We start from the raw sequence: 53,029 nt of genomic DNA, 5'->3' as shown, positions 1-53,029 counted from the left end.
TAAAAAAGTCCGTCACGAGGCGGTTTAAGCCCGTTAAAAGTTAAAATAACTCGATAATTAAAAACACTCGCTGAAGTGAAAATTGTCCAATTATTGTTCTTGTTCATCCCCTTTAGCGTAGGGGGTTGTGAATTATCTCGCATTCCCACTACTAAGTGCAATACTGATTTAGATATAATTTACTAAACCTTAGTCTAATACCACCTATCTAGTTGTTTTAGTTAATTATTTTATTATATTATGAAAAATTAAAAAGCTATAACCTTGTATTATTTTGAATTCGTGGTGGATAAAAATAATCTATAAAAATCACCATTTAGAAAAAATCAACTAGCTTTTTGTGGATAACCTCATTTAATTTTATACAGTTATCAACAGTTAATTAATTTATTATAAAAATAAAAGCAAATAATTTAACGATCTCTGCGATCAATGATTGACAACAGGTACAAATATCTCTAGTATTCCGCATCCTTTTTGAGCGCAATGGTTAAACGTCTATTGAAGTTCATTTTGTATTAACCTTTATGTATCGGGACTAGGTCATGAAAAGAACATTTCAACCAAGTAACTTAAAGCGTAAGCGTTCACACGGTTTTCGTGCCCGTATGGCGACAAAGAATGGACGTAAAGTCCTTGCTAATCGTCGTGCTAAAGGCCGTGCTCGTTTATCAGCCTAATTTCTCAAAGTGAGTGAAAATTCGTTTTCTCGGGAGCTAAGACTTTTAACTCCCACTCACTTTGAAAAAGTCTTTCAAAAAGCTATCCCCTCAGTTTCACCTCAACTCACTGTGTTAGGCCGTTTCAATCAGCTAGATCATCCTAGGCTGGGTATTACTATATCCAAAAAACGCGTCAAAAAAGCCCACGATAGAAATCGCATTAAACGTCTTATCAGAGAAAGTTTTCGCGTGCATCAACACCAACTTCCAAACACTGATATAGTTGTGGTTGGAAAAAGTGGCTTAGACACAATGACGAATCAACAAATAACATTGTTGTTAGGAAAATTATGGAAAAAGCTCTCAAACCGTTGCGCGCAATCCCAGTCTGGTTGATACGACAATATCAACTTTGGATTTCTCCTATGCTAGGGCAAAATTGTCGTTTTCACCCGACTTGTTCTCAGTACGGTATAGAAGCTATTTCCAAACATGGGTTTTGGGTAGGAAGTTGGTTGACGATTCGAAGAATTAGTAAATGTCACCCCTTACATCAGGGTGGTATTGACCATGTACCAGAAAATAAGGCGAAAAAACACGAATGAACTTATCATTTGCCTCATTTGCCTATACTATTTCGCCCTGTGAAAAATTAGAAGTAATAAATACGTTCACAAATAGACTACTCTATTTGTGAAAAGCTAAATGCGGTCTTAAAAAATCGCAAAATTGAACACGTAGTTAAAGAGTATTATATGGAATCCCAACGCAGTTTTTTGATAATTGGCCTAGCTTTGGTCAGTTTTCTATTATGGCAAGAATGGCAAAAAGACTATGGTCCTCAGCCCGTTCAACCTACTCAAATAGTTGAACAAGCACCTTTGTCCACACCTAGTTCTGATTTACCGCCCTCTACTATCTCAGACAATAACGGTGATGTCCCTGAATCAACGATAGTTGAAGATGTAAATCCGGTAGTTACACAATCTAATTCTGTTGTTCATGTTATATCTGACACATTAGATGTATTGATAGATACCCGTGGTGGCGATGTGATTTCCGCTAATCTTCGTAAGTTTCCGGTTACTCAAGGATCTGACGACTCATACAGCTTATTACGCCCTGATGCAGTCACTTTATACATTGCACAAAGCGGATTAGTTGGCAGAGATGCGATTGACACCAAAAAAGGGCGTCCCGCTTATGTAGTTAGCCAACAAGAATTCGTCATGCAAGACAAAGAATTGGTGGTTCCTTTAAAGTGGACCTCTGCTGATGGTGTAGCAATTACAAAACGATTCATATTTACCCCTGGTCATCACGATGTAAAAGTGGAATACGAAGTTGTAAACGGAAGTTCTCAAGTTAAGCAGTACCAACAATACGGCCAATTAAAACAGGCTATTGAGGGCACAGAAAGTAGTATGTTTATGCCGACCTACCGTGGTGGTGCATTCTCTACTCAAGACGACCGTTATTCAAAATTCTCTTTTGATGACATGGAAGATGAAAAACTAAACAAAACAACCGTTGGTGGTTGGGCTGGCATGCTAGAACATTACTTTGTATCGGCTTGGGTTCCACCTCAAGAAGACACAAATCAGTTGTACAGTACTGTGGTTCAGTCTAGATATGCTGCAATTGGCTTTAAAGGCGCACCTGTAGATGTTGCACCAGGTGATTCAACCACCATTACAAGTACATTGTACATGGGTCCTAAAGACCAAGATTCACTTGCCCAAATAGCGCGCGGTTTAGACCTTACTGTTGATTACGGTGTGCTTTGGTGGATTTCACAGCCTTTGTTTGCATTACTGCAATTTATTCAAAGTATTGTGATTAACTGGGGACTAGCCATTGTCATCATTACGATTATTGTTAAAGGGGCTATGTATCCCCTGACTAAGAAACAATATGAGTCTATGGCCAAAATGCGTAACTTAGCGCCTAAGATGGCACAACTAAAAGAACGTTTTGGTGATGACAGACAAAAAATGTCTCAAGCCATGATGGAAATGTATAAGAAAGAGAAAGTGAACCCCATGGGTGGCTGTTTCCCTCTTCTTCTGCAAATGCCTATATTCTTAGCACTATATTGGGTTCTACTAGAGAGTGTTGAATTAAGACACGCTGATTTTATATTTTGGATCACTGACTTATCAGTCAAAGACCCGTATTTTGTATTACCAGTATTAACTGGCTTGAGTATGTACTTATTGCAGAAACTGCAACCTATGACGATTCAAGATCCAATGCAGCAGAAAATCATGCAATGGATGCCAGTAGCTATGAGTTTATTCTTCTTCATATTCCCAGCTGGTCTAGTTTTATATTGGTTAATAAGTAACGTTATTACCTTGGTTCAAGCTAAAATTATTTACTCGTCCATGGAAAAACGTGGATTAAAAGCTAAATAAAAAGTGATTGGCACCAAATAAAAGTGAAAGCCCGCCATTGCGGGCTTTTTTGTCTAAGTTTACAGGTTTACAATATACTCAAAATTAAAACAGGAGTAATAAATGCCCTCTTTTGACATTGTTTCAGAAATTGAAATGAACGAAGTTCGTAACGCAGTTGACAACGCTAATCGTGAACTCAGTACACGCTTTGATTTTCGAGGTGTTGAAGCCTCCATTGAATTCAAAGATGAATCAGTCGTGCTGACTGCTGAAGGCGACTTTCAAATTCAACAACTCACAGATATGCTGCGTAATGCGTGTTCTAAGCGTAACTTAGACACTAATGCCATGGATCCTCAAGATACGGTAAGAAGTGGTAAAACCCACCGTAGCACCATCAAATTCAAACAAGGCATTGAGCAACCCATTGCTAAAAAAATCGTGAAGTTAATTAAAGATAAAAAAATGAAAGTACAAGCCAGCATTCAAGGCGATCAACTTCGTGTAACCGGCAAAAAACGTGATGACTTGCAAGCGGTGATGGCGTTACTTAGGGGCGAAGATATGGGTCAACCGTTGCAATTTAACAACTTTCGCGATTAATCAGGCAATACTATTTTGGAATTACCAACTGACACTATTGTTGCTCAAGCCACAGCCCCAGGTCGTGGCGGCGTAGGCATAGTTAGAGTTTCTGGACCACTAGCGAAAACTGTTGCCTTAGCATTACTAGGTAAAACGTTAACGCCAAGGAAAGCAGAATACTTGGCGTTCTTAGACGAAGACAACCAGACTTTGGACCAAGGTATTGCGTTGTTCTTCGAAAACCCACATTCGTTTACTGGTGAAGACGTACTAGAGCTGCAAGGTCATGGTGGTCAAATCATTTTGGATTTGCTGATTAAGCGAATACTCAAAATACCCAAAATACGTATGGCTCGACCTGGCGAGTTTAGCGAACGCGCATTTTTGAATGATAAGCTCGACCTAGCCCAAGCTGAGGCCATAGCCGATCTAATTGATGCTAGTTCAGTCCAAGCGGCTAAAAGCGCTATGCGTTCGTTACAAGGCGAATTTTCAGCACATATCCACCAGCTGGTGGAAAAAGTGATACATCTAAGAATGTACGTAGAAGCAGCCATCGATTTTCCAGAAGAAGAAATCGATTTTTTAAGTGACGGAAAAGTAGCTAAAGATCTGAACGACATCATTACCCAAATGCAAAACGTCAAACAACAAGCCAAGCAAGGTAGCTTGTTACGTGAAGGTATGCAGGTGGTTATTGCCGGTAAACCTAATGCAGGGAAATCAAGTCTACTCAATGCTCTAGCTGGACGCGATGCCGCCATTGTAACCGATATCGCAGGCACCACTCGAGATGTTCTCAAAGAACATATCCATTTAGATGGCATGCCACTGCATATCATTGATACTGCGGGGCTTAGAGAGAGCTCAGACAAAGTAGAGCAAATCGGCATCCAACGAGCTTGGCAAGAAATACAAAAAGCAGACAGAGTTTTATTCATGCTAGATAGCTGTGAAAGTGCGGAAAATGATCCGCATAAAATCTGGCCTGAATTTATGCAAAAATTGCCCGCTAATATTGGCCTGACCTTGGTTCGAAATAAGGTCGATTTATCCGGTGAGTCAGTGGGATTTGAACAACACGGTGACACACCAGTCTACCGTCTATCAGCAAGTCTAAATCAAGGTGTTGAAGCCTTAGCTGAACACCTTAAAGAATGTATGGGTTTTGACCAAAGTTCTGAGGGCCAATTCATTGCCAGACGAAGACACTTAGATGCCATAGATCGAGCAGCAGAACACTTAGATATTGGACAACAACAACTGCATGAACATATTGCCGGAGAGATTTTGGCAGAAGAATTGCGTTTAACCCAGCAAGCATTAAATGAGATCACCGGTGAATTCAGTTCAGACGATTTACTCGGACGCATATTTTCTTCATTTTGTATCGGTAAATAAAGGTCAACAACATGGCAAATTATGAAATCATTGTAGGCACTATGTTAGGGGCAAGCGAATATGTAGCCGATGCCTTGCAAGAAACATTGGAAGCCAATGGACACAGTGCAAACATTCACTTAGAACCTAATATTGAAGAGATACCCAACGAAGGAAAATGGTTGATTTGTACCAGTACCCATGGGGCTGGTGAATTACCCGATAATATCCAAGCATTCGCCAAGCAAATTAAAAATCACTCATTAGATAATGTACAGTTTTTAGTCGTTGGTTTAGGTGATAGCAGTTACGACACCTATTGTTATGGTGCAAAAACAATGCAGGAGTTATTACACAATTCGGGGGCGACACTACTATCCCCCGCTTTTCATATTGATGTACTAAACCACCCAATTCCTGAAGAAGCCGCCGTTGAATGGCTAACGTCTTACTTACAACAAAACTAACTTACTGATTATGAATTCATCGGAACAAGCCGCTCTCACACAAGAACTTAGCAATGATGCTAGAGTGCTGTATTTGCTTGGCCTGCGACCTATTGCTGATGAACAAACAGGACTAACCGCACCGTTAAATTACAAGCAGTTAATTGCACTGTTAAATAGTAAAACCAAAGAATTTACCTTGGGAAGACAAATCAATGGGCTGATTAAAGAGCTCGTTAAACAACAACTGGTAGAAATAGAACCTGACGCCTCTTTAGACAAAAGCTTCAACCAACAACGGGTCCGTTTACCACTACTGAATATTAAACAAGACGACTACCCTAGCCTTCATTTACAATGGAGTGGGATGACGGCAACATGGAAACCACATCAAACTGCCTTTGAAGATTTAGCTTCTTTGGTAGGGATTATTGACAAAGACTACAGCCAACATGAACTGGGTGAATTTATTGCCTATTGGATGGGTCGACCTGAACTACAATTTAGTCAATACCAATGGACCCAGAAATTTGTCTTTCAAATTAAGCAAAGACGCTTAGCAAGTGGCGTTAAAAATGTTCAGAAGGTGGGAAATCAGTGGGTTACTCCTAAAGCAGGTGTTGAAGCTGATGATAACGCTAAACAACTTGTCGCTAAGTATAGTAAGAAATAGCACAGTAAAAAAACAACCATAAAAGAGCAAAAATACGTGGACAGTATCAAACAAAAATTAGATCAATTAGCTAAAGCTTTGGGTAAAACCAATGTTCCTGATACCTATACTGACTACAAAGAGGTGCGAGCGCAATACGAGCGTTTAGCCAACGAAGACGTCAAGAAAATGCAGCAAGAAGCAAAACTAAGACGTATTCAAGAAATCCACGGGCGCTCAGATCTCAATCCAAAATGGAACTTCCAAACACTGATAGAAGATAGCGATGACGTAATTGAAGCGGTGAGTATTGCTCAGTCATTTATTGCTGCCCACGATGATCCAATATGGCGTTCAAGCGGCTCACATATGATGATATTTTATGGTGATTATGGCCGCGGAAAATCGCATATTGCCGGTGCGATTGCCCACCAGCTAATCGACCAATATGAAATATCAGTATTGTATAGACAACTTTCAAGTCTGCTTGAGATGCGCTTCTTTTCATATGATTACAATGCTACAGATAACGTTGCCGAACAATTTAGAGAAATACAAAAAGAATTGTTGGATGTGGATTTATTAATCCTGGATGAAGTATGCGTTAACGAAACCATGCTTAAAAAGAATACTCAAAGCTGGCTAGGTAACTTGCTGCGACAACGATTGGTGAATAACAAAAATTGTATATTGATTACCAATCACAATTTAGCTGAATTAGAAAATGCGTTGGGTAAATACTGCTTTGAGTCAATTAAGGAATACGATACTTACAAAGTAAAATTTTCCGGTCCTAGCCGCCGCAAAGAAATTATTCCTCAAGCCCCAGAAGCGATGAACGTTAGCAGCGGTTATCAGCCTAATCAGGTAAAATAAACCGCTGTAGCATAGGCTCGGTCATCAACCTCCCCTTTACCAATACTGCGCTGAGGTTCAAATTTAGTCGAGGCTCAGCACTTTTTCAGCGGTGTACTCGTTGGTGATCAATCCGTTTATCATCTTAGACCTAAGCGCGCCCAAAATAGCATCTACCTTTTCTTGACCTGCCGCTATACCAATCACAGGTTTATCAGAACTTACAGCCAAAGGCGTACTGGCAACACGATCATTTACAGCACAGTCTAATAGTTTGCCATTACGGTCAAAGACCCAACTAATGATCTCTCCAACTGCACCGTTTTTTTGCAAATCTTTCAGCTCTTCTTTAGTAATAAATCCATCTAACATCAACGGGGAATGCAAACCAAGATTTCCAATTCCTACGAAGGTAACATCCGCATTAGCGGCTAACGCTAAATTACTGGCAATATTATATTGCGAATGCAATTGTTCTTTTTCTTCTTTGCTGCGAGGTAATACAGGTAAAGGCATTGGGTAATGCTTGGCTTTAATATGTTCTGCCATACGCACTACTACATCGTAAGGAGATGCGGAACCATCTAATGTCATGTTCCCCAACAAAGCGACTATTTTGTGTTGCTCACAGTCCAATGAGGAAAGCTCATCAACACAATCGCGTAAAACCCGACCTGTCCCCATGGCAAGCACTTTGGGTTCAGCCGATTTAAGGTGCTTTTCAATTTCATCTGCACCAGCTTGAGCGAGTCCCAAAGTTGATTCAGAATCATCGCTAGGCACCACTTCACAGGTGGTTAAACCAAAGCGATCTTTGAGTTTAACGCTCAAGTCCATGCACTTAGCAATGGGATGATCTAACCTAACCTTGATTAAGCCCTTACTGACCGACAAAGCAACCATACGTTGAGCTGATTGACGGGATACATTGAGTTTTTTAGCAATTTCGTCTTGGGTTTTACCGGCCACATAATACAACCAACCAGCTCTAGCTGCTTCATCTAGCTTACGCATTTCGGCATTCGTTAACTTAACCACTTTTACCTCGCTATTGGCTTGCTTGAATTGAGAGAAGGAACCAGTTCAAATAACTGCTGCCAATCAAATATTGTTGCCACATTGTTTGCTATATCCGTTTCTAATATGCCTTTATGCTTCAGATGACTTGCGCCAGCGTACTTAATGACTTGCATATTGGCTGCTAGGGCCCCTTGAATACCAGCTTGTGAATCTTCAATCACTAAACAATTTTCTGGCTCTACACCGACTCTAGAGGCTGCGTGCAGAAATATATCAGGGGCAGGTTTGCCATTTTTCACCTCTGAGGAGGTAAAAACCCTATCGCTAAAAAAATCGCTTAAACCGATAGTTTGCAGAGCAAATTTCACTCTTTGCGGGCTGCTACTAGTAGCAACACAACTGTTTGTTTGTAATGCTGCAAGCATATCCTTTAAACCATCGGTAGAAACCAATTCTTGTGCAAACACCTGCAACAATGCAGCTAAATAATTTTCTCGAAACTGCTCAGTTAACGTCACAGAGTAGTCTGTTAACACCCTAGCAGTAACAGATTTAAAGCTTTGTCCGAGAAAATAAGTGTCGAAGTAACTATCAGAGATACTGACACCCAGATCTTCAAGCATTGAAAGCAACACCCGCTTACTCAGAATTTCACTATCGATTAATACCCCATCACAATCGAAAATAACCAAATCAATTGAACAGGGTGAAAGCGAAGTTTGGGTTTGCGTCATGATAGTGTCACCAGTTAAGAAAATTACTACAAGTAGTGTTTTAAGGTATTAGAAGTACCGACATCCCAGAGCATGTTCAACCAATTTGAAAAATCTCGAATAAAGGTATCTTGGCTCCCAAGTGTCCCAAATATATCATGCATTTGCAAAAATATAGATGGATTATCCTTAGCTAATATTGCTTGGTTTATCAGTCTATTAGCTTGTTGATCCTGAATCGTTATAGGGCTATCTGGATCTCCTCCTTGTGCACATAAACGACACCATAATGCAATTACCAATGCTAACCCTTTACAGTCGTTTCCTTGACTTAAGTTGGCTTGAATAATGGGTAAAATAAATTTTGGTAATCGATTGGAAGCGTCCTGACACAATCTAGGAACCGTATCCTTTACCTCTGGATTCGAAAAGCGCGATTCGATGAGTGAAAAATACTGATTAAAATCGACTCCAGGTACTGGGTTTAGCGTAGGAATGATTTCTTCACTCACTAATTTTTTAAGGTATTGTCCAATCAACGGGTTTGCCATCACTTGATGCACAAAATGAATACCTAAAAGAGCTGCAGGGTAAGCAATGGCGGCGTGACCACCATTGAGGATACGCAATTTCATCAATTCGAAAGGTTCGACATTCTCAACAAACTCGACCCCTACCTTTTCCAATGGCGGACGACCATTCACAAAGTCATCTTCCATTACCCACTGACGGAAAGGTTCGCAAAATACCGGCGCATTATCAGTGATTCCAAACAAATCTGTCAGTTTTTCTCGTTCCAAATTAGACGTAGCCGGAGTAATGCAATCTACCATTGAGTTGGGAAATGAAACCTTATCAGCAATCCAATCTGCCAATCCTTGATCGATTTCACTGGCCATTTGCGAAATTACACGTTTGGTAACCAAACCATTGTGAGGAATGTTGTCACATGACATAACAGTAAATGGTGCAATATGATTATCACGGCGATGTTGTAGCGCCTTAATGATTATGCCAAACACCGTTTTGGGTTTACTGAAGTTGTTTATATCCAGCTGAATTTCGGGGTCACTGAGATTAAATCCACCAGTTTTGTCATCCATGAAATAACCGCCTTCAGTAATCGTTAACGACACTATGCGTATTTCACTGTGACTCAAGGCTTGGATTACGCTGTCGGCATCATTTTCAATAAAATCTATCATTGATGCACAAACTTGCGCAGTTAATCCTTTACTATCTAATTCAACAACGGTCGTTAACCAATCTTGCTGTTGAAGTTTATCGCGCATCACCGCATCGAAAGACTTAGTACCAGCACCTCGAATTGCCCAATCTAAGGCTTCGCCAGAATTGAACAGCTGGTGTAAATACATAGCTTGATGTGCACGATGAAAATTACCCACTCCGATATGTACAATCCCTGCTGACAACGAATCCCTGGAATAGTTGGGTTTACCTATATTATTTGGTAATGCTTCAAGTGATTGATAGCACAGTTGAATTGCCATAAAAATTTACTCATTAAAATGCGAGCTTAGGAGCGGACATTGGCGCCTAAGCTCACTAAAGATTATTTAGCGATTACAGCATTATCGCCCCAAGACAAGGACGCTAAGGTCACACCGTCTTTATCAAAATGCATGATTTTATTTTGTGACGCGGTGAGATTGACAAGATCACCATATTTTAATGGACAATCTCCATCGTCTTTAATGGTCAATGTACCAACGCCGTCAACGTGAACATGCAGGAAAGTCTCTGAACCGAGGTGTTCAATAACCCCTACTTTTCCGCTCCATAAACCTTGTTCTTGAGTTACTTTCAAATGCTCTGGACGAACACCTATGCTGCTAGTTGGATCACCCTCAACAGGTTTTACATCAATGAAGTTCATTTTTGGTGAGCCGATGAAGCCCGCAACAAAACGGTTCACTGGATTTTGATATAACTCCATAGGCGTACCCACTTGCTCAATTACACCGCCATTAAATACCGCGATACGGTCAGCCATTGTCATCGCCTCAACCTGATCATGGGTTACATAGATCATTGTTGTTGCTAAGCTCTTGTGTAATTCAGAAATCTCAAGACGCATGTTAACTCTTAAAGATGCATCTAAGTTTGATAAAGGTTCATCGAACAAGAACGCCGAAGGCTGACGCACAATAGCGCGACCAATGGCCACACGTTGGCGTTGACCACCTGACAGTTGCCCTGGCTTACGGTCTAGGTAATCCCCTAAATTAAGAATCTTTGCTGCTGACGCGATTTTTTCTTCGATTTCAGCAGGATCTACTTTTGCTCGTTTTAATGGAAAGGCAATGTTGTTACGAACCGACATATGCGGATACAACGCATATGATTGAAACACCATCGCTAAACCGCGTTTCGCTGGTGGTGTTTTGGTCGCGTCTTTTCCATCTATTTCAATATTACCACTGGTGGTATCTTCTAAGCCTGCAATCATCCGTAATAACGTTGATTTACCACAACCAGATGGACCAACGAACACAATGAATTCACCGTCTTTAATTTCTAAGTCTAACGGCTTGATTACATTTACATCGCCGAAGCTTTTTGTTACTTGTTTTAAGGTAATGCTGCCCATTTCTAAATCTCCTATTTAACCGCGCCGAAACTCAATCCGCGCACTAATTGTTTCTGACTAAACCAACCCAATATGAGAATGGGTACAATGGCCATCGCTGATGCAGCTGATAACTTGGCGTAAAATAATCCTTCTGGACTAGAATAACTGGCTATAAAAGCAGTCAAAGGTGCAGCATTGGCGGCTGTTAATATGAGCGTCCAAAACGCCTCATTCCAGGCTAAAATAACGTTGAGTAATAATGTTGATGCAATACCAGGTAACGCGATAGGCAAGAGCACATGAAATATTTCTTCAAAAATTCCAGCACCATCCATACGCGAAGCTTCAAGGATCTCGTTTGGAATTTCTCTAAAATAGGTGTAGAGCATCCATACCATGATAGGCAAATTGATTAATGTCATCACAATCACCAAACCCAGTTTAGTATCGAGCAATGCAAAATCCCGGAACAACAAATAAATAGGAATTAAGACACCCACTGGCGGTAACATCTTGGTTGATAACATCCACATTAATAGGTTTTTAGTTCGCTTATTTTGCACAAACGCCATTGACCAAGCTGCAGGGATAGCGATTAACAATCCCAACAAACTAGACCCCACAGAAATCACCACAGAATTCCAGAAATGGTCAAAGTAAGGCGAACGTTCTAATACGTCAGAATAGTTCTCGAGCGTCCAATCAAACATAAACAAACTTGGACTGGCTGAAATCGCTTCTGCTTCAGTTTTAAAGCTGGTGATTAATGTCCATAAAATCGGAAAAAATATCATTCCACTTATGGTCCAGGCTAAAACGGTATAAATTACTTTTGATTTATTACTACTATTAATAGCCATTGTTTAGTCCTCCAAGTTTTTGCCGATTAGGCGCATTAGAAAAATAGCGACTATATTGGCGATAATAACGGCAACAATACCTCCCGCAGAGCCTCCTCCAACGTCAAATTGAAGCAATGATTGGGTATAAATCAAATAGGTAATATTGGTTGAGGCATATCCTGGTCCACCGCTGGTGGTCACCAATATTTCAGCGAATATTGACAGTAAAAATATGGTTTCTATCAAAATAACGGCTGTTATTGCCCGTGATAAATGCGGTAAAACAATGTAATAAAATTTACTGAAAGGACCCGCACCGTCTAAATCAGCCGCTTCCAACTGCTCACGATCTAAAGACTGAATAGCCGTCAACAAAATGAGGGCTGCGAAGGGTAACCACTGCCAAGAAACGATGAGAATAATTGACAGCAAAGGAATTTGCGCAAAAAAATCAACAGGCGCTACGCCTATCCAATTTGCAAAGTGAGCGAATAATCCGTTCACCGGATTCATAAACATATTTTTCCAGACTAATGCGGAAACGGTAGGCATTACGAAAAACGGCGCTAAAACCATTATACGTACATAGTTGCGACCCCAAATTGCTTGGTCCAACAATATGGCTAAGCCTATTCCGCCACAGATGGTAATCAACAACACACCGCCGACTAACCAAAGAGTATTAAAAAACGATTCTATAAATGCTGGATCTGTTAGAAAAAATTCGTAATTAAGGAAACCAATAAATTCATTGTTTCCTGGAATAAGAAGATTGTAATCCAAAAACGAGAAATACAATGTCATGCACAGCGGCACTATCATCCACGCCAACAACAATATGACTGATGGAAATAACATTATTCTAGCCAAAGTACGAGATTGTGTTGTTGCCATAACCTAGACCTCTTACAAGTGAAAGTATGGGTAAGTGTAGTTCACTTACCCGCAAAACTAAGTAAAACTACTTAGGGTAACGCGCCTTGCGCATTGCACGTTCAACCAAACGTTGTGAACTTGCTAACGCTTGCTTTACCGTCATTTGGCCAGTCAGTGCTGCCGCAAATTGTTGTCCTACAGCAGTGCCAATACCTTGAAATTCAGGAATAGCAACAAATTGCACGCCTACGTAAGGAACAGGATCAACCGTCGGATTTACAGGATCTGCAGATTGAATTGAATCTAACGTAATTTGTGCAAAAGGAGCTTCACTCATGTATTGAGGATTGTTGTACAAAGAAGCGCGAGTACCAGGAGGAACTTTCGCCCAACCTTTTTTCTCAGCAACTAACGCCGAATATTGTTTAGACGTTGCCCAACTAATAAACTTCATTGCTGCATCAGATTTTTTACTGCTTGAAGGGATTGCTAAAGTCCAAGCCCATAACCAATTTCCACGTTTGCCTAAGCCCATATCAGGAGCAAGAGCAAAACCAACTTTATCGGCTACTTCAGAATCAGTTTTGTTGGTAACAAAAGCGCCAGCAACAGTGGCATCGATCCAAATTCCACATTTCCCAGTTTGAAATAAAGCTAAGTTTTCGTTAAATCCATTAGCTGATGATCCTGGAGGACCAGACTCATTCATCACATCCACATAATATTGCAAGGTGTCGTGCCAAGCCTGAGTATTAAACTGTGGTTTCCAATTTTCATCGAACCAACGAGCGCCGAATGAGTTGGACATAGCTGTAATCAAAGCAATGTTCTCACCCCAACCTGCTTTACCGCGTAAACAAAGACCATATACGCCCGCTTCTTTATCCGTCATCGCCTTTGCAGCTTTGCGAATAAATTCCCAAGTGGGCTTTTTAGGCATCTCAAGACCGGCCTTTTTGATTAGATCAGTTCGGTACATCACCATTGAACTTTCGCCATAAAAAGGCGCAGCAAATAATTTATCGTCTACCGATAAACCACTTCTGATAGCGGGTAAAAGATCTTCAATATCGTAATCATCACCAAGGTTATCTAACTCTTTAAGCCAACCTTGATTTCCCCAAATTGGTACTTCATAAGTACCAATAGTCATCACGTCATATTGACCACCACTTGTGGCTACATCTGTTGTCACGCGTTGGCGAAGAATATTCTCTTCTAAGGTGACCCACTTTAGGTTGATACCTGGATTTTTACTTTCGAAATCGCTACTAAGCTCTTTCATCGTAATCATGTCACCGTTATTAACAGTAGCAATGGTGATAGTTTCAGCACTTACCACTGTGCTCAGTGTCATACAGACGGAAGCTAATATAGATAATTTTTTTAACATCGGGTGTACCCCTTATTTTCAAACATTTTTGCCCCATTTAACTAGGCTAAATGGGACGTTTTTATTTACGCTAGATAACTTAGAACTTAACTGAAATCTCAGATGTGAAACCGTCGAAACCAGTACCAATTTGACCGCCTGAGTTTGCACCTTCGTCTTGGTCAACATATTCAACTTTTAATAGGGTTCTATCGTTGAACCAGTATCCAGCTGCTACTTGAATACGCTCAACGGTATTGTCAGTTTGTTCAATAAGATCTGAAGTATTTTCAGCTTCGGCATAACGAGCAGCCAAGTAGAATTTATTAGGTATTAGGTAGTGCTGTGCTTCAAACGTGTAATATTTAACAGATGACTCACCTTTAATTACGCTATTTGAATCGAATGTTGTTCCGGTGGGATCAGCAATACCATCTACACCGAAATAAGTAATGCCGGCGACTGCATTTCCTGCCGCATCAGCAAAAGTATAGTCGTCTTTAGCTTTACCGATCATGAAAATCAAGCTAGTTTCTGGTGTAGGTTGATACGCCAAATTTAATTGCATAATAGACTGGTCAAGACCTGGCATTACACCAACATGGGTATCACGTTCGCTAGAAGGAGAAGCTGAGAAGTTGTAGTTCTCACCATCACCAAAACGGTAGTTAGTAGTGGTTAAACCATCAAGGCTGGCAATTCCATTTTCAAAACGGAGTTGATCTCCTTGATTAGCTTGTAGAAAATTCAATCCAGCTTTAAAACCACCAGCAAATTCTAAGGTACCTTGCAGTCGGTAGTTGAAACCTCTATCTTCTTGGAAAGCTTCGCCAAAACTTGATGTTGTAATATGACCGGTAACGTTATACGCCTTGATAATGCCATTATCTAAAGTCTCGCTATAGCTCAATTGCGCACCGTTTTCTGCAGTAGCGTAATCAGTTATACCGTTTCCAATTAGCGCATTTCCTTGGTTATCAGCACCATCTTGGAAACCTTTAAATTGAAAGGGAGAACCACCGATATTACCTAAACGAAGGGTTAAATTGGCATTTTCGCGAGCCATGCCTGAAAGACCAAGAAGTTCAAACTCAATACCCGCATAATCTTGGTGAAAAGAAAAATCTCTGTCGCCGTTATTACCGAAATCATTAGGCTCTTCAGCAATATCAACATCAGCAGTAATGTATTCGTTGATATGGAATTTAAACATCAAGTTAACTCTAATTCGACCGAATCCAGAAGATTGCACTTCATCTACTGGGCGAAATGCACCTTCTTTGGCTTGAATAGCTTGATAATTTTGCATGGCTAAGAAATTTACCTCAGCTAAGCCATCAAGGAATTCAGCTGCATTTACATGAGCAGGGATAGAAGCGGTCATTATAGCTGCTGCAAGCAGGCTCATCTTGCCAAATGCTAATGGTCGAGAATTAGATTCGAGAAAGCCGTCAGTTCCGTTGATTTTTGAATCGGACAAATTAATTTCCTTTGTGCTGGCCGACAAAACTGATGTTTTATGAATTTTTTTAAACATTGTGAACTCTCTAATTTAGTTACTGATTAGTTTTTAATAATTAAATTTTTTGAATGTTTTTGTTCCCAAAATAGCATTCAATCCTCGCCAAAACTGATGGGCAATGAAAAACATAAATGAGCCAATGAAGATATATGGTCATATGCTCACCGTTTGAGCATATTCTTTAAAAAGGGTAATTTAGTCAACCTTTAATTAACAATTATTTTTCATTGGTTAATTTCACAAACCATTTTATTGTCTTTTAAAATAATTTAACTACTTGTTTTATATAACAATATTTTTAAATTAGTGGTTGCGATTAAGTTAAATAATTAATTGAACAATTGTTAAAGAAATTTACTGGATTGATAACAAAATGAAGAGTTTTTGAGAATAAACGAAAGTTTAAAATAGATAAAATAAGCAGAAGGTTAATAAATTAACCCAAATTTTGAGGCGTTTTTTCAACGGTAAAAAACGAAATAATCCAAACCTGTAGCAGGGACTTTAGTCCCTGAAAACTTAGATAAAATATTCCATGGGATAAATCCCATGCTACAAATCCAAAATTACCTCAACCTGTAGCAGGGGCTTTAGTCCCTGAAAACTTAAATAAAATACTCCATGGGATAAATCCCATGCTACAAATCCAAAATAACCTCAACCTGTAGCAGGGGCTTTAGTCCCTGTAAAAATAGATGGAAGAATCAAGAAGATAAATTCCCAATTACAATTTTTTGATGGATATACTGCCGCCACTGGAATGCAACTCCAACGTTGGACCTCCGCCATTAATTTCACCGCGAATAGAATGCTTTTTAACTCGACCATCCACATCAAATTCAGAACGGACTCTGCCACCGCTGGTGGAAGCATCTATATCAATCGCGATAGTATCGAGTAAATAGGCAGTAACAGATCCACCTGAGGTTGAAAGCTCCGCATCTTCACTCGGTTGCTTAGTCATAGTCACACGAATGCTGCCACCCGAGGTGTGGGCGTCAATTGCACCGTGTATCTCTTTGCTCTTAATAGCGCCACCGGATGTTTTTAAAACAACATCACCTGTAATATTGCCAACATTAATATGGCCACCTGAAGTGTGAGCATCAATATCTCCCACCAGATCATCAATATCAATTGAGCCACCAGAGGTATGTAATTCCAAATCAAAGTTTTTAGGCACGGTAATTCTAAATTCAGCTCGAATATCTCTGTTCCCCCCCCACTTTTTAAGCTTATTCATTTTACCAATAATATTTACGGTATTGCCTTTCGCTTCGTGGGTAACCTTTAAATCATTGGCATCGTCACCGTCAATATCCACTTCCAAAAGCACGGTATCTTGATTATGGGTATCGATAATTAAACGGCCCACGTCAGTACGTATAAATAAGGTTCCACCACTTTGGGCATCAATACTTTGATTAATAGTTCTTGCAGACAGATTAAAACTCACCAGTAAAACGGCGAGTGATAACAAAGACAATATTTTAGATTGATTCGATTTAAACATAAGGTTCTCTTGTTTGGCTGTGGTATGTAACTAAGTCGCAACAACCAATCAAAAGGTTTAAATGCATTTAATAAAAGATTCCATGGGATAAATCCCATGCTACAAACCCAAAATTACTTCAACCTGTAGCAGCGGCTTTAGTCCCTGAAAACATAGATAAAAGAATCCATGGGATAAATCCCATGCTACAAACCCAAATTACCTCAACCTGTAGCAGGGGCTTTAGTCCCTGAAAACTTAGATAAAATATTCCATGGGATAAATCCCATGCTACGAATCCCAAATTACTTCAATCTGTAGCATGGACTTTAGTCCCTGAAAACTTAAATAAAATACTCCATGGGATAAATCCCATGCTACAAATCCAAAATTACCTCAATCTGTAGCGAGGGGCTTTAGCCCCTGTAAACATAGATAAAATAATCCATAGGATAAATCCCATGCTACAAACCCAAAACAACCTCAATCTGTAGCGAGGGGCTTTAGTCCCTGAAAACATAGATAAAATAATCCATGGGATAAATCCCATGCTACAAATCCTAAATTACCTCAACCTATAGCAGGGGCTTTAGTCCCTGTGTTCATGGATAGAAGAATCCATGACTATTCAGATATTATGGGCGATTACGACCATATTGATCATGACTAGACACCCATTCGTCGGCCACGACAGCGGCGCCAAGGGATAACTCGCCACACAACACAGTTGCAGCGACTATTTCGGCAAATTTATTAACTCCACCTTTACCATAACAATCCAACATTTCTAAACATTCACGTTGTGAGGCTAAGCCGGTCCCGCCACCATAAGTAGCGACAACTAACGAAGGTATAGTGACTGAAAAATAATAATTTCCCTCAGGGGTAATTTCGCTAAAAGTATAACCCGCTGATGATTCGGCAACATTTGCAACATCTTGTCCACACGCAATAAATAGCGCAGTTACCCCATTGGCAAAATGCGCTCCGTTACTCACACTGCCGGCCATAAACGCGCCCATATTTGAAAATTGTCGCTGTTTATATAACTCTTCAGGAGTGCAATGCATCAATGACTTCATTAATCCTGCTGGAATAACCGCCTCAGCCACTACCCGCTTACCTCGTGTGTGTAATGAATTAACAAAAGAATGCTTTTTATCCGTATCTAAATTCGCCGATAACGCAAAATGTTCAATACCATCAATGTTTTGTTCCAAAATCCACTGACATGCATGGCGTGTAGCTTTACTCACCATGTTCTGGCCAGCCGCGTCGCCACAAGTATAGTTGAATCGCAACCAGCGCATTTTCGAAACCGCGTATTGCTCAATATCAGTTAATTTGCCTATTGAGGTGGTTTCTTCTGCTTTAGCTTTAATTAAAGAGAAATTGTCACTGACCCATTTGCCAAACGCGAGGGCTGCTCTTGCATCGCGAAATGAAAACAACGGTGCTCGTTGCATCGCATCATCTATTACCGTGGTTTTAATGCCACCAGCTTCATTGGTCAATCTCATCCCACGATTGTAACTGGCCACTAAGGTACCTTCGGTGGTCGCCATAGGTACGTAAAATTCACCTTTTGCGTCAATACCATCCACCAACAGTGGACCCGCCAAGCCAATCGGAACTTGTGCAACACCTAAAAAATGTTCAATATTTCCTGGCAATGTTTCTGGTTCAATAGAAAAGTGACCGACATTTTCAAGGGATTTTCCGGCATGCTGTTTTACAAATTCTCTTCGGGTCTTAGCCATAGCATGGCTATAGTCAGCTAATTTATCGCGAGGTATTTTAGGCATAATTACTGGTTTTGTTATTCAAATGTTAAAATCAGTATCGGCTATTAGTTATCCAATAGACAAATTGTCACTATGTATGCACATAAATAATATTTTCGAATAGTTGTACCACTTTCAAACCTGTAACAGGGGCTTTAGTCCCAATAAAAAGATGAAGATTCGATGGAAAATAAGCCATATTCCACACCCTAAATTGGCCAAAAGTTTACTCGCTGAATCGGATCTTTGGATTTGTTTATAACAAATGTTAGATAAAAACATGAAATAAATGAGATCAAACTAAGTATATTTTCAATATTCCGATCTGATCTAGATTAAAAAAGATCTTTTTTTTTAGCTTAAATCAGCCTTTTTACCCTGTGCATAACTTTATGTATAAACCTTGTATATCCTGAGGTTATCAACTGGATAGAAAAATAGAAGATCTTGCTTGTGGATAAGATCGCTGTTTATCCACATCTTATACGCATTTGATCAACTCTTGATCACAACTTCCGATCGTAAATAAATGACTGATTTAATTAATAAAAAAAGGCTTACTAACAGATCATTGCTTGCTTAATAATAATAAAAGTAAACTAAATAGATAAATAGATCATAAAGATTACAGACTAAGAGATCGGCTTAGATCCGACAAATAATTAAATCCACAAACCACAATATTTCTATCCTTGGAGGAATTTTAGGCATTTCCATTTAGATCAAAAAAGTATAAAATACGCGCCCTTTTTTAAACGATGATCGATCAATAGATCTTCACCGTTTAAAGTTCATACGCGAGTACGCGAAATTCGAGGCGTTTATGTTTTATCAACAAGAATTTGATGTGATTGTAGTCGGTGGAGGCCACGCAGGCACTGAAGCTGCGCTTGCTGCTGCGCGTATGGGCGTAAGAACACTCTTGCTAACCCACAATATCGAAACCCTAGGTCAAATGTCATGTAATCCAGCCATTGGTGGGATCGGCAAAGGTCACTTAGTCAAAGAGATCGATGCCCTTGGTGGTGCTATGGCACTAGCAACAGACAAAGCTGGAATACAATTTCGTACGCTAAATTCCAGCAAAGGACCTGCAGTTAGAGCAACTCGTGCTCAAGCAGATCGATCCTTATATCGACTTGCAATACGATCGATCATTGAGCATCAAGAAAATCTGACTATTTTCCAACAATCTTGTGATGATCTGATCGTTGAAAATGATCGTGTAACTGGTGTTGTTACGCAAATGGGCTTGAAATTTAAAGCTAAAACCGTGGTTTTAACGGTAGGCACATTTTTAGGTGGAACAATCCACATTGGAATGCAAAATTACAAAGGTGGGAGAGCTGGCGATCCCCCTTCGATCGCATTGGCAGAACGTTTGCGAGCTTTACCATTTAGAGTTGATCGTTTAAAAACAGGCACTCCGGCACGTCTAGATTCTCGCACTTTGAATTATGATGCGATGCAAGAACAACCTGGAGATACACCGTTACCCGTCGTATCTTTTATGGGAAAAGTAGAAGATCACCCACAACAAATTTCCTGTTATATCACCCATACCAACGAAAAAACCCACGATATTATTCGTGGTGGTTTAGATCGTTCGCCCATGTATACCGGTGTGATCGAAGGTATAGGTCCAAGATATTGTCCTTCAATTGAAGATAAGATAAATCGCTTTGCAGATAAAAATTCCCATCAAATTTTTGTTGAGCCTGAGGGCTTAAATAGTATTGAGATCTATCCAAATGGGATCTCTACTAGTTTGCCATTTGATGTGCAGTTTGATCTGGTTCGATCAATTAAAGGATTTGAAAACGCGCATATCATTCGCCCTGGTTATGCCATCGAATATGATTTCTTCGATCCTAGAGATTTAAAACAATCTTTAGAAACTAAATTTATACAGGGTCTGTTTTTTGCGGGTCAAATCAATGGTACCACTGGTTATGAAGAAGCCGGAGCGCAAGGATTACTTGCCGGGGCCAATGCAGCCTTACAGGTTCAAGAGAAAGAGCCATTGATTTTACGTCGGGATGAAGCTTATGCCGGCGTGCTTATTGATGATCTTGCTACCATGGGCACCAAAGAACCTTACCGAATGTTTACTAGTCGTGCCGAATATAGATTGTTGTTAAGAGAAGACAATGCCGATGTTCGTTTGACTGCAAAAGGCCGTGAAGTCGGATTAGTTGATGATGTTCGTTGGGCTGCGTTTAATCAAAAAATGGAAGCTATTGAATTAGAGAAACAACGTCTTAAAAGCACTTGGATTCATCCAAAACATCCAGCTGCTGAAACCTTGAATCCACTATTGAAAAATCCGGTTAGTCGTGAACATTCGTTAGAAGATTTAATTCGTCGTCCTGAAATGACCTATCAAAAATTGATGAAAATTGAAGGTCTTGGTCCTGCATTAGACAATGCTCAAGCGGCTGAACAGGTTGAAATTCAGATTAAATATGCTGGTTATATTGAACGCCAAAAAGATGAAATTGCTAAGAGTTTGCGTCATGAAAACACCTTGCTTCCAATGGATTTCGATTACAGTACCATTTCTGGTTTATCCAATGAAGTTGTGGCTAAGCTAACTGAGACTCGGCCTGAAACTATTGGTAAAGCTACGCGCATATCCGGTATTACACCGGCAGCTATATCATTGTTATTAGTACATTTGAAAAAGCAGGGCTTGTTGCGTAAAGACAATAACACCAACTTGCAAAGCGCATAATGGGCGAACTTAAAGAAAGTTTACTGCTGGCTTTTGAGCGAGCAGTAAAACCATTGCCACTGGAAATCAGTACACAACAGCGCGAAAAGCTTATTGATTTTGTGTTGCTGATGAATAAGTGGAACAAAGCCTACAATTTGACCTCGGTGCGCGATCCACAGCAGATGTTGATCAAACACATTGTCGATTCGATTGTAGTAGCGCCCCATTTAAATCGAAATCACTATATCGATGTTGGTACAGGACCTGGCCTTCCCGGAATTCCTTTATCGATCATGCATCCTGATAAACATTTTGTTTTATTAGATAGTTTAGGTAAACGTGTTCGCTTTATGAAACAAGCGGCATTTGAATTAGGTTTGAAAAATATTGAGCCGGTTCAATCTCGTGTAGAGCAGTATTCTAGTGACACACAAATAGATGGCGTATTGAGTCGCGCATTTGCGTCGATAAAAGATATGTTGCACTGGTGCCAACATCTGGTAGATTCACAAGGTGAATTTCTTGCGTTAAAAGGTCAATATCCTGAACAAGAAATAGCGCTTCTACCTGAGGGTTTTGAAGTGTTAGAATCTATTAAATTAGATATTCCAGTACTCGAAGGCGAACGTCATCTGATTAAAATCAGAAAAGTTAGTTAGTGCCTACTACTTTATTCAATACCTAAATTTAAAGAAAAACGGACGGGAAAGTTGGCTAAGGTCATAGCAATAGCAAATCAGAAAGGTGGTGTTGGAAAAACGACTACAGCAGTTAATGTTGCAGCGTCAATGGCGGCTACTAAACGAAAAGTGCTATTGATCGATTTAGATCCACAAGGCAATGCGACCATGGGAAGTGGTGTCGACAAATATGAAGTTGACTCTACTTGTTATGAGCTGTTGATTGAAGATAAGCCTGCAACTGAAGTGATCATCACAGAAACATCAGGTAAATACGATTTAATTGCCGGTAACAGTGACGTGACAGCGGCAGAAATAAAACTGATGGAAGTCTTTGCCAGAGAACTTCGCCTACGCAATGCGTTAGCTCCTGTGCGTGACTACTACGACTATATTTTTATTGATTGCCCACCCTCTTTGAGTCAATTAACCGTAAATGCCATGGCGGCCGCCGATTCTGTGCTGGTACCTATGCAATGTGAATATTACGCATTGGAAGGGTTAACCGCGCTAATGGATACGATTAAAAAGTTAGCATCTGTGGTAAATCCAGATTTAAAAATTGAGGGTGTGCTTCGAACTATGTATGATCCTCGAAATCGTCTGGCCAATGATGTGTCAGAACAACTTAAACGACATTTTGGCGAGCAAGTTTACCGCACCGTTATTCCCCGCAATGTGAGATTGGCTGAAGCACCCAGTTTTGGAGCGCCAGCAATGTATTACGATAAATCTTCTACGGGAGCAAAAGCCTATTTGGCTTTGGCCGGTGAAATATTGCGTCGTCGTAATAAGATTCTAAAAGAAGCTAGTTAAGAAAAAAGGTTAATAGTTGACATGTCGACGAAAAAAAGAGGATTAGGCAGAGGATTGGACGCACTATTGGCCACCAGTAGTGCTAAACAAGAATCAGATATTTCTGAACGCAGCAGCGAGTTGCAAAAACTTCCTATTGAGTTCTTACAAGCTGGAAAATATCAACCTCGTAAAGATATGTCTCCTGAAGCATTAGATGATTTGGCTTCGTCAATTCGTTCTCAAGGTATTATTCAACCCATTGTTGTTCGCAAAATTGGCGACGATAAATTTGAAATTATTGCCGGTGAACGTCGTTGGCGAGCATCCCAACTAGCTAAGCTTGATGTCGTTCCTTGTATTATTAAAAACGTGCCTGATGAAGCGGCGGTTGCTATAGCGTTGATAGAAAATATACAACGCGAAGACTTAAATGCGATGGAAGAAGCTCAAGCATTAGACCGACTAATGACTGAATTCGAATTGACCCATCAAGAAGTGGCTGAAGCTGTTGGAAAATCTAGAACTACAGTAACCAACCTATTACGTCTGAATAATTTGAATGAAGATGTGAAATTATTATTAGAGCATGGTGATATTGAAATGGGCCATGCCCGTGCTTTACTTGCTTTACAAGGTGAGATGCAGACCGAAGCGGCACAAACCGTGTCGGGCAAAGGGTTAACCGTTCGTGATACCGAAACCTTAGTACGTAAATTTCTTGAGCCGCCAAAAGAAAAAGTTGAGCAAAAAGTCGATCCCGATGTTCAACGGTTAGAAAGTCAATTATCAGAAAATTTAGGTGCGCCCGTCAGCATTGCACATAATGCGCGAGGCAAAGGAAAAGTCACAATTAATTTCTCAAGCTTGGATGAATTGGACGGAATTTTAAGTCACATAAAGTAAACCTTTGGTTTGATGGCATGTGCGGGGATAAAGCACCCATCTATAGTGTTGCAAAAACGTGTATTTGCCCTTTTGGTATTTTTCCACGGTAATTAAAAAAACACGAACATAAAATGCAACCCTGGCAGTATATAAAGTGCCTTAGTTTTCCTACCAAAGTGTTATATGAAATGCGAAAAAGCTGGGTAAAATCTACTTCCCAGCGGCTAATTTTGTTCTTAAGTATGTATTAATACAAATTACACAACAAAACGCGCTTAATGGTTGAATATTTGCGATAAAACAGTATACTTTTGGCGCTTTTTGTTGAGGTTTAAACGCGCAGAGGGATAAATTGGCTACTAGCTTAACTACCGAAGGTCGACAGTTGGCTAGAAAAGTACTGTTTTTTCAAAGTATTATCGCCATTGTATGTTCTATTTTTTTTGCGATTTTTAAGGGCCAAAACAGCGGAATTTCAGCTTTGTACGGTGGTATTACCTGTTTAATTCCAGCTTTTGTTTTTGCTTACTATGCGTTTAGATATGCCGGTGCCACTCAAAATAAATTGGTAGTACGGAGTTTTAGCAAAGGCAGTAAAGTTAAATTCTTTTTGACCATAATTTTATTCTCCCTAGCATTCAAATGGTCAGAGGTAGAGTTTTTACCGTTATTAGTCACTTATCTGATAACGATGATGGCCCAATGGCCAATAATTAGTTTTTTACATCGCGTTAAAGCTACCTCTTAAAGGTAAATAACGAGATGAAATACCAGTATCTTTAACTTTATACAATTTGGATGGAAAAATGGCAGGATCGGGTGGCGAACAAACCATTAGCGGTTATATTCAGCACCATTTGACCAATGCAACTGTCGGAGAAGGGTTTATGACTCTTCATGTCGACACGCTCGCATGGTCTGTGGTTCTTGGATTAGTGTTTATTTTAAGTTTTCGTGCAGCAGCAAAAAAAGCAACAGTTGGTGTTCCTGGTAAGTGGCAGGCACTGGTTGAAATTATTGTTGAATTTGTTGCTGATACAGTCAAAAGTACCTATCACGGTAAAAGTCCTCTTATAGCGCCATTAGCACTCACGATCTTTGTGTGGGTACTGCTAATGAACCTGATGGATTTGATCCCGGTAGACTTCTTACCTACATTGGCAGCTCTAATTGCTGGCGAGTCTATGGACGTTATCGCTGCTGGCCAATCACATACATATATGAAAGTGGTGCCTACCACAGACGTAAACATGACCTTCGCATTATCGATAGGCGTGTTTGTTTTGATGATATTTTATTCCATCAAAATCAAAGGATTCGGCGGCTTTATGAAGGAGCTGTATGCTCATCCGTTTAACACGCCGTGGTTGTACTGGTTCAACTTTATACTTGAATTAGTATCGTTACTGGCCAAACCCTTGTCTTTATCATTGCGTTTGTTCGGTAACCTCTACGCAGGTGAGCTGATATTTATTCTGATTGCGGGCACTATGGGGCTATGGCAATTGCCGTTGCACTTCATATGGGCTGCTTTCCACTTGTTGGTCATTCCGTTGCAAGCGTTCATATTCATGATGTTAACCATCGTGTATTTGAGTCTGGCAAGTGAAGAACACTAATTTCTAACATTATAATTTTTTTTTAAACTTTAACTTAAAACACAAAGGTGAAAATCTATGGAAATCTTGGGTAATCTATATATCGCTGTTGGTATTTTGATTGGTCTGTGCGCACTAGGGCCTGCTATTGGCTTTGGTATCTTGGGTGGTAAATTTCTTGAGTCTGCTGCTCGTCAACCAGAGCTAGCACCTACTCTACAAGTAAAAATGTTCATCGTAGCGGGTCTTATCGATGCTATCGCGATGATTGGTGTGGCTATCGCACTATTCTTGTTGTTTGTTGAAAGCGCGAAGTTTGCTGTTTAAGCACAACAATTGTAATCAACGAACTTAGGAGGAGCGGACTTGAATATCAATTTCACTCTATTTGGCGAATTAATAGCATTTATATTCTTCGTGTGGTTCTGCATGAAGTATGTATGGCCCCCTATTATGGGCGCTATTGAAGACCGCCAACAAAAAATTGCTGATGGCTTAGCGGCTTCAGAACGAGGTGAAAAAGACCTTGAACTGGCGCAACAAAAAGCGACTGAGCAATTAAAAGAAGCGAAATCACAAGCAGCTGAAATTATCGAACAAGCCAAAAAGCGTGCAAATCAGATTGTTGATGAAGAAACGCAGAAAGGCCATTCCGAGCGTGAAAAAATTATCGCTCAGGGACATACCGAAATTGAAGCAGAGCGTAACCGTGTGAAAGAAGATCTTCGTAAGCAAGTTGCAGTATTAGCTGTTGCTGGCGCTGAGAAAATCTTGGCGAGAGAAATCGACGCCGCTGCACAAAGTGACATAGTTGAAAAACTTGTCGCAGAGCTATAAGGGGCACATGAGCTATGTCTGAATTGACAACTGTTGCTCGCCCTTATGCTAAAGCAGCTTTCGACTATGCGGTTGAGAAGCAAGCTGTAACACACTGGCAAGATATGCTGATGTTTGCAGGCGAAGTAGCAGATAACGAGCAGATGGAAGACATCTTAACGAGTGCTATGGCTGCTGAAAAATTGGCTGAATTGTTTAACAGTGTATGCGGTGAACAACTCGACGAAGCTGGTCAGAACCTAATTGGTGTTTTGGCTGAGAATGGACGCTTAAAAGCGCTACCTGATATTGCATTGTTGTTTAATCAATACAAAGCTGAATTCGATAAAGAAATTGATGTAGAGGTTACCTCTGCTGTTGAATTAAGTGAAAAACAACTATCTGAAATCAGCGCGTCTCTTGAGACACGTCTTGCACGAAAAGTTAAGCTGAATTGTAACGTCGATGCTGCCATTGTTGCCGGAGTCATTATAAAAGCCGGTGACACAGTAATTGATGGTTCGGTTAGATCAAAACTACACCGTCTATCAGACGTTTTACAATCATAGCGGGGAAATAGAGCATGCAACTGAATTCCACTGAAATTGCAGAACTGATCAAAAAACGAATTGAACAGTTTGATGTAAAAAGTGAAGCTCGTAACGAAGGTACTATTGTTGGTGTTACTGACGGTATCATTCGTGTCCATGGCCTTGCCGATGTAATGCAAGGTGAAATGATTGAGCTTCCTGGTAATCGTTATGCTATCGCATTGAACCTTGAACGAGATTCTGTAGGTGCGGTAGTAATGGGTCCTTATGCGGATCTACGTGAAGGTATGAAAGTCCAATCTACTGGTCGTATTTTGGAAGTTCCTGTTGGCCGTGCCCTATTAGGTCGCGTAGTTAACACTTTGGGTGAGCCTATTGATGGTAAAGGCGCAATTGATGCTGAAGGTTTCGAACCTGTAGAGAAAATTGCACCTGGCGTAATCGAACGTCAATCAGTAGACCAACCAATCCAAACAGGTTATAAGTCGGTTGATGCCATGATCCCAGTAGGTCGTGGACAACGTGAATTGGTTATCGGTGACCGTCAAACAGGTAAAACTGCTTTGGCAATCGACGCCATCATCAACCAAAAAGGTACAGGCGTAAGTTGTGTCTACGTAGCGGTTGGTCAAAAGGCTTCAACTATTGCTAACGTAGTACGTAAACTTGAAGAGCACGGCGCAATGGATCATACCATTGTAGTTGCCGCTTCTGCGTCTGAGTCTGCAGCACTTCAATACTTAGCACCATACTCTGGTTGTACAATGGGTGAGTTTTTCCGTGACCGCGGTGAAGACGCACTAATCGTATACGATGATTTGTCTAAGCAAGCTGTAGCCTATCGTCAAATTTCATTGCTACTTCGTCGTCCTCCAGGTCGTGAAGCTTATCCTGGTGATGTTTTCTATCTTCACTCTCGTCTTCTTGAGCGTGCTGCTCGTGTAAACGAAGTTTATGTAGAAAAATTCACTAATGGTGAAGTAAAAGGCCAAACTGGTTCATTGACTGCATTGCCAATCATTGAAACTCAGGCAGGTGACGTATCAGCATTCGTACCAACTAACGTAATATCAATTACTGATGGTCAGATTTTCTTAGAATCTGATTTGTTTAACGCGGGTATTCGCCCAGCTGTTAACGCCGGTATTTCGGTATCTCGTGTAGGTGGTGCAGCGCAAACTAAAATCATCAAGAAACTAGGTGGCGGTATTCGTCTAGCCTTGGCTCAGTACCGTGAATTGGCGGCTTTCTCGCAATTCGCATCTGACCTTGATGAAGCAACTCGTGAACAACTTGAGCACGGTGAGCGCGTTACTGAATTAATGAAGCAGAACCAATATGCACCACTTGCAGTGGGTGACATGGGTGTGTCTTTGTTTGCAGTAGAAAAAGGCTTTTTGAAAGGCATTGAATTGAATAAAGTGTTGGATTTTGAAGCATCACTACATTCATTCATGAACGCTGAATATGCTGAGCTTATGAAAACGCTTAACGACACCGGCAATTACAACGGTGACATTGAAGCCCAGTTGACTGAAGCTTTGGAAAAATTCAAAGCGACACAAACTTGGTAATCAATTGGGTAGCTTAACCGCTACCCTAACGTTGAGAAATCGGAGATAAGTCATGGCCAGCGGTAAAGAGATAAAAGGTAAGATCGGGAGTATCAAAAATACTCAAAAGATCACCAGTGCTATGGAAATGGTTGCCGCGTCTAAAATGAAAAAGGCGCAAGACCGTATGGAATCCAGCCGTCCATATGCCGAAAGCATGCGAAAAGTGATTGGTCACGTGGCCCACGGTAACCTTGAATATCGCCATCCTTATTTGGATGAGCGCGAGGTGAAACGTGTTGGTTATATTGTGATTTCAACTGACCGTGGTTTGTGTGGTGGTTTGAACTCAAATGAGTTCAAAAAAGTAAGCATCGACGTCAAAAAATGGCAAGACCAAGACGTTGAAGTAAGCTTCGCTGCATTGGGCGCAAAAGCATGTGGTTTTTTCGGCCGATTCGGAGGCAAGGTACTTGCTGCTGAATCTGGCATAGGTGATTCGCCAAGTGTTCAAGATATCATTGGTTTAGTACGCGTTATGTTAACTGCGTACAACGAAGGAGAAATAGACCGTCTGTTTTTGGTCTACAACGACTTTGTAAATACCATGACACAAGAACCCAGAATCGATCAATTGTTACCTTTGCCTAAGTCTGATGAAGAAGAATTAAAGCATCGTTGGGACTACATATACGAACCAGATCCAAAACCAATTTTGGAAAAATTAATGGTCCGTTATATCGAATCTCAGGTGTACCAAGGCGTAGTAGAGAACTCTGCGTCAGAGCAAGCCGCGCGAATGGTAGCGATGAAAGCCGCTACTGATAATGCCGGCGATCTAATCGATGATTTGCAATTGGTATACAACAAAGCACGTCAAGCAGCTATCACTCAAGAAATTAGTGAAATAGTTAGCGGCGCGGCAGCGGTGTAGGCAAAGGTTTAAAAATTAATGAGGACTAAACATGAGTCAAGGTAAGGTCGTCCAAATCATTGGTGCGGTTGTGGATATTGAATTTCCACAAGATGCCGTTCCAACTATCTATGACGCACTGATTGTTACCGAAGGTAACTTGAAGGGATTAACCTTAGAAGTGCAACAGCAACTTGGTGGCGGAGTAGTACGTAGTATCGCACTAGGAACCACTGACGGCTTGAGCCGTGGGTTAGCTGTAGAAAACACAGGTGCACCTATTACAGTTCCAGTTGGTACCAAAACATTGGGCCGTATCATGGACGTACTAGGTAACCCTATCGACGAAGCGGGCCCAATTGGTGAAGAAGAGCGTATGTCTATTCACCGTGCAGCGCCTAGCTACGAAGAACAATCTAGTTCTGTTGAACTACTAGAAACTGGTATCAAAGTAATCGACTTGGTTTGCCCATTCGCGAAAGGTGGTAAAGTTGGTTTGTTTGGTGGTGCTGGTGTTGGTAAAACAGTAAACATGATGGAATTGATTCGTAACATCGCAATCGAGCACAGTGGATACTCAGTATTCGCCGGTGTTGGTGAGCGTACTCGTGAAGGTAACGATTTCTATCACGAAATGAACGAATCTAACGTACTAGACAAAGTATCATTGGTTTACGGTCAAATGAATGAGCCTCCTGGAAACCGTTTGCGCGTTGCGTTAACTGGTTTGACAATGGCTGAGAAATTCCGTGACGAAGGCCGTGATGTATTGTTCTTCGTAGATAACATCTATCGTTATACCCTAGCTGGTACAGAAGTATCTGCACTACTAGGTCGTATGCCGTCAGCAGTAGGTTATCAGCCTACATTGGCTGAAGAAATGGGTGTACTACAAGAGCGTATCGCATCAACTAAGACTGGTTCAATCACTTCAATCCAAGCGGTATACGTACCTGCGGATGATTTGACTGACCCTAGCCCAGCAACAACCTTTGCTCACTTAGATGCAACAGTTGTATTGTCTCGTGACATCGCATCTTTGGGTATTTACCCAGCGGTTGATCCACTAGATTCTACGTCTCGTCAGCTTGACCCTCAAGTTATTGGTCAAGAGCACTATGACACAGCACGTGGCGTTCAGTCGGTTCTTCAGCGTTATAAAGAACTAAAAGATATCATTGCGATTCTAGGTATGGATGAATTGTCTGAAGAAGACAAACTATCTGTATCTCGTGCTCGTAAGATCCAGCGTTTCTTGTCACAGCCATTCTTCGTTGCTGAAGTATTTACCGGTTCTCCTGGTAAATATGTATCGCTAAAAGATACTATCAGTGGCTTTAAAGGGATTCTTGCAGGTGAGTATGATCACTTACCAGAGCAAGCTTTCTATATGGTTGGCTCAATTGACGAAGCCGCTGAAAAAGCCAAAGGCAAATAAGACGCAATTATTGCGTCTTTTTCCTTAGTTTTTTCTTAAACCTAATTAGGAGGTCCCATGGCAATGACAGTACATCTGGATGTGGTAAGCGCCGAAGACAAGATTTTTTCTGGTCTGGTAGAAACTATTCAGATTACCGGTAGTGAAGGTGAGCTAGGAATACATCCTGGTCACGCGCCTTTAATTACCGCGTTAAATCCTGGCATGGTTCGTTTGGTTAAACAGTTTGGTGAAGAAGAAGTCATCTACATTGCTGGCGGATTGTTAGAAGTTCAACCTGGCACTGTTACTGTTTTGGCTGATACAGCTGTTCGCGCAGAAGACTTAGATGAACAATCTGCTTTAGAAGCAAAACGTTCAGCTGAAGAACATATCGCAAACGCTGGAGCTGACTTCGATTACGCTGAAGCAGCTGCTCAATTAGCAGAAGCTATAGCGCAAATACGTTTGATACAAAAACTGCGTAAATAACCAGAATTTAGTTATCCATAAAAACCCAGCCAAGTGCTGGGTTTTTTTATATATTATCGATTCACAAAGAGATTATGGTTTTTGAAAGATTCTGGTTTATAGTTCAGATTAACTCGCAACAATATACCTAGTAGCAGTATGAAAATTAAAACAATAATGACCACAGATATTGTTTGTGTGCAAATGGACAGCACCTTATCTGAGGTAAAAAGACTCTTTGAAAACCACCGTTTCCATCATTTACTCGTGGTAGAAAATAGTAAACTCGTTGGAATATTATCGGATAGGGATTATTTAAAAGCGATTAGCCCAAATATTGATACTGCCGTGGAATCGCTAAAAGATACCGCCAGTCTAAATAAACGTGTACATCAAATTATGAGTCGAGACTTAGTAACCCTATCGCCTAGTGCCGGACTTTTCAAAGCAATTCAAACTTTTAACGCCCACCGTGTTTCTTGTATACCGGTTATTAATTCAGAATATCAGCCGGTAGGAATTTTAAGCTGGCGAGATGTATTTAAATATGTAGAAACAAAACAGGTCGAAAAATACCTATCTAAATAAATTGGATAACGGACTAATAACTGAATTCCCTCCCCTTTGTAATATATGTGTATATATTTGCGTAGTGCGCAAATCAGCGTGGCCTAATTGATCTTGAACCGTGCGAATATCGGCCCCAGATTGCAGCAAATGCGTCGCAAATGAATGTCGAAGAGTATGAGGGGTAACGTTTTTTTGAATGTCAGCAAGCTTAGTTGCAACTCTAATGGCCTTTTGCAAACCAGACTCATCTATATGATGACGCCGTAACTTTTTAGTTTCCGGATCGGTAGATAGACGACTAGAGGGAAATAGATATTGCCATCCTAACTCCCTACTGGCTGATTTATATTTTATGCGCAATCTATTGGGCAACCAAACTCCAGAAAAAGCCGGATTGACGCTATCGGCGAGCAAATAACGGTCAACTAGCACAACCTGTTTGTGTAAATCCGATAGCAGACTATCGGCCAAAGTGACAACACGGTGCTTGCCGCCTTTACCATGCCATATGCGTATCGATTTAAAATCAAAATCGATATCTTTAACCCGCAATCGAATACATTCCATCAACCGCAAACCACTACCGTATAAAAGCGATGCAGGTAGTTTGTAATTAGCGCTTATACAATTTAATAAATCACGTACTTCTAACTGAGTTAATACAACCGGCAGTTTTTGTTGTCGGGTACTACGTGCGTAATTTAGTTTTAAGGATAACGGGTTATCTATAATCTCGGCATACAAAAATGAAAGCGCATTTAATGCAATTTTTTGCGTAGACACGGCGACATCCAATTCCAATACAAGATGAGATAAAAACAACTCAACTTCTAGATTGTGTAACTGCGCAGGATGTCGCTTTTTATGAAAAATAATAAAACTGCTGATCCAAGTTAAATACGTCTCAATGGTGCGCTTAGCATAATGACGCTTATACATTTCATCTTTTACCATCGACAGAAAAGGCGATTTCATCCGTTTTACATTCCTTGTAAAAACACTGTATAAAATACCAGAATAGCCAACACTTCCGTATAACAGCAAGAATTAGGAAATAAACTGTACTTCCCATACCATTAACCTACCCCACAGGACATATTTTTAACCTGTACAGGCAGTTACCAATTATGTTAAAAAAGACAATAACTAAATAAAGGAAATATTCCGCGTACAGATAAAGGATGTTTCCGTACTAATAATATTGTTAGATTGCCCATGAAGTTTCTGAAATCTTTAGTTTTACTGTCATTGATTAGTCTGTCCTCGTGTTATCGAATACATCATGAGCCATATGGAACAATGCATTTTTCAGTTTCAGATATGGATAAGGCAGAACTCATTACTGTTCTCGACTCGTTTGCAACTGACAATGCACTAGTTAAAATTCAAGAAGGTGGTGAGAGAATGCTTTCCCAGGAAATGAAACAACACGTTCACGCGATATACGAAAATTCAAGTAACTATCAATTTGCAGTTCAAAATTTTCTAAATGAATTCTGCTACTCTTCGTCATCGTACGATTTCGACAAAAATGATCATACATTGGCTGAGGAACTTTCGAAGAAGCTAAAAAGTAGACTTGAATCCGTATTTAACGAAAGAATTACTTTTTACGTTGATCAGTATTGCAAACAGGCAATCTAACAAACGCATAAAAATGGACGCCTAACAGTTGGCTGGCGCTCATTCTTCGCTAAGTTTAGCCAACTGTTATCCGCCATTTATGCGGAGCGTTAGGTGTTCATGACATGAATCGACTAATCATTCTCTTTACTTTATTTTTCGTGTCAAACACTTGGGCAAACGACTGTCAGTTTCAATATGTCGACGAATTAAAGATTTTGTTAGCCAACGATGATTTGGGTTTAATAGATGAAACTGGAAAATTGGAAAAGTTTACACATCATGATTATGCAATAGGCTGCGAAATAGTAATAGAGAACCGCTATTTCAAATGGTTTACTGATGAAAATGAAGAACGATTTCTAATCCAAGAATCATTAAAGAATGGTGAAGTGTATTACGGTTTATTTAGGCGGAAAAACACCTAACAAATGAATAATGTCGTTCGTAAACTCACTGGGACAAATACTCGCTGGCCTTCGGCCAAAGCACTCGCATTCGCCCCATATTCAAGGCGTTATGTTTTTAAAAGGAGCTAGGTTGAAATATCTACCATTAATAATTTTTGTTGTAAGTTTATTTGCTAATGGAAATTCCATGGATAAAAACTTTAAGTTAAAGACTGAAGATATAGAAGATATTGCGAAAGGATATGGAAGCTGTATTGCCACTGACAAGATCACCGTTGAAGGCAAAATCGTTGGATATATGTATCGGGAAGCGCCAAGCAGTCCACACGATAGTGGTTGGGTTTTCATGTCAGGTTACGAGACTCAAGAATACATGGACGAGCCAAACAACCATGCAGTATATGACGTAAATACAATTGCCAATTATGACCGTGAAATTATACCTTTATTAAAATTCCCTGTAGGAAGTTCATTTGAGCGTAATGAGTTTGGAAAATTTGTTGAAATTAAAGAGTGAAAAAAACATAACAAGCCGTTTAACGAAAACGCCAGCAAACAACGCTGGCACGGACTCGCGAACTACGCTCGCCCGTTAACGGAGCGTTATACATACAAGAGGTAGAGTTACAGGATGATAATCACTTTTCAACTTGAGCAAGAAGAGTACAAAAAATTCACCAAGTTCGCTTTAAAACGAGCTTGTGGGAAAAAAAATGAAAAGAAGTCATTTGTGCTCAATTTAATTATTTGGTTTCTACTCGCAGTAGTATTTATGGTTGTTTTTCAGGCTATAAGTAAAAAGAGCTTTAATTTTGACATTCCTACAGCGGTTATAGTTTTGTTGCCTTTTATAATTGGAGCTGGCATTTATCTCTTAGAGGTGCTAAAGCTTCAAAAAGGTACATTGCCTAAAATTGATGGTTTTCTGCTTTCTAAAAGTACTATTGAAATAAACGAGGATGGTCTGCATGCTTCAAAAGAAAGCGCAAATTCATTTTTCAAGTGGAGTGTTATTGAATCAATTAGCGAAAATGAGGGCGATTATTACCTATTTTTAGATAATCTTTACGCGATTATTGTTCCGGGTACAGCTTTTACTAGTGAAAAACAAGCAGGTGAGTTCAGAGGGTTAATTGAGAAGTATGTATAACAAATGCATCAAGTCGGATTTGCCACAAGAGCGGTGTCAAACCGCTTATGCAAAGTGTTAGTTGCTCAATCGAAATACCGAGGAGTTTAGATGCATGAAAATAGTTAGTTTAGTAATTTTGATTTTAATAACGACAGGGTGTGCTACGAGCGACATGGTCAGAATGGGTGATAGTTATACAATATTTAAGGAAGGTGGCACCCCAGCCCTTGGTCAAGAGTTTAGATTAAGTCGACTTAAGGCGAAAGCTCTGGTAGAGGCGCAAAGTAAGTGTAGCGAATATAATTCCAACGTAATGATTTTGAAGGAAACTGAAACAGAAATGTCTATTGGAGTGTTTGCGAGATATGAGCTCACATTTAAATGCGAATAAATTGCGCTGGTAATACCAAAGCAACTAACAAAAAAATTAAAGCGGACATTGGCAAGAGCGGCCAATGCCGCTTAATTTGGTGTTATGTGTAATCAAAAGTTGAAAGATCGAAATGAAATTCAATGATGAAGAAAGATCTGCTTTATTGGAAGTTAAAGGTGTAGGTCCTACAGTAGTTAAGAGGTTCGAAGAAATAGGCATAAGCTCATTTCAGGAACTAAGAAAATATCGTGCGGATGATATTGCCGAAATGGTAGCAAGCATGCTTAATACTACGTGCTGGAAAAATAGTCCCCAAGCTAAAAGTGCAATTTCTGCTGCAATTGAACGATAAAAAGGTTAATAATTTACTATTTCCAGAATCAAACACATAACAATCACATCAAGTTCGCAGCTTCGCTGCTGGGACCTCCATTCCGTTGTTTGTTTTGTTGTTTAACGCTACGCTACAACAAAATAAACAACTACATTGCGGCCCCTTATGTGAGGCGTTGAGGCTGTAGAAAAACTTTAAATTAGGTTAAAAAATATACAATTATTACTTCCCACAGATCATCGTTTGTGATCCAATAGGTATTATCAATTAGGCACAGGAGCCTTGGTGATGCCACGCTTTATCCCTCTTAATTATCAGCAAAATTCTATGGTCGTGATTAATTATCTTGACCAACTTCAGTCCGGTACATTTGAGCATGCGATTCATCATTTGATTGATGAGCGACTCGATTTGTCCGTGTTTTATCCTAAGTACCAAAACGATGCGACGGGCCGTCCTGCCTATGATCCAGCGGCGTTGTTGAAAATAATTCTGTTTGCCTATTCCAAAGGCATTACCTCGAGTCGTGAAATCCAGTGGTGCTGTGAAACCAATGTGATTTTTAAGGCGTTGAGTTGTGACACAGTGCCGCACTTCACAACTATTGCCAACTTTGTCAGCGGGCGCAGAAAGGAGATTGAGAAGGTCTTCGAACATGTGCTGTTGATATGTCATACCCAGGGTTTACTAGGCAATGAGCTGTTTGCCATTGACGGTTGCAAAATGTCTTCAAATGCGGCCAAAGAGTGGTCGGGTACATTTAAAGAGCTTAAAGAAAAGCGGGCGAAGCTTAAGCGGCAAATCCGTTATCAGATGCGCGAGCATGAGAAATTGGACAAATGTGAAGCGGCGGATGAAGTCCGTAAACAGCGTGCCGCGCAAACGATAGACACCTTAAATAAAGCACATGACAAGATTGATGCGTTCCTAAAGCAAGCGGCTCCACGGATGGGAAAAGGCAAGCGGATACAGGAAGTCAAAAGTAATATCACGGATAATGAGTCTGGAAAAATGACCACCAGTAAAGGCACCATCCAAGGGTACAACGGGGTAGCGACGGTGGATAAGAAACATCAAGTTATCGTTGATGCTCAAGTGTTTGGTGAAGGACAAGAGCATCACACTTTGCAACCGGTGCTAGTCAATATCCAAGACCGTTTCCGGCGTTTAGCGATTAGTGAAGATATCCTTAAAGCGCAAACCATTATCACCGCTGATACAGGGTTTGCTAACGAATCAAACATGCAATACCTGCACGATAATGGCGTCAACGCCTACATTCCCGATAACCGATTCAGAAGCCGTGACCCTAAGTTCAGCGAACAAAAACAAAAGTACGGTAAACGTCATCAAGATAAAACGTCGCGTAAAAAAACAGTCATTCCGGCGAGTGAATTTAGCTTCGACCCAGTGAATAACAGTTGCGTCTGTCCAGCGGGCAACATCATCAGTTTCAGAGGTATACGAGAGAACGATCAAGGCATAAAAACTGCTTACTTCGAAGGCAAGTTATTACAATGTCGACACTGCGATAAAAAAACACAGTGTATGCATAACCCTAGCGCAGCAGACCACCGCAAAGGCGCTGGGCGGCAAGTCTCGTTTAGACTCGACAGTAACCGCCCTCCGAATTATACCGATTGGATGAAGCACCGTGTTGATAGCCCTAAGGGAAAACAAATTTACAGTCATCGAATGTCAGTGGTAGAGCCGGTGTTTGGCAATATAGGCACGAATAAAAAGCTGAATCGGTTTAGCCTTAGAGGCAAAGATAAGGTACAGACCCAATGGTATTTGTACTGCTTGATACACAACATTGAAAAACTCAAGAATTACGGTCAGTTAGCGGCATAATCTCGCATCACTATTCCTTCGCAAGCCCGCTAAAATCAATCCCCAACAATGCCAAAACAGCCGAATACAAAATTAACCCACAACTTCATTAATAAAATTGAAAAATCATGATGTTCAAGGCAAAGTAGTGAAAGTTTAAAAATAAACAGAGAAGTAGGAAATGCAGAAACAAAACAGCCTTTTTCTACAGGCTCGTTAGCCCCTAGGAGAAATTTTGAAATTTAGTCTCACTGTGATGAAGCAAGGAGCTCTTTGCTTTTTGTTGACACCAATTATTATGTTAATCCTACTAATTAGTGTTGAATTTTTTGGGTTAACTGCGGAATCAGAACTTCCAAATTGGTTAAACCTGTTTTTAGAAGCTAGGTATTCTGAAGAAAGCTTTTTTTTACCTTTATTTATTTGCTTTATTGTATGTCTTGTAATCCAGATACTATTCAGCAGCACCAATTTTTCAAGTAAAGAAAAAAGACGCCTCGGCAAAGCCTACAGCTTAGTAGCATATACTGTAAGTAACTTATTTATGTTTTTTGCAGGCGTTTTGTTTGCGTGGTCATTCGGCTCTCGCTTGATTGATTTTGTTTCTCCTATTCCAGCTCAAGAGATCACGATTCCAATTGTCATTGCCATGGCAATTGTCAGCAGCTACTTTTTTAGGAAGTTAAAATATAATAATGTTCGGGGCTAACAAAAACATTAACCAGAAAATTACTCGCTGGGCTAAGCCCAAAACGCTTCGTATTTTCTGGTTATATTAAGCGTTAGCCGCTACAGAGTGAATTATGGATAATTGCACTAAATCACGTAGAAGTTTGATCGAGTGGGGAGCACTAGAGAGTCTTGCTCCCATGCTACTCATGGGTTCGGATGGATTTCCAAATGACGGTACTGAGCAAGGCCAGCAAGCGGTTGAACATTTACAGTCGTGTAAGAAATGTCAGTATTGGGCAAAAGACTTTACAACAACAGATAACTTGGCAAGGATGGAAAGGCTGAGCCAGTATTGTTGCCCTCAAATGTTTGTTGCTGTCGAAGAATCGAATCAAGCAGATATCCATTTGCAATTTCGACAATTTCGAGACGAATACTTGTGGATGGTTGAACAAAAAGACAGAGAGTTCGGTTTCGAGTTTTTTTCTTTCTGCCCATGGTGCGGTAATAAACTACCAGATACACCTTTTATCGATGATATTTTGGGGCGCGGATAACAAACCACTCAAGGCTCTCGCTTCGCTCGCTGGGACGCTAACACATGGGCTGCGTCACTTCGTTCCTAATTTTAGCCCATGTGTTATCGCCCCTTAGTGGGAAGTTAGCTTTCAATACGGGCTTGGGTGTAAGATTATCTAAAGGGATTTAAAATGGAAAATTTAGTTAACAAAATATCTAGCAAAAAAGCTAATTACCTCTACCTTATTACCTTTTGCGTGTTTGCAGTTTTAATTTATATACGTGAATCAAAAAACTTTGGTCATATTTTTGATTTTCTACCTGTATTAGGTGGAAGTATTCCCTATTTCGTTTTGACAATCTCTTTAATTTTTATATATAAAAATAATGGTAATAACCTTAGAGAACTTGGGTTGTCGTGGCCCACATTTGGCAGTACTAGATTTAGATCATTATTGTTCGCATCTCTTTGGGCATTAATCATTATACTGATTGGACTTGTGAGTGGCTCTATCGTCATGGAGTCTTTCGATCTTATTGTAGGGACAGTGACGGACTCATCACCAAGAAAAAGTGTATTGGTAGGGAATTTACCTTTGTTACTCTTACTTACTCCTTTGATGTGGCTAGCCGTTATTGGTGAAGAGTTACTTTTTAGAGGATTCATTATGAATTTTCTTGCGAAGAAGTTTGGTGGTACAACTAAAAGTTGGATACTGGCAATTGTTGTATCTTCACTGATTTTTGGTTTAGCTCATTTTTGGCAAGGAGCTCGAGGGATAGTGGGAGCTGGTGTTTTAGCCTTAATATGGGGAACGGCTTACTATCGTTGTGGACGCAACCTGTGGCCTACTATAATTGCACATAGTGTTGGCAATACAATTGCTTTTATATCAACCTACAATAGTTAAAGTATCTAAAGATCGTAGACTGAAAGCTAACAAGAACTTCAAACGGAAAAAATACAGTTGGCTGTTTTCACTCCGTTCAACATTTTAGCCAACTATATTTTTCCACTTAAGTAGGCGTTAGGCCCTCGGAGTTGACATTGTCTCTATTCTTGACTATTTCTCTTTTTATCTCTTTATTTTTACACTTTACAACTTTCTTAGGCGTCAGCATTTTCGCAACAACTGGTTATGTACATCTTATGTCAGCCATTTCCTTTTTTGCATTGGGAGCAACCATATTCGTTGAGCGTACAAAAAAATATTCAAACGGAAAGTTAGAAGATAAGCTTGTATCAAGCGGTCCTAAATATTTAGGTACAACCCTTAAATATATTCGTTGGTACATTATCGCAGTTTTTATTTTCTCGTTACTTATACTCGCTGATGGGCAACCTCAAATTGAAAATGGAAAATACATTTTAAGCCGCCAAGGAACTATGATTAAAGAAATTACCTACGACAGGTTTTTATCTTTAAAACGCACCGAATTGAGGCTTTTTTCCAGCCTTTGGATGGGCTTTATTTTCCCTGCGTTTGTCTATTTTAAGTATGTAGTAAAAAGAGCCTAACAAACAACTGTTGGCGCTCACTGCGTTCGCTGGGACACAAACACATGGGCTCCAAAGTTAGGCGTTGGTATGACTCCCCATGTCAATTAAAACGTAACGATCTTGCCTAAACCTTTATAAGCCTATATTTGTTGCTCAAATAAATTGCGTTAACGCACCGGATGAGGCAGTAATGTCGTCGGTTGTCATGCTGGTATTCGTGGATTATTCATCTTTAGATGAACAGCGCCTACCTTACTTATTCCGTACCTAGTCGGCCACCATGACACCTGTCTTCAGTCTATGTTCGTGGTTCAATAATGGGTTAGCATTATTGCCATCATAACGCCCTCGTAGGTTGTGCCACATTCCGCGGCCTGATCCGAATGCGTTAACTCAAAACTTGTCATCATGCGGGTACTCGACTTAATCTTAGTTTGGGGTTTACTGGTGTGAGTACCACCTCTTTGGCAATGGCCCAAATGTAGGCTGCCATTTCTCGGGCAATTGCAGTAATGATTAAATTGTAATGTTTGCCTTTTTTATTCATGCGTTGATAGCGTTTACACAATCGAAGTTGTGCTTTCCACGCAATATCGACGATATCTTTGGGTAAGCCTTCCTGTCGTAATTGAATATCCGTCGAGATATTAGCTGGGTATCGATAACTGTGAGCGCCCTCAATGAGTAACCGTCTTGCTCGACCATTACCGCATTTGGTAATGGCCCCTAAATGCCGTTTTCCGCCTGACGAATGTTCACTGGGAACCAGACCGAGGTAAGCCATTAGTTTTCTGGGGTGGTCAAAACGATGTAAGTCTCCGAGTTCAGCGACTACGCCTACTGCAACTAGTAATCTTACTCCCCGCATTGCCTGAATTGCTTTTACCACAGGATAATATCGCCATTGAAATACATGGTGGGTTAACTCATTGTCGAGTCGTTCTAAGCGACGTATTCGTTCTTCAATGGTTTGCAGTTGTTCTTGCAAAACGATGTGCTGAGCTGGGTGGGGTAGTATCAATTCGGTTAACCAGCGCAAGTGTTTCTTTGACCAATTGGCGGAGCCTGCATAACGAATATTATTACGTAGCAACAACGCTTTGAGTTGGTACTTAGCTTCTTTTAAATCTTTCATCGCCGCTTCACGTGCGCGAGATAAATCCCGCACCGCTTCATCTTCTGGCTCGGGTACATAGATAGGCGTGAGATCTTCTGATTTGAGTAATTTGACTAGTTTGAGTGCATCACGTCTGTCCGTTTTAATCCGTTCACCCGGCTTTTTAGGAATGAGGGACGGTGCGACCACATAACAACAGTGGCCTAGGCTGGTGATCAAACGATAAATCCAATAGCCACACGGTCCTGCTTCATAGACAACATGTAATGTTGCACCTGGATATTTAGACTCGAACTGCCTTATGAGTTTTTTCATGCTGACTTTAGACGACGGTATTCTGCCATAATGCACAGGCTGTGCCCCTCGTTGCTCTTCGCAATAAGCCACTTCGTTAAATTCTTTGTGAGTATCCAATGCTAAAAAAATTATGCTATGTTTGTTCATGCTAGCCTCCAAATGATTTAGTCTTTAGCAAACTAATTATGGCACTGGCTTTTAGCTAACCCACGAAAATGCGGAGGCTAGCATTATCAAAGGGAGTCATTGTGTCTAGCTGCCACGGCGCAGTAATGCACAACATCCTGTACATGTGCTCATTTCCGATCTAAACTTGTCCCATATAATGTACAAGAGGGGTGCAAAATGAGAATTGTCTCTTTTACCGAAGCACGAAATGGTCTAAAAGCCGTTTTGGACAATGTAATCAACGATGCAGATACAACAGTAATCACTCGTCGTGACTCTGAGGATGCTGTTGTAATGTCATTAGATTACTACAACAGCCTTATGGAAACCGTTCATCTACTTCGTTCTCCAGTGAACGCTGAACACTTAAATCGTTCAATAGCACAGTTTAAAGCGGCAAAAACGATCCAGCGAGAACTTATTGATGAGTAACAGGTTGTTATCATGGACTGATGAAGCTTGGAATAGTTACGTTTATTGGCAGACTCAAGACAAGAAAACCTTGAAACGTATCAATAAGTTAATTTCGGATGTTATGCGTTCTCCATTTGATGGAATTGGAAAACCGGAACCTCTTAAAGAAAATCTTTCAGGTTTCTGGTCCCGCAGAATAGATGACACCAACCGTTTGGTATATGCCGTGGACGATACCGCAATTACGGTTATCTCGTGTCGTTACCATTACTAGTAGGTGAATAGATGCTCCCGAAGTATTGGAAGGACTTCATAGATTCAGCGGAAATTGAGAAAAAAGAAATACATATTCCTGCTAGCGCGGATCTATCTGAAATAGACGATGAGGGTGTTGATATCTACATTTTTAATGATGCGATGTCAGAAGATGAAGCAAATAACTGTTATCCCGGCATCGGCGTCAAATCTTCAGGTTATATTCCCGTTGCGGGGTGCCAGTCAGGCACTGGCGATCCGTATTTCATCAACATCAATGAAGGTGACGGCGGATCATTTTACCGCATTTACCATGATGAAGTCTTTGATGAAAACTACGATGTAAAGAGAGCAATCGACAAAGTTCTAAATAGCTATGAAGAGCTACGTAAATTTAAAATCACCTAACAAAGCCAGCCAGAGGGACAATGTAAAGTTATTCGTTAATCACAAATACATGGAGTAATTCACTTGGTCACTTGTTATCTCAATTACGTAATTGACCCCTATAAAGCTAAAGAATTTGAGCATTACGCTAAACTTTGGATACCGTTAGTAAATAAATTTGGTGGAACTCATCACGGATATTTTCTTCCTTCAGAGGGGGCTAACAACAAAGCCTTAGCCTTATTTTCTTTTCCTAGCTTGGCTGAGTACGAAGAATACCGAGTTAAATCACTTGCGGATGAAGAATGTATCAGTGCATTTAAATATGCAGAAGATACCAGGTGTATTTTAAGTTACGACAGAAGCTTCTTTCGTCCTATTTTCGAGTAAACGTTTAACAACTCAATAAACGTACTCACTGCGCTCATTGGGACGCATACACGCGGGGCGGTTTCGCCATTATACCCCACGTGCCTGCGCCCGTTATTGAAAAGTTGGTATGACTCTGGAGAGAGTAATGGATAAATATCTAGTTACTAAGGAAGAAATAGAAGAGCTTGAAGGTATTTCGAAAACCCATTTCCTTAATGAGAACGCCAAAAGAATTAATAAGTCACTGGGCGATCTTACAGGCCTAACTGGATTCGGCTTTCACATTATCGAAATTCAACCCGGCCACGAATCTACAGAGTTTCATAAACACTACCATGAAGATGAATGCGTTTATGTACTCGAAGGTACAGCCGAAGCGCAAATAGGCCATGAAAAATATACAGTAAAACCCGGTGATTTTATCGGTTATCGTGCGGGTGGTGAGGCTCACGCTCTGCGCAATAACGGCAATTGTCTTTTAAAATGTATCGTAATTGGTCAGCGTTTGGAGCATGATGTTGGTGACTATCCAAAGCTGAATAAACGGATTTATCGTCAAAAGAATATGCCATGGAACCTTGTAGACATTGGGAATATCAGTGAGCCAAATGCGGGTAAAAAGTTATAATAAAGCCATCAATATGACCGCTTTACGCTGGGCTTCAATCGGCAAATTATGGCGGCGATATGCCTATCTTGCATTGGTGTGACCTATAAATGAATCGAACCTTTAAATACGAAACACCATCATGGGGCGCTAAGTTAATATGCTCAGTTTACGCTCTAATATCCGGAGCACTTTTAATAGCTTATGTTACTTATGAAGGCTGGTCGGATAATTCCCTATGGGTATTAAAGTATACTTTCGTGTTTTTAGGCTTGGCTTTTTTATTTGTATCGCTCAAGCCATCAAATTGGAAAGGCTGGGTATATTTCACAGCTGATGATAACGGAATACATTTCCCTTCATCCCCTTCAAGTGATGAATCTGCATCCCTTGATGTAAGTTGGGAAAATGTCGGCAATATCAAACGAGAAAAGCTTTACGGTGGTGTTTATGGTATTTCAATTGAATTAAAGATTTCTCAATTAGACGTTGAGACTCATTTTCGTAATGTAGCCAACTCAAATAAAATATTAGGCTTTAATCAAATGAGAGGTGAATATTTCGTGATTGCGTATGCTAATAATGCATTCCAAAAATTACCTGATGTAATCCAACAACTTATTGATATAAAGGGTGCAAATATATCACAAGCTAATTAACGCATTCACTGCGTTCGCTGTGACGTAAACACACAGGGCGGCTTCGCCATTATGCCTCAGGCAACTGTAGTGCTTAGCTTAAAGTTATAGCGCGTAAGCCTTTAATTATATTGTTTAGCACATAGGCTGGGCCTTTCCGTAATTCTGCGAGTCAACAACCGTTTTTTTCCGTAATTGGTTAACCGTTTTATCAACTTCAAATACTTACATCTAAAATGGTTGTCTCCAAACCGGTTCAATATACCTTCATCAATAGTTGTAATATTCTGGCAATTTGGTTTAGTCTAGGGTGGTTATTTTTACCAACGTTGTTGTGCTAATTGCTTGTGGCGGCAAATCCGTGATATTGAATCGCAATAGCAAACGTATGTTGCGGACACAAATTCGCTGGCTGAGGCTCATGCTTCGCCAAGTATAGCCAGCAAGCTTGCGCCGCTTATCTGAAACGGTAAGCACGAAAAGGAATTCGGTATGAAATGGTTATTTTGGACTTTATTGTTTCTGTCTTTTCTCTTGATAAATGAGACAACAGTTGAATGGCTATTAGCTGTTATTGTCGGCGGATACGATCTTCAACTAGGCTTTGAACGTGCCACCCAATATTTCACTTTAGATAGTTTTTTGTTTTCAACTGTCTTCAGAATTGTTCCCTATATAGTGCTTTCTTTGGTTGCTCTTTTAACTAGCCTTAGAAGTTCTACAATCGGAAAAATCGCGCTTTACTGCTCACTTGCCACTATCTCTTTTTTCCATTTTTGGGGTTACTGGGATATGCAGCATTCGCATTTTACGTCTGAACACACCTCATCTACTTCGGCATTAGCTATTATCTTTATTCCTATTCATGCCATTTGGCTTAGTGCCGTTGCTGGCGCATTAGGTTATGGTTTAGCTAAAGTCACTAGGTTAGTTAAATCGTGAATAACAAACCATTCAAGGCTCTCGCTGGGAGGCTATCACATCTATCACATGGGGTGCGTCACTTAGTTCCTAATTTTCGCCCATGTATTATTGCCCCTTAGTGGGAAGTTAGGTGTACAAGGTAGTCATGAATTGTAGTGAATTTAAAAAATGTTGGATCGAGGGTGATATCAAGGGTCTAGATTGTGATCAGAGAGAAGGCTCTAGATCACTTTTATTCATGCAATGCATGTAGTGATGCAGCATTAACTGCGACATTGAAATCGCGGGGAATCGATGTAGACCATTATCCTTGTGTGCATATGGCTCAGTATGCTGAGTTTCATTGTGTTCAACACCCAGATTCAAAAGACTGTCATGACGCCACTATAAAGTACAACGAAATATTTGATGAGTACTCAATTCCTCACGGAGACGGCAACAGTCAATTAACAATAAATAATTGTCCATGGTGTGCATCGAAACTTTCAGAAAGCAAGAGAGATTTATGGTTTGATATCCTTGAGTCAATTGGATATGACAATCCATGGCAGCAAGAAATACCCGAAAAATATAAATCAAAATTATGGCGTATACACAGCTAACACATATGAGCCTAAAGTTAGTCAATAGGTACTAGTGTGCTTTTGATCTATTTTCTAGTTCAATCTAAATCTTTGGGCTAAGCCGTTTATTTCATCTGTTATTGTGACTGTTAGGATATCGCTTACGGCAAACACATATAGAGTTGTACCAGTCTCCGGCTCTCTTATGCGATCTCATCTCAGCCTGCTTTTTCAATAAACGTATTGATAGCAGGGGCACTACGACTAACCGGATTTAGGAGGTAGAGCGAAGCAGGATGCCAGAGCCGAGACATTCATCGGTTACCCAGCACAGGCACTATTCAAGAGTATAGCTAGATCATGAATGGCTTTCATATACAAGGCATGACCTAATACGAAATCTATATTATGTTGTCGACAGAAGTCAGTTACCCAATACCAACAGTGCATACATCAACCCCCACGACGATATTGCCTAAATAAGGCTTAGTAAAGCCAGCAATTGTTTGGGTGAGTCCTTTACTTTTTTATGTACAAGCTCCTCACTTTTATTATCAATAACGCAAACGTAAAGTAAGCGTGCGTGTAAATCTATTCCGCAATAGTAAGGATGTGTATTAGTATAAAAGTTCATTGAGCTTCTCCGTTTGGTTTTGTAATCTATCAGAGTAGTTGAAAAGTTACGCTGATTGAGGAGGCACAATGAGTATCAAAGCCTTGCACTGCACTAGTCGGTGAACGCGGCGTTAAGTTTTTGATAGCTTCTACAAATTACAACTTTAAAAAGGAAATTTTTAATAAAATGAAAGTAGTTAAATTTACATCATTAACTTTGATAGCCGTAATTATTGCATTAGCACTTTCTTATGAAAAAATTATCACAGGTGTCCTGTTGCCTCAGTACATTGACTGGGCATATGAAATAGATCGAAAAGGACTGGATATAGGCGTCCCCCTAGATAAAAAAGAGTTACTACTGGCATCTGAAATAGGGATTGTGCACCCAGAAAAAGTAAGGATTGTTTATGTTGACGAAGTTCCTTACCCTTATGAAAACTTCGCATTAAAGCTTTTTGGAGAAGCTGTTGGGCTTATTGGTGATGGAATAATTAACAATGCACAAGTTTTCGGGTATTCAATTTACACTCGCAAAGACTTTGAGTTAAATAGACCCAAATTAGCTCATGAATTGGTGCATGTGTTGCAGATAGAAAGAGCAAGCTTGGATAAAGTCGTAACCCAACATTTTTCTGATATGGCGGAGTTCGGATACGATAAAGCACCGTTAGAAGTTGAAGCTTCTGAAGCTAACAAAAAATACAGTGGCAACTGGTAGCCAAAATGATATTTGGCAAAATAAAAACATAACAAACACAATGTGTTCATTCGCTGCGCTCATTGGGACGCATACTCGTTAGTTAGGCTCATTCTATGTAAGTATAGCCAGTGAGCCTGTACCCCATATGCAAATCGTTAGGCATGTTAAAGAAGTCATGGATGTCCATTACTTTGCTCGCACGCAAAATTAATACGGAAAAAAATAAGAGAGTACATAGTTGTGGATATAGAAATTTCTTGGGGTGGCTATTATGCAAGTATCTCTGATGAAGATGGTGAGATAACGTTGTTTCGGTTACTAGATTTCAATAGGGATGACTACCATATCGCAATTTATCAGGAGAAGTTTCAGTCTATCCCGACGCTCAAAGAAGTTGAAGGTTTGTCACCATTTATTGGCCACGCTCCATTAGATAGTAGATCACTACTGAACAATAAAAAAGTTCTCTTAATTGGAAGTAGTCAGTTATCGAAATCAGATCTGGCTGGGTACCTGTTCTACCTAGAAAATTTTGAGGTGCCTAGTGAAGATTTAGAATTTTTAATCCAGTCGATTCTTGAGTACAGCAAGGAGCCTCCTCTTCAGTTACGGCTTACTTTAGTTGAAGAAGAGCTTCAAATTAGCAAAATTGACTAGAGTTGAAAAATTACTTAATAAGACCATCAAAAATCGCCAGCAAGCTAACTGGACCTCCTTTGCATTATATGGCAAAGGTTGAATCAAGGTAAATTGATATGAATGAGGGTTTGATATTTGTTATACCTGTTTCCATTTTGTCTTTGACAATCTTATTCGTGTGGTTTGTGAAAGGAGCAGGTTCTAAACAATGGAAGGCAAAGATTCTTTTGGCTTATGTTTTAATTGCTAGCGTACCTTTGGTGTTCAATGCTACTTTTTTTTCGGTGCTCTTATTGTTCTTTGGCGGTTTTGTTATACCAATACTATCTAGTAGGTGGGTAAATCATAATGCCATATAAGATACTGTTATGTACTTAAGTGGATTCTATGGAAATACTGAGTATGTATAAATGGAGAAAAGCTGCGACGTGGTCAATGTTAGTTATTGCTATCGTCGTTTTTATGGCAGCTGTTTTTGTGCTCGGTTCAACACTTGGAAGAATGCTCGTTTTGGGGGAAATTGAACTATCCATTCCCCAAATCGGAATCATTTGTGGTGGAATTACATCTTTATCTGTTTTTAAACGCTGCGTTAACAAATTGAAAAGTCGTTCTGAATTGGGCGTGCATCACTAAAAAATAAGTCTGCCGCTGCGCGGGTTGGGACACAAATAGGCAGGCGGCTTGGTCATTATGCCCCACGAGCCTGCGCCCGTTAATTAAAAGTTAAACAGCAAGGAAGTATGGGCGAAATATTTAAACAAAATAGTATTAATTTAGTCGTTTCAAGTTCGGCTATTTTATGTGCTTATCACATCGGACTAGGTAATATTCTATTTTGGTTTGGTGGGCTTTTAGTCGTTCCAGCAATTGCTATTTGGTTTCAGTTTAAGTATGCCCTCGGTAATTTTATAGTACGCCTCAATATCGCTGTCTTACCTTGGTTAGTTCTTTGCTTTGTAGGTTTATTTTGGGTATCAAAAACAGAACATGTCGGTCAGCGAACCATGAATATGTTTTTTTTTGAAATGCCAATATATTCTGTTGTCGTTGGTGCAGTTGTAGTCACAGGATGGTTTTTCTTTCAAAAAGCAAACACTCAGAGTTAGTTGCTGAACAACAAACGCATTAACTCACTCCCTTCGGTTACTGGGACAATAACACCTAGGTTCCCTCCGCTTGGTATTATAGCCTACATATTACTGCTCGTTATGCGGGTGTTAGAATTCCAAGTCAGTACGCCATTCATTGTAGTAAATGCTACCAATAGTGTTTCTTTAGAAACGTAAAATTGACATAAGCTATGTCAAGCAAAAATATTGCCTGATTTTTGATTAAAGGACAAATTATGAAAAAAAATTCGCTTATCTTTGTGGCTGTATTTTTAACCGCAACGGTTATGGCAGAACAACCAACTTTTACCATGGGTCCTGCAACTCAAACGCATGCGGGCTTGATTGATTGTGGTGGAAAATCTCGTCCTAGCGCTGTTGGAGAAATCAAATCAGAAGATGGAAAAGTGTGGATTGTACCTGCAGAAAATAACTATGAAAAAGCTCCTAAAGCAGCAGATCTGTTTAACCAATGTGGGGGCAAGGAATTAAAATCACTCGATGAATTAGAGCTAAACGATGTGCCAGTTATTGATGCGGGAGGTACAGAGGAATTCATGGCTTATATATTTCCCGACAATTATTTTGAGCTATACATAAACGGAATTCTAATTGCTGCCGATCCCGTTGTTTTCACCCCATTTAACTCTAGTGTTGTGCGTTTTAAAGCGGATCGGCCGTTAACTATCGCTATAAAGATGGTGGACTGGGAAGAAACACTTGGCTTAGGAATGGAAGACAATCGTGGCTCTATATTTCATGCTGGCGATGGCGGCTTAGTAGCCCATTTTCAAGACGCAAAAGGCCAGACTGTAGCTATTACAGACAATAGTTGGAAAGCTCAAACTTTTTATACCTCCCCCATCGTTAATCGAGATTGCTTGGTAATAGAACACTCTGTGCGCGATAGTTCAGCTTGTGACAAGCAGAAAGTAACTGATGCAAATAAAACGTCTGCAGCCCATTGGGCAGTTGATAAAAACTGGATGAAACCTGAGTTTGATGACAGTTCATGGCCTGCAGCTTTAACTTATACTAATGATACCGTTGGTGTAAAAAACAAAAAATCATTCATGAATTTCTTGGATGTATTTGATACAAAAGGTGCAGATGCCGAGTTTATTTGGTCGTCTAATCTGGTATTAGATAATTTAGTTTTACTGCGAAAAACAATTAAATAAGTCTAACAAAGCGCTCCAAGAAGACCGCTAATGGGGCGCTTGAGCTTAGCGTTAGACGCTAGGAGGGTTGGAAATGCTGCTCACAGTTGCTGTAAAGGCTTTCGTCATTTGGATTGGTATCTTGGTGCTAGCCGTTGCTAATGGGGTGCTTCGTGAATCGGTATTCGTGCCGAATTTCGGCTCCTGGTCCGCACTTGTGCTTAGCGGTTTGCTGCTCTCGGCTCTAATCGTCGGCGTGGCGTATTTTTCCCTTCCATGGCTAAATACTCGTAGCCTTCGGGTGCTGTGTATTATCGGTGTTGGATGGCTGCTTCTTACACTTGCTTTTGAGTTTTCATTCGGACTTTGGCAAGGCAAGTCATTAAACGATTTATTTGCAGCCTATACATTCAAGGATGGCAATATATGGCCCGTTGTTCTCACAGTAACGGCCTTTGCCCCCTTTATTGCAGCGAAGCTCAGAGGATGGGTATAGCGTTCCCATAAATGTAGGAACGCTATCCAACAGACAGTTTAGTTCAAAAATTCTTTTAAGAACTTAAGGTAGCGCTCAGAGGCAACAATGCGGTTTTCTTTCTTACTAAAACCATGTCCTTCGTCTTCAAACAATACGTATTCCACGTGATTGCCTGCCTCACGAATGGCCGCGACCATATCGTCACTCTCAACTTGCAACACGCGAGGGTCGTTGGCACCCTGTACCACTAAAACTGGCTTGGTCACTTGGTGACCGAAGAATACCGGCGAAATACTATGTAAGCGTTTTTTATCTGTCGCCGGGTCCCCCATCTCATCATACAAAGCTTGTTTAAATGCTTCCCAATACGGCGGTATACTTTCAAGTGTGCGCACCCAGTTAGTGACCCCCACTATATTTATGCCAACATCAAACTCTTGGGTAAAGGTCATTGCCGCCATTGTTAAAAAGCCGCCATAAGAGCCCCCCATAACCCCTATTTTGTTTTCGTCTACCCAATCCAAGCTTTGTAAATATTTCTTGTTGTAAACGACATCTTGTAAGTCATCTTCACCATGACGCTTATCATCTAGGTGAAAAAATGTCTTTCCATAACCGCTAGAGCCGCGATTATTGATCATAAAAATGGCGTAGCCGTTATTTACTAGATGCTGGATCATCGCGGAATAACCAAATCGTGATTGTCCGCCTGGGCCACCGTGTATCCACACTATTGCGGGCACTTTTTCGGTTTCTGCTTGTTTGGGTTTGTATAAAATTCCCGGAATTTCTAAACCATCAAAGCTTTTGAAACGCCGGGTTTCGCCCGCGACCAAGTGCGCTTGTTTAATCTTTGGGTTGCCGTTATTACTTAATTGCACCACCTTATCTGAACCAATTTTGTGATGATAAAGATTCGATGGCGACGTGTCTGAGTTTAGGTAAAACACCATTTCTGTTTCATCTGCAGTAAAGTTAACACCTCTGAGATCGCCAGGGGGAAGCGTTGGCATAGTCACCTCTTTGCCAGTGGCGACTTCAGTGATGCTCAATACCGTTTGTGCGTCTTGGTTGATGCCATTAACTTGGTATTTTCCGTTTTTCGAAAAGTAGCTAAATATCACATCCCAATCAGCTTCAAAATCAACACTATGCGAACCATCGGTTAGGCTGTAATTCATAACATGGGTGAACTCGCTACCTTTGTTTGAGCCATATAATAAACGCTCGTTGTCCGCTGAAAAGGTATAAATAGAATAAGCAATTGACTCTTCTTCATCACCTGCGATCAGCTTAGGAGTTGCCGTTTCTTGACTCAAATCGACGAGGAAAATATCAGAATCTGCACTTGAATTAGCTTTGGCTAGTGCGAGCCAGTTTGCATCTTTACTCACATCTTTTAAGTCAAAGCCGGCGTCATTCTGAAAAATCATTTCACGGCTATAGTCTTTTGTTGAGTACAAATACAAGTCAAAGAAACGCGGGTCCCGCTCCGTAGTTAGCACATAAAAATGGTCTTGGTTTTCGTGCCAGCCAAAGAACTCAGCTCGTAATGCTTCACCTGGTGTTAAGTCGACGAGTTTGCCATCAAGCTCACGTACGTAAACGTGATTAAGCTCGTTACCACCTAAATCTGCGGATACAATAATGCGGTCGTCTTTTGGAAACCAACTCTCAGCATAGGTAGAATCCGTTGTAGATTTTGTCAGTGCTTGTTTTTCAGAGCCATCTAGTGGTATTCGATAGGCATTGTAAATACCAGACTCATCACTGCTAACTAATACTGCGCTTCCATCATGACTGATAGACGATCCATACATTGACGTAGTCGCAAAAAATGAAGCTGCGTCATAGGTTTTAAAATCATCGGTTTTATTTGTGGCAGTTTCTGGCGTGATTCCTGAGTTTTCTGGTGCCTGCTGGCACGCACTCAATGCGAATACTAAACTGGCCAAAGCTAGAGAAGTCTTTATACGTTTTAAAAACATGTAAGCATCCTTGATATTATTTGTTGAGAGCGCT

The 53,029-nt window shown here is 40.4% G+C and carries 61 protein-coding genes and 1 pseudogene; 48 read left to right on the top strand and 14 right to left on the bottom strand.

What is annotated here, in order from left to right:
* Window positions 1–545: 545 nt before the first annotated feature.
* The 9 genes from rpmH to VUI23_RS21650 all read left to right on the top strand — a co-directional run bounded on the left by rpmH (window position 546) and on the right by VUI23_RS21650 (window position 7,000).
* A complete protein-coding gene (gene rpmH / locus VUI23_RS21690) occupies window positions 546–680 on the top strand; it encodes a 50S ribosomal protein L34 (protein WP_008842504.1) in 135 nt (44 codons plus the stop codon).
* A gap of 9 nt (window positions 681–689) precedes the next feature.
* A complete protein-coding gene (gene rnpA / locus VUI23_RS21685; RefSeq protein ID WP_216046796.1) occupies window positions 690–1,058 on the top strand; it encodes a ribonuclease P protein component in 369 nt (122 codons plus the stop codon).
* Complete coding sequence (gene yidD, locus VUI23_RS21680) at window positions 1,013–1,267, top strand: membrane protein insertion efficiency factor YidD (RefSeq protein ID WP_216046797.1); 255 nt, start codon at window positions 1,013–1,015, stop codon at window positions 1,265–1,267. The genes rnpA and yidD overlap by 46 nt, the downstream gene beginning before the upstream one ends.
* Window positions 1,268–1,417: 150 nt before the next feature.
* Window positions 1,418–3,079, top strand: a complete 1,662-nt coding sequence (gene yidC, locus VUI23_RS21675; protein ID WP_342806090.1) for a membrane protein insertase YidC — start codon at window positions 1,418–1,420, stop codon at window positions 3,077–3,079.
* A 102-nt stretch (window positions 3,080–3,181) separates the two neighbouring features.
* Window positions 3,182–3,664, top strand: a complete 483-nt coding sequence (locus VUI23_RS21670; protein WP_216046799.1) for a YajQ family cyclic di-GMP-binding protein — start codon at window positions 3,182–3,184, stop codon at window positions 3,662–3,664.
* Between the two features lie 15 nt (window positions 3,665–3,679).
* Window positions 3,680–5,047, top strand: coding sequence for a tRNA uridine-5-carboxymethylaminomethyl(34) synthesis GTPase MnmE (gene mnmE / locus VUI23_RS21665; protein WP_342806088.1), 1,368 nt, complete (start codon window positions 3,680–3,682; stop codon window positions 5,045–5,047).
* Window positions 5,048–5,058: 11 nt separating this feature from the next.
* Window positions 5,059–5,493 (top strand): FMN-binding protein MioC, encoded by a 435-nt coding sequence (gene mioC / locus VUI23_RS21660; RefSeq protein WP_216046801.1) that lies wholly within the window; start codon window positions 5,059–5,061, stop codon window positions 5,491–5,493.
* A gap of 10 nt (window positions 5,494–5,503) precedes the next feature.
* Window positions 5,504–6,145 carry a DnaT-like ssDNA-binding domain-containing protein gene (locus tag VUI23_RS21655; protein WP_342806086.1) on the top strand — a complete coding sequence of 214 codons (642 nt, stop codon included), beginning with the start codon at window positions 5,504–5,506 and terminating at the stop codon, window positions 6,143–6,145.
* A 36-nt stretch (window positions 6,146–6,181) separates the two neighbouring features.
* Window positions 6,182–7,000 carry an ATP-binding protein gene (locus tag VUI23_RS21650; RefSeq protein WP_303501970.1) on the top strand — a complete coding sequence of 273 codons (819 nt, stop codon included), beginning with the start codon at window positions 6,182–6,184 and terminating at the stop codon, window positions 6,998–7,000.
* 63 nt (window positions 7,001–7,063) lie between these two features.
* Here the strand turns inward: VUI23_RS21650 and VUI23_RS21645 are convergent, their stop codons facing one another.
* From VUI23_RS21645 to VUI23_RS21600, 10 genes are all read right to left on the bottom strand, one after another.
* Window positions 7,064–8,017, bottom strand: coding sequence for a sugar-binding transcriptional regulator (locus VUI23_RS21645; protein ID WP_216046804.1), 954 nt, complete (start codon window positions 8,015–8,017; stop codon window positions 7,064–7,066).
* Between the two features lie 2 nt (window positions 8,018–8,019).
* A complete protein-coding gene (locus VUI23_RS21640; RefSeq protein ID WP_216046805.1) occupies window positions 8,020–8,733 on the bottom strand; it encodes an HAD family hydrolase in 714 nt (237 codons plus the stop codon).
* A 26-nt stretch (window positions 8,734–8,759) separates the two neighbouring features.
* A complete protein-coding gene (locus tag VUI23_RS21635) occupies window positions 8,760–10,223 on the bottom strand; it encodes a mannitol dehydrogenase family protein (RefSeq protein ID WP_342806084.1) in 1,464 nt (487 codons plus the stop codon).
* A 62-nt stretch (window positions 10,224–10,285) separates the two neighbouring features.
* Window positions 10,286–11,323 carry an ATP-binding cassette domain-containing protein gene (locus tag VUI23_RS21630; protein WP_342806082.1) on the bottom strand — a complete coding sequence of 346 codons (1,038 nt, stop codon included), beginning with the start codon at window positions 11,321–11,323 and terminating at the stop codon, window positions 10,286–10,288.
* Between the two features lie 11 nt (window positions 11,324–11,334).
* A complete protein-coding gene (locus VUI23_RS21625) occupies window positions 11,335–12,165 on the bottom strand; it encodes a carbohydrate ABC transporter permease (RefSeq protein ID WP_216046808.1) in 831 nt (276 codons plus the stop codon).
* A gap of 3 nt (window positions 12,166–12,168) precedes the next feature.
* The gene (locus tag VUI23_RS21620; RefSeq protein ID WP_216046809.1) at window positions 12,169–13,041 is read right to left on the bottom strand and encodes a sugar ABC transporter permease; all 873 of its coding nucleotides are present in this window, start codon (window positions 13,039–13,041) and stop codon (window positions 12,169–12,171) included.
* A gap of 67 nt (window positions 13,042–13,108) precedes the next feature.
* Complete coding sequence (locus VUI23_RS21615) at window positions 13,109–14,416, bottom strand: sugar ABC transporter substrate-binding protein (RefSeq protein ID WP_216046810.1); 1,308 nt, start codon at window positions 14,414–14,416, stop codon at window positions 13,109–13,111.
* A gap of 79 nt (window positions 14,417–14,495) precedes the next feature.
* On the bottom strand, window positions 14,496–15,803 hold the full coding sequence (locus tag VUI23_RS21610; RefSeq protein WP_342808333.1) for a hypothetical protein: 1,308 nt from the start codon (window positions 15,801–15,803) through the stop codon (window positions 14,496–14,498).
* 838 nt (window positions 15,804–16,641) lie between these two features.
* On the bottom strand, window positions 16,642–17,430 hold the full coding sequence (locus tag VUI23_RS21605; RefSeq protein ID WP_342806080.1) for a hypothetical protein: 789 nt from the start codon (window positions 17,428–17,430) through the stop codon (window positions 16,642–16,644).
* A gap of 614 nt (window positions 17,431–18,044) precedes the next feature.
* On the bottom strand, window positions 18,045–19,214 hold the full coding sequence (locus tag VUI23_RS21600) for a hydroxymethylglutaryl-CoA reductase (RefSeq protein ID WP_342806078.1): 1,170 nt from the start codon (window positions 19,212–19,214) through the stop codon (window positions 18,045–18,047).
* An 802-nt stretch (window positions 19,215–20,016) separates the two neighbouring features.
* Here VUI23_RS21600 and mnmG point away from each other — a divergent pair.
* The 14 genes from mnmG to VUI23_RS21530 all read left to right on the top strand — a co-directional run bounded on the left by mnmG (window position 20,017) and on the right by VUI23_RS21530 (window position 32,179).
* The gene (mnmG, locus tag VUI23_RS21595) at window positions 20,017–21,927 is read left to right on the top strand and encodes a tRNA uridine-5-carboxymethylaminomethyl(34) synthesis enzyme MnmG (RefSeq protein WP_342806076.1); all 1,911 of its coding nucleotides are present in this window, start codon (window positions 20,017–20,019) and stop codon (window positions 21,925–21,927) included.
* Complete coding sequence (gene rsmG / locus VUI23_RS21590; protein ID WP_216047062.1) at window positions 21,927–22,568, top strand: 16S rRNA (guanine(527)-N(7))-methyltransferase RsmG; 642 nt, start codon at window positions 21,927–21,929, stop codon at window positions 22,566–22,568. The genes mnmG and rsmG overlap by 1 nt, the downstream gene beginning before the upstream one ends.
* 51 nt (window positions 22,569–22,619) lie before the next feature.
* The gene (locus VUI23_RS21585) at window positions 22,620–23,405 is read left to right on the top strand and encodes a ParA family protein (RefSeq protein ID WP_216047061.1); all 786 of its coding nucleotides are present in this window, start codon (window positions 22,620–22,622) and stop codon (window positions 23,403–23,405) included.
* Between the two features lie 21 nt (window positions 23,406–23,426).
* Window positions 23,427–24,290 carry a ParB/RepB/Spo0J family partition protein gene (locus VUI23_RS21580; RefSeq protein WP_342806074.1) on the top strand — a complete coding sequence of 288 codons (864 nt, stop codon included), beginning with the start codon at window positions 23,427–23,429 and terminating at the stop codon, window positions 24,288–24,290.
* A gap of 334 nt (window positions 24,291–24,624) precedes the next feature.
* Window positions 24,625–25,020 carry an ATP synthase subunit I gene (locus VUI23_RS21575; protein WP_216047059.1) on the top strand — a complete coding sequence of 132 codons (396 nt, stop codon included), beginning with the start codon at window positions 24,625–24,627 and terminating at the stop codon, window positions 25,018–25,020.
* Between the two features lie 58 nt (window positions 25,021–25,078).
* Entirely contained in the window at window positions 25,079–25,891 is an 813-nt protein-coding gene (atpB, locus tag VUI23_RS21570) for a F0F1 ATP synthase subunit A (protein WP_216047058.1), read from the top strand.
* A gap of 57 nt (window positions 25,892–25,948) precedes the next feature.
* Window positions 25,949–26,197, top strand: a complete 249-nt coding sequence (gene atpE / locus VUI23_RS21565) for a F0F1 ATP synthase subunit C (protein ID WP_008842484.1) — start codon at window positions 25,949–25,951, stop codon at window positions 26,195–26,197.
* Between the two features lie 39 nt (window positions 26,198–26,236).
* Window positions 26,237–26,707: a F0F1 ATP synthase subunit B gene (atpF, locus tag VUI23_RS21560; protein WP_216047057.1), complete on the top strand. Its 471-nt coding sequence runs from the start codon at window positions 26,237–26,239 to the stop codon at window positions 26,705–26,707.
* Between the two features lie 14 nt (window positions 26,708–26,721).
* Window positions 26,722–27,255, top strand: a complete 534-nt coding sequence (atpH, locus tag VUI23_RS21555) for a F0F1 ATP synthase subunit delta (protein WP_216047056.1) — start codon at window positions 26,722–26,724, stop codon at window positions 27,253–27,255.
* Window positions 27,256–27,269: 14 nt separating this feature from the next.
* On the top strand, window positions 27,270–28,811 hold the full coding sequence (atpA, locus tag VUI23_RS21550) for a F0F1 ATP synthase subunit alpha (RefSeq protein WP_216047055.1): 1,542 nt from the start codon (window positions 27,270–27,272) through the stop codon (window positions 28,809–28,811).
* A 52-nt stretch (window positions 28,812–28,863) separates the two neighbouring features.
* Window positions 28,864–29,724: a F0F1 ATP synthase subunit gamma gene (gene atpG / locus VUI23_RS21545; protein ID WP_216047054.1), complete on the top strand. Its 861-nt coding sequence runs from the start codon at window positions 28,864–28,866 to the stop codon at window positions 29,722–29,724.
* A gap of 31 nt (window positions 29,725–29,755) precedes the next feature.
* Entirely contained in the window at window positions 29,756–31,141 is a 1,386-nt protein-coding gene (gene atpD / locus VUI23_RS21540; RefSeq protein ID WP_216047053.1) for a F0F1 ATP synthase subunit beta, read from the top strand.
* Between the two features lie 57 nt (window positions 31,142–31,198).
* Entirely contained in the window at window positions 31,199–31,612 is a 414-nt protein-coding gene (locus tag VUI23_RS21535; RefSeq protein WP_216047052.1) for a F0F1 ATP synthase subunit epsilon, read from the top strand.
* Window positions 31,613–31,750: 138 nt separating this feature from the next.
* Window positions 31,751–32,179 carry a CBS domain-containing protein gene (locus VUI23_RS21530; RefSeq protein ID WP_342806073.1) on the top strand — a complete coding sequence of 143 codons (429 nt, stop codon included), beginning with the start codon at window positions 31,751–31,753 and terminating at the stop codon, window positions 32,177–32,179.
* Here the strand turns inward: VUI23_RS21530 and VUI23_RS21525 are convergent.
* A complete protein-coding gene (locus VUI23_RS21525) occupies window positions 32,168–33,136 on the bottom strand; it encodes an integron integrase (RefSeq protein WP_342806072.1) in 969 nt (322 codons plus the stop codon). The two genes, VUI23_RS21530 and VUI23_RS21525, sit on opposite strands and share 12 nt — an antisense overlap.
* A gap of 240 nt (window positions 33,137–33,376) precedes the next feature.
* Here VUI23_RS21525 and VUI23_RS21520 point away from each other — a divergent pair, with 240 nt between their 5' ends.
* From VUI23_RS21520 to VUI23_RS21470, 11 genes are all read left to right on the top strand, one after another.
* Complete coding sequence (locus VUI23_RS21520) at window positions 33,377–33,805, top strand: hypothetical protein (protein ID WP_342806070.1); 429 nt, start codon at window positions 33,377–33,379, stop codon at window positions 33,803–33,805.
* Window positions 33,806–33,909: 104 nt separating this feature from the next.
* Window positions 33,910–34,212 (top strand): hypothetical protein, encoded by a 303-nt coding sequence (locus VUI23_RS21515; RefSeq protein ID WP_342806068.1) that lies wholly within the window; start codon window positions 33,910–33,912, stop codon window positions 34,210–34,212.
* 112 nt (window positions 34,213–34,324) lie between these two features.
* Entirely contained in the window at window positions 34,325–34,711 is a 387-nt protein-coding gene (locus VUI23_RS21510) for a DUF2185 domain-containing protein (RefSeq protein WP_342806066.1), read from the top strand.
* Between the two features lie 114 nt (window positions 34,712–34,825).
* Window positions 34,826–35,344, top strand: coding sequence for a YcxB family protein (locus VUI23_RS21505; protein WP_342806064.1), 519 nt, complete (start codon window positions 34,826–34,828; stop codon window positions 35,342–35,344).
* Between the two features lie 94 nt (window positions 35,345–35,438).
* Complete coding sequence (locus VUI23_RS21500; RefSeq protein ID WP_342806062.1) at window positions 35,439–35,717, top strand: hypothetical protein; 279 nt, start codon at window positions 35,439–35,441, stop codon at window positions 35,715–35,717.
* Between the two features lie 112 nt (window positions 35,718–35,829).
* Window positions 35,830–36,051: a helix-hairpin-helix domain-containing protein gene (locus VUI23_RS21495; protein ID WP_342806060.1), complete on the top strand. Its 222-nt coding sequence runs from the start codon at window positions 35,830–35,832 to the stop codon at window positions 36,049–36,051.
* A gap of 270 nt (window positions 36,052–36,321) precedes the next feature.
* Window positions 36,322–37,887: an IS1182 family transposase gene (locus tag VUI23_RS21490; RefSeq protein WP_342806058.1), complete on the top strand. Its 1,566-nt coding sequence runs from the start codon at window positions 36,322–36,324 to the stop codon at window positions 37,885–37,887.
* A 214-nt stretch (window positions 37,888–38,101) separates the two neighbouring features.
* The gene (locus tag VUI23_RS21485; protein WP_342806056.1) at window positions 38,102–38,575 is read left to right on the top strand and encodes a hypothetical protein; all 474 of its coding nucleotides are present in this window, start codon (window positions 38,102–38,104) and stop codon (window positions 38,573–38,575) included.
* 94 nt (window positions 38,576–38,669) lie between these two features.
* Window positions 38,670–39,095 (top strand): hypothetical protein, encoded by a 426-nt coding sequence (locus VUI23_RS21480; RefSeq protein ID WP_342806054.1) that lies wholly within the window; start codon window positions 38,670–38,672, stop codon window positions 39,093–39,095.
* Between the two features lie 153 nt (window positions 39,096–39,248).
* The gene (locus VUI23_RS21475) at window positions 39,249–39,968 is read left to right on the top strand and encodes a type II CAAX endopeptidase family protein (RefSeq protein WP_272179479.1); all 720 of its coding nucleotides are present in this window, start codon (window positions 39,249–39,251) and stop codon (window positions 39,966–39,968) included.
* A 137-nt stretch (window positions 39,969–40,105) separates the two neighbouring features.
* On the top strand, window positions 40,106–40,576 hold the full coding sequence (locus tag VUI23_RS21470) for a hypothetical protein (RefSeq protein WP_342806052.1): 471 nt from the start codon (window positions 40,106–40,108) through the stop codon (window positions 40,574–40,576).
* Window positions 40,577–40,964: 388 nt separating this feature from the next.
* Here VUI23_RS21470 and VUI23_RS21465 read toward each other — a convergent pair whose 3' ends face one another.
* Complete coding sequence (locus VUI23_RS21465; RefSeq protein WP_342804460.1) at window positions 40,965–42,119, bottom strand: IS110 family transposase; 1,155 nt, start codon at window positions 42,117–42,119, stop codon at window positions 40,965–40,967.
* 198 nt (window positions 42,120–42,317) lie between these two features.
* On the opposite strand from VUI23_RS21465, the gene VUI23_RS21460 reads away from it, so the two are divergent.
* The 8 genes from VUI23_RS21460 to VUI23_RS21425 all read left to right on the top strand — a co-directional run bounded on the left by VUI23_RS21460 (window position 42,318) and on the right by VUI23_RS21425 (window position 46,339).
* Entirely contained in the window at window positions 42,318–42,572 is a 255-nt protein-coding gene (locus tag VUI23_RS21460; protein WP_342806050.1) for a type II toxin-antitoxin system prevent-host-death family antitoxin, read from the top strand.
* Window positions 42,565–42,828 (top strand): Txe/YoeB family addiction module toxin, encoded by a 264-nt coding sequence (locus VUI23_RS21455; RefSeq protein ID WP_216029729.1) that lies wholly within the window; start codon window positions 42,565–42,567, stop codon window positions 42,826–42,828. The genes VUI23_RS21460 and VUI23_RS21455 overlap by 8 nt, the downstream gene beginning before the upstream one ends.
* Before the next feature lie 11 nt (window positions 42,829–42,839).
* Window positions 42,840–43,217, top strand: coding sequence for a hypothetical protein (locus tag VUI23_RS21450; RefSeq protein WP_342806048.1), 378 nt, complete (start codon window positions 42,840–42,842; stop codon window positions 43,215–43,217).
* A gap of 63 nt (window positions 43,218–43,280) precedes the next feature.
* Window positions 43,281–43,586 (top strand): NIPSNAP family protein, encoded by a 306-nt coding sequence (locus VUI23_RS21445; protein WP_342806046.1) that lies wholly within the window; start codon window positions 43,281–43,283, stop codon window positions 43,584–43,586.
* Window positions 43,587–43,713: 127 nt separating this feature from the next.
* Window positions 43,714–44,196 carry a cupin domain-containing protein gene (locus VUI23_RS21440; protein ID WP_342806044.1) on the top strand — a complete coding sequence of 161 codons (483 nt, stop codon included), beginning with the start codon at window positions 43,714–43,716 and terminating at the stop codon, window positions 44,194–44,196.
* Between the two features lie 89 nt (window positions 44,197–44,285).
* A complete protein-coding gene (locus tag VUI23_RS21435) occupies window positions 44,286–44,834 on the top strand; it encodes a hypothetical protein (protein WP_342806042.1) in 549 nt (182 codons plus the stop codon).
* A gap of 471 nt (window positions 44,835–45,305) precedes the next feature.
* Window positions 45,306–45,755, top strand: a complete 450-nt coding sequence (locus tag VUI23_RS21430; protein ID WP_342806040.1) for a hypothetical protein — start codon at window positions 45,306–45,308, stop codon at window positions 45,753–45,755.
* A 185-nt stretch (window positions 45,756–45,940) separates the two neighbouring features.
* Window positions 45,941–46,339: a hypothetical protein gene (locus VUI23_RS21425; RefSeq protein WP_252729320.1), complete on the top strand. Its 399-nt coding sequence runs from the start codon at window positions 45,941–45,943 to the stop codon at window positions 46,337–46,339.
* A 321-nt stretch (window positions 46,340–46,660) separates the two neighbouring features.
* Here VUI23_RS21425 and VUI23_RS21420 read toward each other — a convergent pair.
* Window positions 46,661–46,934: pseudogene (locus tag VUI23_RS21420) on the bottom strand (IS110 family transposase); the annotation flags it as partial.
* Between the two features lie 168 nt (window positions 46,935–47,102).
* Between VUI23_RS21420 and VUI23_RS21415 the strand changes: the two are divergent.
* The 6 genes from VUI23_RS21415 to VUI23_RS21390 all read left to right on the top strand — a co-directional run bounded on the left by VUI23_RS21415 (window position 47,103) and on the right by VUI23_RS21390 (window position 51,025).
* Complete coding sequence (locus VUI23_RS21415) at window positions 47,103–47,636, top strand: hypothetical protein (protein ID WP_216049439.1); 534 nt, start codon at window positions 47,103–47,105, stop codon at window positions 47,634–47,636.
* 222 nt (window positions 47,637–47,858) lie between these two features.
* Complete coding sequence (locus VUI23_RS21410) at window positions 47,859–48,275, top strand: hypothetical protein (RefSeq protein ID WP_342806038.1); 417 nt, start codon at window positions 47,859–47,861, stop codon at window positions 48,273–48,275.
* Window positions 48,276–48,659: 384 nt separating this feature from the next.
* Window positions 48,660–48,893 (top strand): hypothetical protein, encoded by a 234-nt coding sequence (locus VUI23_RS21405; RefSeq protein WP_342806036.1) that lies wholly within the window; start codon window positions 48,660–48,662, stop codon window positions 48,891–48,893.
* Between the two features lie 107 nt (window positions 48,894–49,000).
* Entirely contained in the window at window positions 49,001–49,366 is a 366-nt protein-coding gene (locus tag VUI23_RS21400) for a hypothetical protein (RefSeq protein WP_342806034.1), read from the top strand.
* Window positions 49,367–49,605: 239 nt separating this feature from the next.
* Window positions 49,606–50,550 (top strand): hypothetical protein, encoded by a 945-nt coding sequence (locus VUI23_RS21395; protein WP_342806032.1) that lies wholly within the window; start codon window positions 49,606–49,608, stop codon window positions 50,548–50,550.
* Between the two features lie 73 nt (window positions 50,551–50,623).
* On the top strand, window positions 50,624–51,025 hold the full coding sequence (locus VUI23_RS21390) for a hypothetical protein (protein ID WP_342806030.1): 402 nt from the start codon (window positions 50,624–50,626) through the stop codon (window positions 51,023–51,025).
* 38 nt (window positions 51,026–51,063) lie between these two features.
* Here VUI23_RS21390 and VUI23_RS21385 read toward each other — a convergent pair whose 3' ends face one another.
* Entirely contained in the window at window positions 51,064–52,995 is a 1,932-nt protein-coding gene (locus tag VUI23_RS21385; protein ID WP_342806028.1) for a S9 family peptidase, read from the bottom strand.
* Window positions 52,996–53,029 lie beyond the last annotated feature (34 nt).

This window comes from Alteromonas sp. M12 (assembly GCF_037478005.1).
In the GTDB taxonomy this organism is placed as follows: domain Bacteria; phylum Pseudomonadota; class Gammaproteobacteria; order Enterobacterales; family Alteromonadaceae; genus Aliiglaciecola; species Aliiglaciecola lipolytica_A.
This window is presented reverse-complemented; position numbering and strand designations above follow the sequence as displayed.

Bases quoted from the DNA above. Each gene is read 5' to 3' on its own strand.
- rpmH (WP_008842504.1), top strand. From the start codon at position 546: ATGAAAAGAACATTTCAACCAAGTAACTTAAAGCGTAAGCGTTCACAC.
- yidD (WP_216046797.1), top strand. From the start codon at position 1,013: ATGGAAAAAGCTCTCAAACCGTTGCGCGCAATCCCAGTCTGGTTGATA.
- yidC (WP_342806090.1), top strand. From the start codon at position 1,418: ATGGAATCCCAACGCAGTTTTTTGATAATTGGCCTAGCTTTGGTCAGT.
- VUI23_RS21670 (WP_216046799.1), top strand. From the start codon at position 3,182: ATGCCCTCTTTTGACATTGTTTCAGAAATTGAAATGAACGAAGTTCGT.
- mioC (WP_216046801.1), top strand. From the start codon at position 5,059: ATGGCAAATTATGAAATCATTGTAGGCACTATGTTAGGGGCAAGCGAA.
- VUI23_RS21655 (WP_342806086.1), top strand. From the start codon at position 5,504: ATGAATTCATCGGAACAAGCCGCTCTCACACAAGAACTTAGCAATGAT.
- VUI23_RS21640 (WP_216046805.1), bottom strand. From the start codon at position 8,733: ATGACGCAAACCCAAACTTCGCTTTCACCCTGTTCAATTGATTTGGTT.
- VUI23_RS21635 (WP_342806084.1), bottom strand. From the start codon at position 10,223: ATGGCAATTCAACTGTGCTATCAATCACTTGAAGCATTACCAAATAAT.
- VUI23_RS21630 (WP_342806082.1), bottom strand. From the start codon at position 11,323: ATGGGCAGCATTACCTTAAAACAAGTAACAAAAAGCTTCGGCGATGTA.
- VUI23_RS21625 (WP_216046808.1), bottom strand. From the start codon at position 12,165: ATGGCTATTAATAGTAGTAATAAATCAAAAGTAATTTATACCGTTTTA.
- VUI23_RS21620 (WP_216046809.1), bottom strand. From the start codon at position 13,041: ATGGCAACAACACAATCTCGTACTTTGGCTAGAATAATGTTATTTCCA.
- VUI23_RS21615 (WP_216046810.1), bottom strand. From the start codon at position 14,416: ATGTTAAAAAAATTATCTATATTAGCTTCCGTCTGTATGACACTGAGC.
- VUI23_RS21610 (WP_342808333.1), bottom strand. From the start codon at position 15,803: ATGAGCCTGCTTGCAGCAGCTATAATGACCGCTTCTATCCCTGCTCAT.
- VUI23_RS21605 (WP_342806080.1), bottom strand. From the start codon at position 17,430: ATGTTTAAATCGAATCAATCTAAAATATTGTCTTTGTTATCACTCGCC.
- VUI23_RS21600 (WP_342806078.1), bottom strand. From the start codon at position 19,214: ATGCCTAAAATACCTCGCGATAAATTAGCTGACTATAGCCATGCTATG.
- mnmG (WP_342806076.1), top strand. From the start codon at position 20,017: ATGTTTTATCAACAAGAATTTGATGTGATTGTAGTCGGTGGAGGCCAC.
- rsmG (WP_216047062.1), top strand. From the start codon at position 21,927: ATGGGCGAACTTAAAGAAAGTTTACTGCTGGCTTTTGAGCGAGCAGTA.
- VUI23_RS21580 (WP_342806074.1), top strand. From the start codon at position 23,427: ATGTCGACGAAAAAAAGAGGATTAGGCAGAGGATTGGACGCACTATTG.
- atpB (WP_216047058.1), top strand. From the start codon at position 25,079: ATGGCAGGATCGGGTGGCGAACAAACCATTAGCGGTTATATTCAGCAC.
- atpE (WP_008842484.1), top strand. From the start codon at position 25,949: ATGGAAATCTTGGGTAATCTATATATCGCTGTTGGTATTTTGATTGGT.
- atpH (WP_216047056.1), top strand. From the start codon at position 26,722: ATGTCTGAATTGACAACTGTTGCTCGCCCTTATGCTAAAGCAGCTTTC.
- atpA (WP_216047055.1), top strand. From the start codon at position 27,270: ATGCAACTGAATTCCACTGAAATTGCAGAACTGATCAAAAAACGAATT.
- atpG (WP_216047054.1), top strand. From the start codon at position 28,864: ATGGCCAGCGGTAAAGAGATAAAAGGTAAGATCGGGAGTATCAAAAAT.
- atpD (WP_216047053.1), top strand. From the start codon at position 29,756: ATGAGTCAAGGTAAGGTCGTCCAAATCATTGGTGCGGTTGTGGATATT.
- VUI23_RS21535 (WP_216047052.1), top strand. From the start codon at position 31,199: ATGGCAATGACAGTACATCTGGATGTGGTAAGCGCCGAAGACAAGATT.
- VUI23_RS21530 (WP_342806073.1), top strand. From the start codon at position 31,751: ATGAAAATTAAAACAATAATGACCACAGATATTGTTTGTGTGCAAATG.
- VUI23_RS21525 (WP_342806072.1), bottom strand. From the start codon at position 33,136: ATGAAATCGCCTTTTCTGTCGATGGTAAAAGATGAAATGTATAAGCGT.
- VUI23_RS21520 (WP_342806070.1), top strand. From the start codon at position 33,377: ATGAAGTTTCTGAAATCTTTAGTTTTACTGTCATTGATTAGTCTGTCC.
- VUI23_RS21515 (WP_342806068.1), top strand. From the start codon at position 33,910: ATGAATCGACTAATCATTCTCTTTACTTTATTTTTCGTGTCAAACACT.
- VUI23_RS21505 (WP_342806064.1), top strand. From the start codon at position 34,826: ATGATAATCACTTTTCAACTTGAGCAAGAAGAGTACAAAAAATTCACC.
- VUI23_RS21500 (WP_342806062.1), top strand. From the start codon at position 35,439: ATGAAAATAGTTAGTTTAGTAATTTTGATTTTAATAACGACAGGGTGT.
- VUI23_RS21495 (WP_342806060.1), top strand. From the start codon at position 35,830: ATGAAATTCAATGATGAAGAAAGATCTGCTTTATTGGAAGTTAAAGGT.
- VUI23_RS21490 (WP_342806058.1), top strand. From the start codon at position 36,322: ATGCCACGCTTTATCCCTCTTAATTATCAGCAAAATTCTATGGTCGTG.
- VUI23_RS21480 (WP_342806054.1), top strand. From the start codon at position 38,670: ATGGATAATTGCACTAAATCACGTAGAAGTTTGATCGAGTGGGGAGCA.
- VUI23_RS21475 (WP_272179479.1), top strand. From the start codon at position 39,249: ATGGAAAATTTAGTTAACAAAATATCTAGCAAAAAAGCTAATTACCTC.
- VUI23_RS21465 (WP_342804460.1), bottom strand. From the start codon at position 42,119: ATGAACAAACATAGCATAATTTTTTTAGCATTGGATACTCACAAAGAA.
- VUI23_RS21460 (WP_342806050.1), top strand. From the start codon at position 42,318: ATGAGAATTGTCTCTTTTACCGAAGCACGAAATGGTCTAAAAGCCGTT.
- VUI23_RS21455 (WP_216029729.1), top strand. From the start codon at position 42,565: ATGAGTAACAGGTTGTTATCATGGACTGATGAAGCTTGGAATAGTTAC.
- VUI23_RS21450 (WP_342806048.1), top strand. From the start codon at position 42,840: ATGCTCCCGAAGTATTGGAAGGACTTCATAGATTCAGCGGAAATTGAG.
- VUI23_RS21440 (WP_342806044.1), top strand. From the start codon at position 43,714: ATGGATAAATATCTAGTTACTAAGGAAGAAATAGAAGAGCTTGAAGGT.
- VUI23_RS21435 (WP_342806042.1), top strand. From the start codon at position 44,286: ATGAATCGAACCTTTAAATACGAAACACCATCATGGGGCGCTAAGTTA.
- VUI23_RS21430 (WP_342806040.1), top strand. From the start codon at position 45,306: ATGAAATGGTTATTTTGGACTTTATTGTTTCTGTCTTTTCTCTTGATA.
- VUI23_RS21415 (WP_216049439.1), top strand. From the start codon at position 47,103: ATGAAAGTAGTTAAATTTACATCATTAACTTTGATAGCCGTAATTATT.
- VUI23_RS21405 (WP_342806036.1), top strand. From the start codon at position 48,660: ATGTATAAATGGAGAAAAGCTGCGACGTGGTCAATGTTAGTTATTGCT.
- VUI23_RS21400 (WP_342806034.1), top strand. From the start codon at position 49,001: ATGGGCGAAATATTTAAACAAAATAGTATTAATTTAGTCGTTTCAAGT.
- VUI23_RS21395 (WP_342806032.1), top strand. From the start codon at position 49,606: ATGAAAAAAAATTCGCTTATCTTTGTGGCTGTATTTTTAACCGCAACG.
- VUI23_RS21390 (WP_342806030.1), top strand. From the start codon at position 50,624: ATGCTGCTCACAGTTGCTGTAAAGGCTTTCGTCATTTGGATTGGTATC.
- VUI23_RS21385 (WP_342806028.1), bottom strand. From the start codon at position 52,995: ATGTTTTTAAAACGTATAAAGACTTCTCTAGCTTTGGCCAGTTTAGTA.